Annotated in this window: 51 protein-coding genes (1 of these 51 only partly in view); 21 read left to right on the forward strand and 30 right to left on the reverse strand. The window is 72.2% G+C overall.

The genetic code is table 11. From position 1 onward, the window contains the following. Positions 1-138 precede the first annotated feature (138 nt). Entirely contained in the window at positions 139-663 is a 525-nt protein-coding gene (locus ACZ7GX_RS29960; RefSeq protein ID WP_498781478.1) for a hypothetical protein, read from the reverse strand. A 137-nt stretch (positions 664-800) separates the two neighbouring features. Between ACZ7GX_RS29960 and ACZ7GX_RS29965 the strand changes: the two genes are divergently transcribed. The 4 genes from ACZ7GX_RS29965 to ACZ7GX_RS29980 all read left to right on the forward strand — a co-directional run bounded on the left by ACZ7GX_RS29965 (position 801) and on the right by ACZ7GX_RS29980 (position 3555). Beyond that, the gene (locus ACZ7GX_RS29965; RefSeq protein WP_498781479.1) at positions 801-1520 is read left to right on the forward strand and encodes a thymidine kinase; all 720 of its coding nucleotides are present in this window, start codon (positions 801-803) and stop codon (positions 1518-1520) included. Positions 1521-1590: 70 nt separating this feature from the next. Continuing rightward, a complete protein-coding gene (locus ACZ7GX_RS29970; protein ID WP_498781480.1) occupies positions 1591-2184 on the forward strand; it encodes a helix-turn-helix domain-containing protein in 594 nt (197 codons plus the stop codon). Positions 2185-2269: 85 nt separating this feature from the next. Next, positions 2270-2740 carry an NUDIX hydrolase gene (locus ACZ7GX_RS29975; RefSeq protein ID WP_498781579.1) on the forward strand — a complete coding sequence of 157 codons (471 nt, stop codon included), beginning with the start codon at positions 2270-2272 and terminating at the stop codon, positions 2738-2740. 470 nt (positions 2741-3210) lie between these two features. Next, a complete protein-coding gene (locus ACZ7GX_RS29980; protein WP_053722354.1) occupies positions 3211-3555 on the forward strand; it encodes an RNA polymerase-binding protein RbpA in 345 nt (114 codons plus the stop codon). 65 nt (positions 3556-3620) lie between these two features. On the opposite strand, the gene ACZ7GX_RS29985 is transcribed toward ACZ7GX_RS29980, so the two are convergent. Genes ACZ7GX_RS29985 through ACZ7GX_RS29995 form a run of 3 tightly spaced genes read right to left on the reverse strand, consistent with a single transcriptional unit; the run spans position 3621 to position 7052 of the window. Beyond that, positions 3621-4415 (reverse strand): polyprenol monophosphomannose synthase, encoded by a 795-nt coding sequence (locus ACZ7GX_RS29985; RefSeq protein ID WP_498781483.1) that lies wholly within the window; start codon positions 4413-4415, stop codon positions 3621-3623. After that, the gene (gene lnt, locus ACZ7GX_RS29990) at positions 4390-5997 is read right to left on the reverse strand and encodes an apolipoprotein N-acyltransferase (RefSeq protein WP_498781485.1); all 1608 of its coding nucleotides are present in this window, start codon (positions 5995-5997) and stop codon (positions 4390-4392) included. Before lnt ends, ACZ7GX_RS29985 begins: the two co-directional genes overlap by 26 nt. Before the next feature lie 23 nt (positions 5998-6020). Then, positions 6021-7052 (reverse strand): MrcB family domain-containing protein, encoded by a 1032-nt coding sequence (locus tag ACZ7GX_RS29995; protein ID WP_498781487.1) that lies wholly within the window; start codon positions 7050-7052, stop codon positions 6021-6023. A gap of 152 nt (positions 7053-7204) precedes the next feature. Between ACZ7GX_RS29995 and ACZ7GX_RS30000 the strand changes: the two genes are divergently transcribed. Next, positions 7205-7390 carry a PspC domain-containing protein gene (locus tag ACZ7GX_RS30000; protein WP_498781489.1) on the forward strand — a complete coding sequence of 62 codons (186 nt, stop codon included), beginning with the start codon at positions 7205-7207 and terminating at the stop codon, positions 7388-7390. Here ACZ7GX_RS30000 and ACZ7GX_RS30005 read toward each other — a convergent pair. Next, complete coding sequence (locus ACZ7GX_RS30005) at positions 7384-8130, reverse strand: TetR/AcrR family transcriptional regulator (RefSeq protein ID WP_498781490.1); 747 nt, start codon at positions 8128-8130, stop codon at positions 7384-7386. The genes ACZ7GX_RS30000 and ACZ7GX_RS30005 overlap by 7 nt on opposite strands. Before the next feature lie 10 nt (positions 8131-8140). Beyond that, positions 8141-8506 (reverse strand): GntR family transcriptional regulator, encoded by a 366-nt coding sequence (locus ACZ7GX_RS30010; protein ID WP_498781491.1) that lies wholly within the window; start codon positions 8504-8506, stop codon positions 8141-8143. Positions 8507-8601: 95 nt separating this feature from the next. On the opposite strand from ACZ7GX_RS30010, the gene ACZ7GX_RS30015 reads away from it, so the two are divergent. Beyond that, complete coding sequence (locus tag ACZ7GX_RS30015; protein ID WP_498781493.1) at positions 8602-9030, forward strand: hypothetical protein; 429 nt, start codon at positions 8602-8604, stop codon at positions 9028-9030. A 47-nt stretch (positions 9031-9077) separates the two neighbouring features. On the opposite strand, the gene kal is transcribed toward ACZ7GX_RS30015, so the two are convergent. The 9 genes from kal to ACZ7GX_RS30060 all read right to left on the reverse strand — a co-directional run bounded on the left by kal (position 9078) and on the right by ACZ7GX_RS30060 (position 18367). Next, complete coding sequence (gene kal, locus ACZ7GX_RS30020) at positions 9078-9470, reverse strand: 3-aminobutyryl-CoA ammonia lyase (protein WP_498781494.1); 393 nt, start codon at positions 9468-9470, stop codon at positions 9078-9080. Continuing rightward, positions 9467-10252: a lysine 5,6-aminomutase subunit beta gene (gene kamE / locus ACZ7GX_RS30025; protein WP_498781496.1), complete on the reverse strand. Its 786-nt coding sequence runs from the start codon at positions 10250-10252 to the stop codon at positions 9467-9469. Before kamE ends, kal begins: the two co-directional genes overlap by 4 nt. Further along, positions 10249-11817, reverse strand: coding sequence for a lysine 5,6-aminomutase subunit alpha (gene kamD, locus ACZ7GX_RS30030; protein ID WP_498781498.1), 1569 nt, complete (start codon positions 11815-11817; stop codon positions 10249-10251). Before kamD ends, kamE begins: the two co-directional genes overlap by 4 nt. Positions 11818-11822: 5 nt before the next feature. After that, a complete protein-coding gene (locus tag ACZ7GX_RS30035; RefSeq protein ID WP_498781500.1) occupies positions 11823-12626 on the reverse strand; it encodes a sigma factor-like helix-turn-helix DNA-binding protein in 804 nt (267 codons plus the stop codon). Position 12627: 1 nt separating this feature from the next. Beyond that, complete coding sequence (locus ACZ7GX_RS30040) at positions 12628-14217, reverse strand: amidohydrolase (protein ID WP_498781501.1); 1590 nt, start codon at positions 14215-14217, stop codon at positions 12628-12630. Continuing rightward, positions 14214-15230, reverse strand: a complete 1017-nt coding sequence (gene kdd, locus ACZ7GX_RS30045) for an L-erythro-3,5-diaminohexanoate dehydrogenase (protein WP_498781503.1) — start codon at positions 15228-15230, stop codon at positions 14214-14216. The genes ACZ7GX_RS30040 and kdd overlap by 4 nt, the downstream gene beginning before the upstream one ends. A gap of 158 nt (positions 15231-15388) precedes the next feature. Continuing rightward, the gene (locus ACZ7GX_RS30050; RefSeq protein ID WP_498781504.1) at positions 15389-16870 is read right to left on the reverse strand and encodes a tripartite tricarboxylate transporter permease; all 1482 of its coding nucleotides are present in this window, start codon (positions 16868-16870) and stop codon (positions 15389-15391) included. Continuing rightward, complete coding sequence (locus ACZ7GX_RS30055) at positions 16863-17393, reverse strand: tripartite tricarboxylate transporter TctB family protein (protein ID WP_498781505.1); 531 nt, start codon at positions 17391-17393, stop codon at positions 16863-16865. The genes ACZ7GX_RS30050 and ACZ7GX_RS30055 overlap by 8 nt, the downstream gene beginning before the upstream one ends. Further along, positions 17390-18367 carry a Bug family tripartite tricarboxylate transporter substrate binding protein gene (locus ACZ7GX_RS30060; RefSeq protein ID WP_498781507.1) on the reverse strand — a complete coding sequence of 326 codons (978 nt, stop codon included), beginning with the start codon at positions 18365-18367 and terminating at the stop codon, positions 17390-17392. The genes ACZ7GX_RS30055 and ACZ7GX_RS30060 overlap by 4 nt, the downstream gene beginning before the upstream one ends. 122 nt (positions 18368-18489) lie before the next feature. Here ACZ7GX_RS30060 and ACZ7GX_RS30065 point away from each other — a divergent pair, with 122 nt between their 5' ends. Next, the gene (locus tag ACZ7GX_RS30065) at positions 18490-20100 is read left to right on the forward strand and encodes an ATP-binding protein (protein WP_498781580.1); all 1611 of its coding nucleotides are present in this window, start codon (positions 18490-18492) and stop codon (positions 20098-20100) included. After that, a complete protein-coding gene (locus ACZ7GX_RS30070) occupies positions 20097-20765 on the forward strand; it encodes a response regulator (protein ID WP_498781508.1) in 669 nt (222 codons plus the stop codon). Before ACZ7GX_RS30065 ends, ACZ7GX_RS30070 begins: the two co-directional genes overlap by 4 nt. Here ACZ7GX_RS30070 and ACZ7GX_RS30075 read toward each other — a convergent pair. From ACZ7GX_RS30075 to ACZ7GX_RS30090, 4 genes are all read right to left on the reverse strand, one after another. Then, a complete protein-coding gene (locus tag ACZ7GX_RS30075) occupies positions 20750-22297 on the reverse strand; it encodes an alpha-amylase family protein (RefSeq protein WP_498781509.1) in 1548 nt (515 codons plus the stop codon). The two genes, ACZ7GX_RS30070 and ACZ7GX_RS30075, sit on opposite strands and share 16 nt — an antisense overlap. Next, positions 22294-23253: a TIGR03885 family FMN-dependent LLM class oxidoreductase gene (locus tag ACZ7GX_RS30080; RefSeq protein ID WP_498781510.1), complete on the reverse strand. Its 960-nt coding sequence runs from the start codon at positions 23251-23253 to the stop codon at positions 22294-22296. Before ACZ7GX_RS30080 ends, ACZ7GX_RS30075 begins: the two co-directional genes overlap by 4 nt. Positions 23254-23314: 61 nt before the next feature. Next, entirely contained in the window at positions 23315-23860 is a 546-nt protein-coding gene (locus ACZ7GX_RS30085) for an EF-hand domain-containing protein (protein ID WP_498781511.1), read from the reverse strand. Between the two features lie 88 nt (positions 23861-23948). Next, complete coding sequence (locus ACZ7GX_RS30090) at positions 23949-24422, reverse strand: FxsA family protein (RefSeq protein ID WP_498781513.1); 474 nt, start codon at positions 24420-24422, stop codon at positions 23949-23951. A 108-nt stretch (positions 24423-24530) separates the two neighbouring features. Between ACZ7GX_RS30090 and ACZ7GX_RS30095 the strand changes: the two genes are divergently transcribed. Continuing rightward, positions 24531-25919 carry a KamA family radical SAM protein gene (locus ACZ7GX_RS30095; RefSeq protein WP_498781514.1) on the forward strand — a complete coding sequence of 463 codons (1389 nt, stop codon included), beginning with the start codon at positions 24531-24533 and terminating at the stop codon, positions 25917-25919. A 451-nt stretch (positions 25920-26370) separates the two neighbouring features. Here the strand turns inward: ACZ7GX_RS30095 and ACZ7GX_RS30100 are convergent, their stop codons facing one another. Further along, positions 26371-27687 carry a hypothetical protein gene (locus tag ACZ7GX_RS30100; protein ID WP_498781516.1) on the reverse strand — a complete coding sequence of 439 codons (1317 nt, stop codon included), beginning with the start codon at positions 27685-27687 and terminating at the stop codon, positions 26371-26373. 217 nt (positions 27688-27904) lie between these two features. Here ACZ7GX_RS30100 and ACZ7GX_RS30105 point away from each other — a divergent pair, with 217 nt between their 5' ends. The 3 genes from ACZ7GX_RS30105 to ACZ7GX_RS30115 all read left to right on the forward strand — a co-directional run bounded on the left by ACZ7GX_RS30105 (position 27905) and on the right by ACZ7GX_RS30115 (position 30811). After that, complete coding sequence (locus ACZ7GX_RS30105) at positions 27905-28750, forward strand: carbohydrate kinase family protein (RefSeq protein WP_498781517.1); 846 nt, start codon at positions 27905-27907, stop codon at positions 28748-28750. A gap of 76 nt (positions 28751-28826) precedes the next feature. Beyond that, positions 28827-29852: a LacI family DNA-binding transcriptional regulator gene (locus ACZ7GX_RS30110; RefSeq protein ID WP_498781519.1), complete on the forward strand. Its 1026-nt coding sequence runs from the start codon at positions 28827-28829 to the stop codon at positions 29850-29852. A gap of 26 nt (positions 29853-29878) precedes the next feature. After that, on the forward strand, positions 29879-30811 hold the full coding sequence (locus tag ACZ7GX_RS30115) for a winged helix DNA-binding domain-containing protein (protein WP_498781520.1): 933 nt from the start codon (positions 29879-29881) through the stop codon (positions 30809-30811). A gap of 180 nt (positions 30812-30991) precedes the next feature. On the opposite strand, the gene ACZ7GX_RS30120 is transcribed toward ACZ7GX_RS30115, so the two are convergent. Further along, positions 30992-33985 carry a carbohydrate binding domain-containing protein gene (locus ACZ7GX_RS30120; protein WP_498781521.1) on the reverse strand — a complete coding sequence of 998 codons (2994 nt, stop codon included), beginning with the start codon at positions 33983-33985 and terminating at the stop codon, positions 30992-30994. Positions 33986-34179: 194 nt separating this feature from the next. Here ACZ7GX_RS30120 and ACZ7GX_RS30125 point away from each other — a divergent pair, with 194 nt between their 5' ends. Beyond that, positions 34180-36480: a helix-turn-helix transcriptional regulator gene (locus ACZ7GX_RS30125; RefSeq protein ID WP_498781522.1), complete on the forward strand. Its 2301-nt coding sequence runs from the start codon at positions 34180-34182 to the stop codon at positions 36478-36480. Between the two features lie 59 nt (positions 36481-36539). On the opposite strand, the gene ACZ7GX_RS30130 is transcribed toward ACZ7GX_RS30125, so the two are convergent. Further along, the gene (locus ACZ7GX_RS30130; RefSeq protein WP_498781524.1) at positions 36540-37325 is read right to left on the reverse strand and encodes a MerR family transcriptional regulator; all 786 of its coding nucleotides are present in this window, start codon (positions 37323-37325) and stop codon (positions 36540-36542) included. 4 nt (positions 37326-37329) lie between these two features. Further along, positions 37330-38484, reverse strand: a complete 1155-nt coding sequence (locus ACZ7GX_RS30135; protein ID WP_498781526.1) for a serine hydrolase domain-containing protein — start codon at positions 38482-38484, stop codon at positions 37330-37332. Between the two features lie 235 nt (positions 38485-38719). On the opposite strand from ACZ7GX_RS30135, the gene ACZ7GX_RS30140 reads away from it, so the two are divergent. The 3 genes from ACZ7GX_RS30140 to ACZ7GX_RS30150 are packed head-to-tail and all read left to right on the forward strand — an operon-like array spanning position 38720 to position 41351. Beyond that, positions 38720-39550, forward strand: a complete 831-nt coding sequence (locus ACZ7GX_RS30140) for a CPBP family intramembrane glutamic endopeptidase (RefSeq protein ID WP_498781527.1) — start codon at positions 38720-38722, stop codon at positions 39548-39550. Then, positions 39547-40695: a sensor histidine kinase gene (locus tag ACZ7GX_RS30145; RefSeq protein ID WP_498781528.1), complete on the forward strand. Its 1149-nt coding sequence runs from the start codon at positions 39547-39549 to the stop codon at positions 40693-40695. Before ACZ7GX_RS30140 ends, ACZ7GX_RS30145 begins: the two co-directional genes overlap by 4 nt. Continuing rightward, positions 40692-41351 (forward strand): response regulator, encoded by a 660-nt coding sequence (locus ACZ7GX_RS30150; RefSeq protein ID WP_498781529.1) that lies wholly within the window; start codon positions 40692-40694, stop codon positions 41349-41351. The genes ACZ7GX_RS30145 and ACZ7GX_RS30150 overlap by 4 nt, the downstream gene beginning before the upstream one ends. 4 nt (positions 41352-41355) lie before the next feature. Here ACZ7GX_RS30150 and ACZ7GX_RS30155 read toward each other — a convergent pair whose 3' ends face one another. Together ACZ7GX_RS30155 and ACZ7GX_RS30160 are read right to left on the reverse strand one after the other, a co-directional pair. Next, positions 41356-42597: a cytochrome P450 gene (locus ACZ7GX_RS30155; protein ID WP_498781531.1), complete on the reverse strand. Its 1242-nt coding sequence runs from the start codon at positions 42595-42597 to the stop codon at positions 41356-41358. Positions 42598-43028: 431 nt separating this feature from the next. Beyond that, complete coding sequence (locus ACZ7GX_RS30160; protein WP_498781533.1) at positions 43029-43490, reverse strand: MarR family winged helix-turn-helix transcriptional regulator; 462 nt, start codon at positions 43488-43490, stop codon at positions 43029-43031. Positions 43491-43564: 74 nt separating this feature from the next. On the opposite strand from ACZ7GX_RS30160, the gene ACZ7GX_RS30165 reads away from it, so the two are divergent. From ACZ7GX_RS30165 to surE, 5 genes are all read left to right on the forward strand, one after another. Then, on the forward strand, positions 43565-44611 hold the full coding sequence (locus ACZ7GX_RS30165) for an LLM class flavin-dependent oxidoreductase (protein WP_498781582.1): 1047 nt from the start codon (positions 43565-43567) through the stop codon (positions 44609-44611). A gap of 149 nt (positions 44612-44760) precedes the next feature. Beyond that, positions 44761-48564, forward strand: a complete 3804-nt coding sequence (locus ACZ7GX_RS30170) for a Pls/PosA family non-ribosomal peptide synthetase (protein ID WP_498781534.1) — start codon at positions 44761-44763, stop codon at positions 48562-48564. Further along, positions 48561-49832, forward strand: a complete 1272-nt coding sequence (locus ACZ7GX_RS30175) for a M1 family metallopeptidase (protein ID WP_498781536.1) — start codon at positions 48561-48563, stop codon at positions 49830-49832. Before ACZ7GX_RS30170 ends, ACZ7GX_RS30175 begins: the two co-directional genes overlap by 4 nt. 128 nt (positions 49833-49960) lie before the next feature. Then, entirely contained in the window at positions 49961-50881 is a 921-nt protein-coding gene (locus ACZ7GX_RS30180) for a PfkB family carbohydrate kinase (RefSeq protein WP_498781537.1), read from the forward strand. Further along, on the forward strand, positions 50878-51624 hold the full coding sequence (gene surE, locus ACZ7GX_RS30185; RefSeq protein ID WP_498781539.1) for a 5'/3'-nucleotidase SurE: 747 nt from the start codon (positions 50878-50880) through the stop codon (positions 51622-51624). The genes ACZ7GX_RS30180 and surE overlap by 4 nt, the downstream gene beginning before the upstream one ends. Here the strand turns inward: surE and ACZ7GX_RS30190 are convergent. The 5 genes from ACZ7GX_RS30190 to ACZ7GX_RS30210 form a co-directional block, all read right to left on the reverse strand. Then, positions 51621-51761: a hypothetical protein gene (locus tag ACZ7GX_RS30190; RefSeq protein WP_498781541.1), complete on the reverse strand. Its 141-nt coding sequence runs from the start codon at positions 51759-51761 to the stop codon at positions 51621-51623. The genes surE and ACZ7GX_RS30190 overlap by 4 nt on opposite strands. Before the next feature lie 123 nt (positions 51762-51884). Next, the gene (locus tag ACZ7GX_RS30195) at positions 51885-54128 is read right to left on the reverse strand and encodes a rhamnogalacturonan lyase family protein (RefSeq protein ID WP_498781542.1); all 2244 of its coding nucleotides are present in this window, start codon (positions 54126-54128) and stop codon (positions 51885-51887) included. Between the two features lie 256 nt (positions 54129-54384). Then, complete coding sequence (rhaI, locus tag ACZ7GX_RS30200) at positions 54385-55569, reverse strand: L-rhamnose isomerase (RefSeq protein ID WP_498781543.1); 1185 nt, start codon at positions 55567-55569, stop codon at positions 54385-54387. 18 nt (positions 55570-55587) lie between these two features. Beyond that, entirely contained in the window at positions 55588-55908 is a 321-nt protein-coding gene (locus ACZ7GX_RS30205) for an L-rhamnose mutarotase (RefSeq protein ID WP_498781544.1), read from the reverse strand. 76 nt (positions 55909-55984) lie between these two features. Then, a protein-coding gene (locus tag ACZ7GX_RS30210; RefSeq protein WP_498781545.1) for a DUF6807 family protein crosses the window boundary here: on the reverse strand, positions 55985-57501 show its 3' portion. It continues 322 nt past the right edge of the window; the window shows 1517 of its 1839 coding nt (coding positions 323-1839); the start codon falls outside the window, past its right edge; the stop codon is at positions 55985-55987.

Consider the following 57501-nt stretch of genomic DNA (forward strand, 5'->3'; position numbering starts at 1 on the left):
TGTTTTTTTTTTTTTTCTTTTTTTTTTTTTTCTTCCCCTTCTTTTTTTTTTTGGGGTTTTGTTTGTAGTCCTTCTTTTTTTGGTTTTGTGGGTCTTTTCCCCCCCCCCCCCCCCCCCCCCCCCACCCGCGGGTGCCGCCTACTCGCAGCGCGCCGCGGTCACACCCCAGTACAGCAACGTCGACGTGGACGCGGTGGTGCCCCAGTACCGCCACGTCGTGCCGAACGACGAGCGGCTGCCGACGTGACTGTAGGAGGTGTTGCCCGCGGTGAACGCCGCCGTGCCGCAGCGCAGGTCGAACGACGTCAGCGTGTCCTCCGCGGTGCGGGTGAGGTCCACCTGGGCGGTGGCGGTGCCGTCGGGGTTGCAGCGCACCGCGTAGGCGGAGTCGTAGACGGGGAACACCAGGCCGCCGTTGGCCCGGTAGGTGACGTGCCAGATCCGGTAGCTGCCGAGGCCGGCCATCGCCGAGCCGACGTAGTTGTGGAAGTAGGTGCCGACAGGCTCGAGGTAGCCGTTGCCGTTCGGCGCCCACTTGAGCGTTTCGATCGTGGTGGTCGACGTGCACGCCCCGGCGGGCGCGGCACCGGCGGTACCCGGTGACGACACGGCGAGCCCCAGCACCACCAGGGGTAACGCGAGCAACGCGACGATCCTGCGCATGACTCCTCCTCGGACGTCGTCGGCCGGCCCGGCGCGGACGGCCGCGGTGTCGGGCCGCCCCGGGCGGGGCGACTCCGTCCACCGCACGGAGGAGGTCGCGGCGGCCCCGCTGATACCGCGCACTAGGGTGGCCCGCCGTGGAACCGATCATCCCCGCCCCGGACCCGACCGACGCGCTGTCCTCCGTGCCCGCAGCCGGGGTCGGCCGCGGCCTGCCGCCCACCGGGAGGCTGAGGTTCTTCTTCGGGCCCATGGACTGCGGCAAGTCGACGCTGGCCCTGCAGATCGACCACAACCAGGCCCGCCAGGGCCGCCGCGGGCTGCTGCTGGTGCGCCACGACCGCTCCGGCACGCCCACCATCTCCAGCCGCATGGGCCTGGTCCGCCACGCGCTGGAGGTCCACGAGGAGATGGACCTGTGCGCGCTGGTGCGGGAGCACTGGTCGCGGGGCAGCCGGGTCGACTACGTCATCGTCGACGAGGCCCAGTTCCTCTCCGCCGAGCAGGTCGACCAGCTCGCCGAGCTCGCCGACGACGCCCACCTCGAGGTCTACTGCTTCGGCCTGGCCACCGACTTCCGCAGCTGCCTGTTCCCGGGTTCGCAGCGGCTGTTCGAGCTGGCCGACGAGCTCAACGCGATCCAGGTCGAGGTGCTGTGCTGGTGCGGGCGCCCGGGCCGGTTCAACGCCCGCGTCCACGACGGCGACGTGGTGCGCGCCGGGGACACCGTGCTGGTCGCCGACACGGTCGCCGCGGACACCGTGGAGGTCCGCTACCAGGTGCTGTGCCGCACGCACTACCGCACCGGCGACCTCGGCCCGCACACCGTGAACGGCCGGCAGCTCAGCCTCACCTGACCCGGCTGGACGTCCACCCTCCCGTCGTCCCACAATGGCAATCCCTGTTGCCGATCCCGGGACGACACGCATGAGCGACGCGGGCGACACCGCCGACGACCCGACCGACGAGGTGCTGGACAAGGTCGGCGAGCGGCTGCGCCACATCCGCACGAGCCGGGGCGCGACGCTGGCCGACCTGGCGGAGGCGACGGGGATCTCCAAGAGCACCCTGTCGCGCCTGGAGTCGGGGCAGCGGCGGCCGAGCCTGGAGCTGCTGCTGCCGATCGCGCGGGCGCACCGCGTGCCGCTGGACGAGCTGGTGGGCGCGCCGCCGGTGGGCGATCCGCGGATCAGGCCGGTGCCGGTGCGCCGCAACGGCATGACGGTGCTCCCGCTGACCCAGCAGCCGGGCGGCCTGCAGGCGTTCAAGATGATCATCCCCGATCGGGGCGAGCCGGATCCGCGCACGCACACCGGCTACGAGTGGCTCTACGTGCTGTCGGGGCGGCTGCGGCTGATCCTGGCCGACCACGACGTGGTGCTGGGGCCCGGCGAGGCGGCGGAGTTCGACACGCGGCTGCCGCACTGGTTCGGGCCGGCGGGTCCGGAGCCGGTGGAGATCCTGAGCCTGTTCGGCAAGCAGGGCGAGCAGATCCACATGCGCACCCGGCGCAGGACGTGACGGGCGGGAACGGTCACACTGTGCGCATGAGGACTGCGTGCGCCGGGACCGGTCGGGTGGGCGGGTGCGGGACGGGGCGTCGGTCGTGACGGGCGGGCGCAGTGCCGGGATCCTGCTGCACCGGGTGGTCGACGGCGGGCGGCAGGTGCTGCTGGGCCACATGGGCGGCCCGTTCTGGGCGCGGCGGGACGAGGGCGCGTGGTCGATCCCCAAGGGCGAGCCGGAGGACGGGGAGGACCTGGAGGCGACCGCCCGCCGGGAGTTCGCCGAGGAGCTGGGGCTGCCGGTGCCCGAGGGCGAGCTGGTGCCGTTGGGCGAGGTCCGGCAGTCCGGCGGCAAGGTCGTGACCGCCTGGGCCCTGGAGGGCGACCTGGACCCCGACCGGGTGGTTCCGGGGACGTTCACCCTGGAGTGGCCGCGCGGGTCCGGAACGGTGCGCGAGTTCCCCGAGGTGGACCGGGTGGCCTGGTTTCCTCTGGTCGAGGCGCGGGTAAAGCTGGTGAAGGCCCAACGGGAGCTGCTCGACCGACTCGCCGAAAAGCACTCTTTCGAGTGACACTGAAGTCATCGATCGGATAAAGCGTCCGATTGGACGTTTGGGTGCGGTCCGGACGGGTGATTCATCCTCATGTCCGCCACCGAGCACACTCGACCGGCCACCCAGCGTGGCGACCTCCCCCGAACTTCGTGAAATAACTTTGCGTAACCGTAACCATGACGGACGTCACTACCGGCGAGTTAAACCCGCCGTAACGTCGCCCTGCGTGGTCGGTCTAAGCTGTCGCAGCCGCACGACTTCTGCCAGGACTACTCCATCGGTGTGATGGAGTCGCCCGGTAGCTTGATAACGCGTCACGATCCGGCCGCGATTGCATCCCTTAGGAGGAAGCCTTCGTTGACGGGTGAAAGACGTCACTGTGGGCGACGATGACCGTGAAGCCGGGAACGAACGGAGCAGTCCGATCGTTGCACTCGGTGAGCAACAAGCCTGGGCCCCGGCCCTGAGCCGAGCGAAAGGACACCGCCATGGCCGACCGCGTTCTACGGGGTAGCCGGCTCGGAGCAGTCAGCTACGAGACCGACCGCAATCACGACCTCGCCCCGCGCCGGTCGGTGCGGTACGCCTGCCCCAAGGGCCACGACTTCGAGGTCCCGTTCTCCGACGACGCCGAGATCCCCCACACCTGGGAGTGCCGCCTGCACGGCCAGGAGTCGAAGATCATCGACGGCGCCGAGCCGGAGGCGAAGAAGGTCAAGCCGCCGCGCACGCACTGGGACATGCTCCTGGAGCGGCGCACGATCCCGGAGCTCGAAGAGCTGCTGGACGAGCGGCTGGAGGAGCTGAAGGGGCGGCGCACCCGCACCGCCTGACCGCGTCGACGTGCGAAGGGGCCCACCGGATCTCTCCGGTGGGCCCCTTCGGCGTGCGCGGGGGTCTAGCGGTTGCTGGGGGTCTTGGTCTTCTTGGGGGCGAGCAGGTCCCGCAGCTGGGTGCCGCGGCGGCGCAGGCCCCACTTGGTGACGCGGACGAGCGCTTCGCGGACGATGTCGCCGCTCATCTTCGACACGCCGATCTCACGCTCGGTGAACGTGATGGGCACCTCGACGACCCGGTAGCCGAGTTCGATGGTGCGCCAGGCGAGGTCGATCTGGAAGCAGTAGCCCGCGGAGGCGACGTTGTGGAGCTTGAGGTTGCGCAGCACGTCGGTGCGGTAGGCGCGGAAGCCCGCGGTGATGTCCTTGACCGACGCGCCGAGCGCGAGCCGCGAGTACAGGTTGGCGCCGCGGGAGAGGAACTCGCGCTTCTTGGGCCAGTTGACCACGGTGCCGCCGGGCACGTAGCGGGAGCCGATCACGAGGTCCGCGTCGTGCAGGGCGTCGAGCATGCGGGGCAGGTCCTCGGGGGCGTGGGAGCCGTCGGCGTCCATCTCCACGAGCACCTGGTAGCCGCGGTCGGTGCCCCAGCCGAAGCCGGCGATGTAGGCGGCGCCGAGGCCGGCTTTCTCCGTGCGGTGCAGCACGTGCACGCGGTCGTCGGCGGCGGCCATCTCGTCGGCCAGCTGTCCTGTGCCGTCGGGGCTGCCGTCGTCCACCACGAGGGCGTGCACGTCCGGCAGCGCGGTGTGCAGCCGCTGCACGATCTTCCCGATGTTGTCCCGCTCGTTGTAGGTCGGGATCACCACCAGCACCGGCCCGAGCTCGCGGTCAGGCTGCGCCTGCTGGTCCGCCATCCGTGTCCTCCTCGCCGACCCCCGCACCAGGGGTCGGACGCGTCCGTCGTCGTGTCACTGTCAAGGCGATCGCCACGGCCGTCAGGCCCAGAGCGGTCATCACCCACTCGGGCCATGCGCCGAGCCGGGTGGCCAGCGTAGCCTCCCCGCGCAGCGGGACCGTGGCCACCAGCGCGTCGGCGGTGAACAGGCCGGTCCGCTGGGTGACGGACCCGTCCGGCCGCACGATGGCGGACACGCCGCTCGTGGCGGAGACGATCACGGATTTGCCGTGTTCGACGGCGCGGACGCGGGACATGGCCAGTTGCTGGTAGGTCATCTCGGTGTAGCCGAAGGTGGCGTTGTTGGTGGGGATGGCGATGAGGTTCGCGCCTTCGGTGATCGAGTCGCGGACGACGCCGTCGAACGCGACCTCGTAGCAGGTGTCGATGGCGACCTTGGCGGGGCCCATGGTGAAGCCCTCGGGGTCGGTGCCGGGTTGGAAGGTGCCGGCGCGGTCGACGGTGTCGGTGAAGATCCGGAAGAACTCGCGGTAGGGCATGGTCTCGCCGAAGGGCTGCAGCTGCCGCTTGGTGTAGGTGTCGGTGGGGCCGACGCCGGGTTCGTAGAGCACGACGGTGTTGCGGGGCAGCTTGTCGTCGGGGTCGATGACGACGGCGCCGACGGCGACGGGCACGCCGATGGCCTCGGTGGCGCGCTGGATCTGGTTGGCGGCGTCGACGTTGCGGAAGGGGTCGATGTCGGAGGAGTTCTCCGGCCAGATGACCAGGTCGGGTTGTTCGGCGCGGCCGGCGCGGACGTCCTCGGCCAGTTGCAGGGTGCGGGCGACGTGGTTGTCGAGCACGGCGCGGCGCTGGGCGTTGAAGTCGAGGCCGGCGCGGGGCACGTTGCCCTGGACCGCGGCGACGGTGGCGACGCCCTGGTCGGGGTCGGTGTGCACGAAGGTCGTGGCGGCGATGCCGGCGGCGAGGGGCAGCACGAGGGCGGGCGCGCCGACGCGCCAGTCGCGGACGAGGTGGGCGGCGCCGAGGCCGGTGAGGGCGACGGCGAACCCGATCAGGGGCGCGCCGCCGAGGGAGGCCAGCGGCAGGTACCAGCCTTCGGGTTGGCCGAAGGCGATCTTGCCCCAGGGGAAGCCGCCGAAGGGCACGACGGCGCGCAGGGCCTCGTCGGCGACCCACACCAGCGCCATCCACAGCGGCGCGCCGGGCAGCCGGGACACCACCGCCATGACCGCGGTGCCGACGGCGACGAGGACCGCGCACAGCAGGGCGAGCGGGAGCCAGGCGATGAGGCCGACGAACTCGCCGGTCCAGCGCAGCAGGGGCGCCATGAACGCCAGTCCCCACACCAGGCCGAGGCCGAACCCGGCGCGGGCGCGGCGGCCGTGCAGGAGCAGGCCGAGGACGGCGAACCCGACGGGCGCGAGCCACCAGGTCGTGCGCGGGGGGAAGCTGAGGAACACCGCGGCCCCGCCGACGGCGGCCAGCAGGGTCCGCAGCAGCGTGCCGCGCACGTCCCGGCGGCGGGCGGGGGGCGTGTCGGCGACGGGTTGATCCGGCGTCACGGGGGCTGCGACCACCGGTTCAGCCTACGAGCCGCCGGTCACGACCCCGCACCCGGTCGTGACCCGCCACCGCCGCGCCCACCCGTGCGGTACCGGTAGGCCAGGGGCGTGAGGTCCTCCCCCGCCACCTTCCACGGCTGCACGACCCTCATGCGGCCGCCGGTGGCGCGTGGCGGTGTGGTGCTCCGGTCCAGTGCGATGTCGCCGACGACGACGAGCATGGTGTGCGGGTACCGGTCGGCGTTGAGCCGGACCTCGTCGCGGGTGAGGACGACCTCTTCGCCGCTCGAGGTGGTGCCCTTGACCTCGACGTAGAGCCGTTCGCCGGGTCGGGTGGCGTCGAGGTCGTAGGACTCGGTCGCGCCGACGTCGAGGACGGTGAAGCCCTGTGCCTCCAGGTAGCGGCGGGCGCGGGCCACGGCGTGGGTCTCGATCGCGGTGCGTTCGGCCTGGCCGAGCCCGAAGCCCTGGCCGGTGCCGCGGCGGCCGGCGGCGCGTGCGGCGGACGCGACGGCGTCGGCGACTTCGGGCGCCTGCTCGTCTCCGGGTGGGGTGGGGGTTTCTTCCACCTCGTGCAGCCGTCCCAGCACGGAGACGAGGAACCGCAGGTCGGTGTCGAGGACGTCGTCGGTCGGGAGGGCGTCGCGTCGGTAGTCGAACGCCGCCACGGTGCCGTGCTCGTAGCCTCGTGCCCGTTTGCCTCGGCTGCCCTTGAGCGCGATCGCGGGCAGCAGGTCGGGTCGTCTGGCCAGTTCGCGGGCGAGCGCCGCGCGGGCACGGTCGGCGCCGGCGCGCAGTTCGGCGACGGGCCGGTCGACGGGCGAGGTGCCGTTCCAGGTGGTGGTGCCCTGCATGAGGGTGAGGTAGACGCTCTCGCCGCGGGCGTCGAACAGGTACACGACGTACCAGCCGTCGCGGGGTGTGGGTGAGCGGCTCGCGGAGTGCACGCGGGCCCGCAGCCACGCGGTCATCCGGTCGCGGACGAGTTCGCCGCGGCGCCGCATCGTGTCGGTGTACTCGTCGGTGAATTCCCGTTGGGCGTCGAGCACGCCCTGTAAGACCTCGCGCACCCCCGAAGCATCACACGGACGGGTGACCGTGTGGGCGGGGGTGACGTGTGGGGACGTGCGGGGTTGCCCCGGGATTGGGTCGTGGCCGGTGGGGGTAGGAAATCAGGGTTCCCACCGATGTCCGGTGGCGTGAGCGCGGGGAGGGTGGAGGCATGACCACGTTGACCAGGCCTCAGGACCGGAAGATCATCGCGGGTGTGTGCGCGGGGCTGGCGGCCCGGTACGGGTGGCGGGCGAGCACGGTGCGGTGGGTGTTCGTGCTGTCGTGCCTGTTGCCGGGGCCGCAGTTCCTGATCTATCTGGCGTTGTGGGTGATGATGCCGAAGCGCCCCTACTGACGGCTGTCGACGAGGGCCTGGATGCCGTCCAGGACGCGGTCCAGGCCGAAGGTGAACGCGTGGTCGCCGTCGTAGGCGGCGCCGTGGGTCTGGCCGGCGGCGGCGCCGACGCGGGCGGCGACGGGGAACCGCGCGGGGTCCAGGACGCGGGCGAGCAGCGGCGCGGCGGTCTGCCACCACTGGTCGTCGGTGAGGCCGGTGCGGTCGCGGGTGCGGTCGGCGTCGACGGTGACCTGGACGGCGGCGCGGACGTGGGCCAGGACGAGGGTGAGGACGGAGTCCATCTCCAGGTCGGACAGGCCGATGCCGTCGACGGCGCGCAGTTCGTAGTCGTACTTGGCGACGACGTGGGGTCCGAGGACGGCGCGGTTGGCGGGGACCTGCAGCAGCCAGGGGTGGCGCAGGTGCAGGTCGCGGTTGTCGCGGGCGATGCGGGCGAGCCGGCCGCGCCACCCGCCGGGCACGTCGGCGGGCCGGGGTGTCTCGCCGTGCACGGCGTCGACCATGGCGTCGAGGAGTTCGGCTTTGCCGGGCACGTGGGTGTAGAGGGACATGGTGCCGACGCCGAGGGCGTCGGCGACGCGGCGCATGGACAGCGCGGCGAGTCCTTCGGTGTCGGCGAGGTGGACGGCGGCGGTGACGATGCGGTCGACGTCGAGGTCCTTGCGGCCGCGGTGGGCGCCGGTGCGCCACAGCACCGCGAGGGTCCGGGCGGGGTCGGCGGCGGGTTCGGTGGCCACGCGCGTCACCCTACGGGTGGTGGGTGTCGGTGAGGGCGGCGCGGACGATGTCGAGGGCTTCGTCGCCGGTGAGGCCCTGGTCGCGGGCGGTGGCGGCGTAGGCGCGGGCGGCGCGCAGGACGCGTTCCCGGCCGCGTTGCCCGGCGGCGCTGACGACGGTGCCGGCGCGGCCGCGGGTTTCGATGAGGCCGGCTTCCTCGAGTTCGCGGTAGGCGCGGGCGACGGTGTTGACGGCGAGGCCGAGGTCGGCGGCCAGGGCCCGCACGGTGGGCAGGCGGGTGCCGACGGCCAGGTCGCGGTCGGTGATCGCGCGGGCGAACTGGGACCGCACCTGTTCGTAGGGCGGCACGGGCGAGGCCGGGTCGATGCTGATCACGCGTCGATAGTGGCAGAGGGCGGGGTGCGGGCGCGTGCGGGCGTGCGGTGACGTCGGGTCGCCGGTCGGGCACGGGGCGTGGCAGGGTGGGGGGTGTGTTCCGCGGACCGCTGCTGCCGACCGTGGCCCTGGCGTTGGTCACGGGTGTGGTCGTGGCGGTGGCGTTGTTCGCGCCGGGCCGTCACGTCACGGGCACCCCGACGCCGCACTGCGCGGCGTTGCAGGTGTTGTTGGACAGCGACGAGGAGATGCGGCGGGTGGCGGGCGAGCTGCGCGGTGACCGTCGGGTGCGGGAGGTGCGCGACGAGCGGACGCAGGCGGACAACCACGCCCGGTTGACCGCGCAGTTGCGGGCCTCGGGCCGGGACGACCTGGCGGACGCGGCGCGGGTGGAGGGGACGCCGGCGTCGTTGCGGGTGGTGGAGGCGTTCGGGGTGGACGCCGGGGAGTTGGCCGAGGAGCTGCGGCTGGAGCACCGGGTGAACCTGGTGGACGTGTGCGCGGACCCCGAGGCCGGCGACTGACGGAACGCTCACCCGGCGTGGTCACCGAGGGTGGTCACCCACCGTGGTCATTGGGGTTTCTCGGGTGCGACGACGGTGCCGCGGGCGCGGGTGACGACGACGGGCGGGTCGAGGACGTCGGCGGCGGAGGGGCCGCGGTCGGGGGCGCTGCGGCACACGACGCGGGCTTCGAAGTCGATCTCGCGGGAGCGGGTTCCGACGCGGACGAGGGTGGCGGTGGCCTCGATGACGTCGCCTGCCTGGACGGGTGCGAGGAACTCGACGGCGGAGTAGGCGGCGAAGAGCCCTTCGTCGCCGTCGGTGCGGATGAGCAGTTCGGTGGCGACGTCGCCGAACAGGCCGAGTCCGTAGGCGCCGTCGACGAGGTTGCCGCCGTAGTGGGCGTGGGAGTGGGGCACGTAGCGGCGGTGGGTGACGGTGAATCCCTCGGTGAGGCTCACGCGTTCTCCTTGCGGGCGTCGGTGGTCCGCGCGGTCGCGGTCGGGGCGGTGGTGGTTTTGGTCCGGATGGCGTGGGTGAGGTAGCTGGCGACCTCGCCGGGTGTGGTGCCGCGGCCGAAGACGCGGTCCACGCCCAGCTCGGCGGCCATGAGCGGGTCGAAGCGGGGTCCGCCGGCGATGAGCAGCGGTCGCCGCTCCCCCATGGCCTCGCGGAACGCGGCGGACATCTCGCGGGTGTTGAGGAGGTGGGCGTCGCGTTGGGTGACGACCTGGGAGACGAGGACGGCGTCGGCTTTCTCGGCGCGGGCGCGGCGGACGAGTTCGGGCACGGAGACCTGCGCGCCGAGGTTCACGACCTTGAGCTCGCGGTAGTACTCGAGGCCTTTCTCGCCGGCGAAGCCCTTGATGTTGAGGATGGCGTCGATGCCGACGGTGTGGGCGTCGGTGCCGATGCAGGCGCCGACGACGACGAGTTTGCGGCGCAGGAGCTTCTTGAGGGCGGTGTTGATCTCGGCGGGGGTCAGCAGCGGGTACTCGCGTTCGACGACGCGCACGTCGTCGAGGTCGACGATGTGGCGGACGGAGCCGTAGACGACGAAGAAGGTGAAGTCGTCGCCGACGGGGTGGGAGTGCACGACCATGGCGGGGTCGATGCCCATCTTGTTCGCGAGTTGTTGCGCGGCGCCGTCGGCGTGGGGGCCGGCGGGGAGGGGCAGGGTGAACGAGGTCTGCACCATGCCGTCGCCGGTGGTGTCGCCGTAGGGGCGGACGTGGCGCTTCACGGGTGTGCCTCCAGCAGGTCCGCGGCCGGGTTGTGGTAGTCGTCGGCCTTGGACACGACGCCGTCGGCGCCCTTGCCGCCGTCGGCGGGGCGTTTCATGAGGCCGAAGGTGCCGTCGGCGATGGCGTCGAGCAGGCCGTCGTCGACGATGCGGGCGAGCAGGTCGACGGCGTCGCCGAGGACCTGGTGGGCGCGTTTGACGATGAGTCCGTCGGGGGCGGGCCGGAAGTCCTCGCGCAGTCCGCCGGCGGCGTCGAGGACGTAGCGGACGTTGCGCAGGGCGAGGTCGCGGTCGGACAGGAACGGGGTGACGACGGCTTCGGTCATCATGCCGACGAGCAGGATGGACTGGCCGGTGAGCAGGCCGGCGAGGTTGAAGAACCCGTCGAGCAGGTAGCCGTGGAACACGTCGCCGGTCATGTGCTTGGTGGGCGGCATCCACTTCAGCGGCGCGTCGGGGAACAGTTCGCGGGCCAGCAGGGCGTGGGCGAGTTCGAGGCGGAACGACTCGGGCACGGCGGGGTTGATCTCGAAGGCGTGGCCGAGGCCGAGGAGGTGGTCGGGCAGGCCTGCTTCGTGGGCGAAGTGCTCGTTGAGCAGCTGGGACACGGTGACGGTGTGCGCGGCGTCGACGGCGTCGGCGGTGGTGAGGTAGTTGTCCTCGCCGGTGTTGATGACGATGCGGGCGCGGGCGTGGACCTGGCGGGAGAACCGCTGGTCGACGAAGGTGCGGATCGGGTTGATGTCGCGGAACAGGATGCCGTACATGGAGTCGTTGAGCATCATGTCGAGGCGTTGCAGGCCGGCGAGGACGGCGATCTCGGGCATGCACAGCCCGGAGGCGTAGTTGGTGAGCCGCACGTACCGGCCGACCTCGTGGGACACCTCGTCCAGGGCCGCGCGCATGATGCGGAAGTTCTCCTGGGTGGCGTAGGTGCCGGCGAAGCCGTGGTGGGTGGCGCCTTCGGGGACGTAGTCGAGCAGGGACTGGCCGGTGGAGCGGATGACGGCGATGATGTCGGCGCCGGCGCGGGCGGCGTTGCGGGCCTGCACGACGTCCTCGTCGATGTCGCCGGTGGCGACGATGAGGTAGATCCAGGGGCGTCGGGGCGGGTCGCCGAGTTTGGCGACGAGCTTGTCGCGTTGGGCGCGGTTGCGGTCGACGGTGCGCAGGCCCTTGGTGACGGCGGCGGTGGCGGCTTTGCGCGCGCGTTCCCGGTCGCGGCCGGTGGGGAGGGTGTAGCGGACCTGTCCGGCGGCGGTGGCCTCGGCCAGGTCGGTGAGGGTGGCGAGGTCGTGCTCGCGCAGGGCGTGGAAGACGGGCAGCGTGACGCCGTGTTCGAGGCCGCAGTGCTCGCGGACGGTGTCGACGACGCGGTTGACCCAGGGGACGTCGCCGGCGCGGTGGGTGGTGTCGGCGCCGGTGATGCCGGCCAGGCGGAGCGTGGCGCGCTCGACCGCCACCGTGGTGTGGGCCCGGGCGAGGGCCACCACCGGTTCGGCGGCGCGGGCGGCGAGTTCGCGCGCCGTAGCGACCACCTTCGGGTCGAGGTCGAGCAACGCCATCTGCTTCACTCCTGTTCTTCGGGGTCGGTCAGCCTGCGGATCTCCGCGCGTGCGCGCGCGAGCTGCGGGTACACGGCGGACGGGGAGATGCCGAGCGTCGCCGCGACCTCGGCCACGGACAGGCCCTCGATCTCGCGCAGCACGTAAACGGCGCGCAGGGTGGGCCGCAGCCGCTCCAGGGCCCGGGTCTCGGCGTCGGTGAGGGCTTGCGGCGGCCCTCCGCCCACGGTCGGCGGCAGGAGCGGCGTGGCGCGCCGGAGTCCGCGGGTCAGTTCGAGGATCTCGTCGAGCAGGTCGCGGTCGGAGCGGACCGGCCCGTGGCCGGGTGCGGTGGCGCGGAAGTCGGCCACCGTGGCGGTGAAGTCGTCCCACTCGCGGTCGAGGAACCTGCCCAGCCTCTGCGCGGGCAGCGGCTCGGGCAGTGCGGCGTTGACCGCGTCGAGCAGGGCGAGGATCTCGGTTTTCTCGCCCGCGTCGACGGCCTGGAACTGGCTGAGCGGGCCGGTGACGTCGGTCTTGGCGAGGTCGAGCAGCAGCGGGACGACCTTGGCCTGGCCGACGCTCTTGGAGATGGCGCCTGCTTCGAAGTTGATCCAGGGCGAGTGCTGGTTGGCCGCCGACAGCACGACGATCCCGAACGAGGTCCCTTCCAGGGCACCGGCGAGTTCGGCCATGCTCGGCGAGCCCTTGGCGATGTCCTTGTCCGACATCCACGGCTTGACGGCCTGGACGACCAGTTGCAGCCATTCGCGCAGGAACAGCGCGAACCGCCGTTCCGCCTCCCCCGACCAGGAGATGAAGACCTTCACCTCACGCCTCCCGGTCGTAGACGGTGCGGCCGCGCAGGACGGTGCGCAGGCACGTGGGCGCGGGGCCGTCGAGGGCGGGCAGGGCGGGGACGCGGGAGCGCGGGTCGGTGGACCAGCGCTGCACGCGGCTGTCGGGGGCGGCGACCTCCAGCTCCCCCGCCTCCCACACGGCGTAGGTGGCGGGCGCGCCGGGTTGCAGGGTGCCGGTGACGCCGTCGTCGACGCCGGCGGCGCGCCAGCCGCCGCGGGTGTGGGCGTTGAACGCGGCTCGCGGGGAGAGGCCGTGGCCGTCGGTGCGGTGGTGGACGGCGGCCTTGATCGCGGCCCACGGGTCGACGGCGGTGACGGGGGCGTCGGAGCCCAGGGCGAGGATCATGCCGGCGGCGGCGAGGCGGGAGAACGGGTTGAGCGCGGTGCCCCGTTCGACGCCGAGCCGTCGGGCGTACATGCCGTCGGTTCCGCCCCATTCGTGGTCGAACAGGGGTTGCACGGAGGCGACGACGCCCCAGGAGGCCAGCCGCGCGGCCTGCTCGCCGGTGATCATCTCCAGGTGTTCGAGGCGGTGCCGGCGGGCGGCGAGGGCCGGGGCGCCGACGATCGCGGCGGCCCGGGCGAAGCCGTCGACGACGGTGGCGACGGCGGCGTCGCCGATGACGTGGAACCCGCCCTGCAGGCCGGCGCGGGTGCAGGCGACGAGGTGTTCGGCGACGGCGTCGGCGTCGAGGTAGAGGGCGCCGGTGGTGTCGGCGTCGGCGTAGGGCTCGCACAGCGCGGCGGTGCGGGAGCCCAGGGCGCCGTCGACGAACAGGTCGCCGGCCAGGCCGCGCACGGGCAGGTCGACCGGGTCGAGGCCGCCCCAGTAGCCGGCGACGTCGAGCAGGTCGGTGGCGAGCAGGTCGGCGAGGTCGTCGCGGCCGGAGATGTCGGGTCCGGCGCATTCGTGCACCGACGCGATGCCGCGTGCCGCGGCGTGCTGAAGGAATGCCCGTTGGGCGGCGCGGCGCCGGTCGACGGGGATGGCGTCCTTCGCGGCCCGGCGCACGTGGTGGTGCGCGGCGCGCGAGAGGGGCCCGTCGGGGTGCCAGCCGTCGGCGCCGCGGGCGTCGGGGGCGAGGTCGAGCAGCGCGGTGGAGGCCAGCGCGGAGTGCACGTCGATGCGGGACAGGTAGACCCGGGCGCCGCGGGCGGCGTCGTCGAGTTCGGCCCGGGTCGGCGGCCGGTTCTCCGGCCAGCGGGTCTCGTCCCAGCCGTGCCCCCAGACCAGGGGGCCGTCGGCGGCGCGCACGGCGTCGAGCAGCTCGGTCAGCGACCGGCAGCCGGTGAGGTCCAGGCCGGTGAGCAGCAGCCCGGCGGAGGTGGCGTGCACGTGGGCGTCGACGAACGCCGGGGCGACGAACGCGCCGGCCAGGTCGACGACCTCGGCGTCGGGGTGCAGGGCGCGGCCCGCGCCGTCCTGGCCGAGCCACACCACGGTGCCGTCGGTGATCGCCATCGCGGTGGCGTCGGGAGCGGTCGGGGAGTGGATGCGCCCGCCCACGAGCAGGCGCGTCGACGGGTGCGTCGACGCCGGGTCGCCGTTCACTGTAGTCACGCCTGCCGAGTCTGCCGGTGCTCGAACAGGGCCCGCACGGCAGGTTCGCCGCGCAGCAGGTCCAGGGCGAACGCGGCGTGACCCGGCACGTAGCCGTTGCCGACGAGCATCTCCACGTCGGCGGCGAGCCCTTCGGCGCCCAGCGCGGCGGCGGGGAACGACGTGGCCATGGAGAAGAACACCACGGTGCCGCCGTCGGCGGTGGCCAGGATCGCGCCGTGCTCGCAGCCGGGCACGTCCACGCACACCACGGTCACGTCCACGCGGTCGCCGACCGCCTCGGCCACCGCGACGGGGTCGCGGGCGTCGGCGACGACCACCCGGTCGGCCAGGCCCGCGGCGCGCACGGCGTCGGCCTCGCCCGCGGTCGGCACCAGGGCGACGAGCAGGGACGCGCCGGCGCGGCGGGCGGCGGCCAGCGACAGCGACCCCGACTTGCCGCCGCCGCCCAGGACCAGCACCGACGGCGCGTCCCGGCGGCGCACGACCCGGTCGGTCAACGTGGGCGCGCCGCACACGTCCAGCACCGACAGGGCCAGCGGTTCGGGTAGGTCGTCGGGCAGCACGGCGGCGATGGAGCGGCCGAACAGCACCGCGGTGCCCTCGCACGGCGCCTGCTCGTCGGCGCCGTCCCACGCGGCGAGGCCGTCGGTGATGCGCAGCGGCGTGAGGGTGAGCGACACCAGGGTCGCGATCCGGTCGCCCACGCGCAGGCCCAGCGGCGAGTCGGGGCCGACCTCGCGGACCGTGCCCAGCAGCATGCCGCCCGATCCGGTGACGGGGTTCTGCATCTTGCCGCGGTCGGCGACGATGTCCAGCACGGCGCGGCGGACGCCGTCGACGCCGTGCCGCTCGCGCAGCTGCCGGTAGGAGGCGGCGTCGAGGTTGAGCCGGGTGACGTCGACGAGGACCTCGTCGGGCCCGCACACGGGGGTGGCGTCCAGCCGGAGGGCCTGCTGCGGCAGCACCCCGGCGGGTTCGAGGACGCGGTGCAGCCCGTACGGCGACGTCATGGAAATCCTCCGGTCGACAGGCGTCTGGACCGGGATATCTTCACGTGAACGGGCGAGATTCCGCAAGGGACACGCTCCGGGGGTGGTGCGGGGCCGAACACGACCGTGCCCGGCCCCAGGGGTGGGATCGCCCCTGGGGCCGGGCACGCGGACGACGGTCAGGCCCGGCGACGGACCCGCGACACCACCGCCGCCAGCAGCGCCACCGCCAACAGCCCGTAGGCCACCGCCGCGAACGGGCTGGTCACCAACGCCGCCGGGTCGCCCTCGCTGATCTGCAACGTGCGGCGCACCTGCTCCTCGGCCATCGGACCCAGGATCAGCCCCACCACCAACGGCGCCACCGGATAGCCGTGCCGCCGCATGAACAACCCCGCCACCCCGATGACCAGCAGCACCACCAGGTCGTCCACCACGAAGTTCACCGCGTAGGTGCCCAACGCCGCGAACAGCAGGATCCCCGCGTACAGGTAGGGCCGCGGGATCTGCAGCACCTTCACCCAGATCTTCACCAACGGCAGGTTCAGCACCAGCAGCATCACGTTGCCGATGTACAGCGACGCGATCAACGCCCACACCAGCGCCGAGTCGTTGGTGAACAGCAGCGGACCCGGCTGGATGCCGTAGCTCTGGAACCCGGCCACGATCACCGCCGCCGTCGCCGTGGTCGGCAACCCCAGCGTCAGCAGCGGCACCAGCACCCCGGCCGCCGCGGCGTTGTTCGCCGCCTCCGGCCCCGCCACACCCTCGATCGCGCCCTTCCCGAACTCCTCCGGCCGCTTGGACAGCTTCTTCTCCGCCGCATACGACAGGAACGTGGACACGTCGGCGCCGCCCGCGGGGATCGTGCCGATCGGGAACCCGATCGCGGTGCCGCGCAGCCACGGCTTCCACGACCGCCGCCAGAACTCGCCGGTCATCCACTTCCCGCCCACCGGCACCACCTCGACCGGGCCGTGCCGCAGCCGCGCCGCCACGTACAGCGCCTCGCCGACCGCGAACACCCCCACCGCGACCACCACCACGTCGACGCCGTCGGACAACGTCGGCACACCCAGCGTGAACCGCTGCTGCCCCGTCAACGTGTCCGTGCCCACCAGGCCGATGAACAGGCCCAGCCCCAACGACGCCAACCCGCGCACCGGCGACGCGCCCAGCAGCGCCGCCACCGTCGTGAACGCCACCACCATCAACGCCACGTAGTCCGCCGGACCCAGCCGCACCGCCAGCTCCGCGATGCCCGGCGCCACCGCGGTGAGCAGGATCGTCGCGATCGTGCCCGCGACGAACGACCCGATCGCCGCCGTCGCCAACGCCGCCGCGCCCCGCCCGGCGCGCGCCATCCGGTTGCCCTCCAGCGCCGTCACCACCGACGACGACTCGCCCGGCGTGTTGAGCAGGATCGACGTGGTCGACCCGCCGTACATGCCGCCGTAGTAGATGCCCGCGAAGATGATCAACGCGGCGGTCGGCTCCAGCGAGTACGTCAACGGCAGCAACAACGCCACCGTCATCGCCGGGCCGATGCCCGGCAACACCCCGACCGCGGTGCCCAGGGTGACACCCAGCAGGGCGTAGAGCAGGTACTCGGGCTGCGCGGCGGTCGCGAAACCCTCCAGCAGAGCGGTCAGGCTACCCATCGAGCAACGGCACCCCCTCCAACACCCCGGCCGGCAGCGACAACCCCAGCCCCGACGCGAACAGCGCCTGCACCACCAGCGCCAACACCACCGCGACGACCAGCGCCTTCCACCACACCGCGCCCAACGACCACGCCGCGCCGAAGAACAGCACCACCGCCGCCACCGGCCACCCGGCCACGTCGATCAACACCAGGTGCGCCACCAGCACCGCGACCAGCTTCGCCACCGTCACCCAGTCCGTGCGCACGGTGGAGTCCACGTCCTCCGCGTCCTCCGCCGCGCCCAACCGGCCACGCAGGGTGGCCACGATCGTGGCCACCCCCGTCGCCACCAGCAACGCCCCCACCGCGTACGGGAACGCGCGCGGCCCCACCGCGCCCAGCGAACCCCGCGTCGCGATCGTGGTCGCGTCCACCAGCGTGAACACGCCCAACGCCACCACCAGGCCGGCGAAGACGTACTCCTCCACCTTCGCCGACCGCGCCGCCCCCGGCGCCGGGTTCGTGTCCGCAGACGTCACTTGACCAGGCCGATCTCCTGCAACACCGGCTTGATCCGGCCGATCTCCATGGTCAGGAACGTGGAGAAGTCGTGCCCGGTCTGGAACGTGTCCGTCCAGCCCTTCTTCGCCAACTCCTCCTGCCACTGCGGACTCGCGTGCATGTCCGTCACCACCTTGACCAGCCGGTCCTTCGCCGCCACCGAGATCGACCCCGGCGCCACCACCCCACGCCAGTTGATCAGCTCCACGCCCGTGCCCAGCTTCTTGAACGTCGGCACCTTCAACTCCGGGTGCTCCTTCGGCCCCGACGTGCCCAACGCCCGCAGCTTGCCCGCCTTGATCTGCTCCACGTACTCGCCCACACCCGAGATCCCGGCGTCGACCTTCCCGCCCAACAACGCCGCCAACGACTCACCACCACCCGAGTACGGCACGTAGTTCAACTTCGCCGGATCGATCTCCAACGCCTGCAACAACATCCCCGCCAGGATGTGGTCCGTGCCGCCCGCCGAACCACCGGTGATCGTCACACCCTGGCCCTTGGCGTCCACCGCCGCCAACAAATCCTCGATCGTCCGATACGGCGAATCGGCGGGCACGACCACCACCTCGTCCTCCGCGGTCAACCGCGCGATCGGCGTCGTGTCCTCCAACCGCTTGTCCACCCCGTTGGTCTCCACCGCGCCGACCATCACCAGCCCGGTCACCATCAGGAAGCTCTCCGACCGCTCGGTCGCCAACTTCTGCAACCCCACCGTGCCGCCCGCGCCACCGACATTGCTCACCTGCACCGAATCGGCCAGCCCCGCCCCGTCGATCGCCGCCTGCATCGCCCGCGCCGTCTGATCCCACCCACCCCCCGGATCCGCCGGCGCCATGATCTCCAACCTGCCGATGTCGTCGCCCTTCGCGCCGCCACCGCCCCCACACCCCGCGAGCACCAGGCCCGCGGCGGCCACCGCCGCGAGAAGTCGGGTGTGCCGTCCAGCCATCGGGTCCTCCACGTTCGCAAACCACCACCGCAGCACTGTCGCTCCAGTGGGCCGGAACGGTAGGAGCACACCCACCCCAACCAGGCGCAAAGGTCGTAAAACACGTATTGGTCGTTTTGGTCGTGGCCGGGCTCACACGCGTTGGGCCAGAATGCTCTGCCATGCGCCGCCGTTCGGTCCCCCTCGGTGTCACCCTCCTCGTCCTGCAGGTCGTCATCGTCCTCGCCACCACCTGCACCGCGGGCCTCCTGGCGGCCAAACTCCAAAGCGACCGCATCCGCGAGGCCTACAAAGACCGCATGCTCTCCGTCGCCGAAAGCGTCGCCCGCCTCCCCACCGTCGTCGACGCCTTCACCTCCCCCGACCCCGCCGCCACCATCCAGCCCCTCGCCGAACTGCTCCGCAAAGCCTCCGGCGTCACCTACGTCGTCGTCACCGACCGCACCGGCCGCCGCTACGCCCACCCCGACCCCGACCGCATCGGCGAACCCGTCTCCACCGACCCCAGCACCGCCCTGTCCGGCCACGTCTTCGTCGGCACCGAAACCGGCACCCTCGGCACCAGCCTCCGCGCCAAAGTCCCCATCCGCGACACCACCGGCGCCATCATCGGCATGGCCTCCGTCGGCATCCTCGAAAGCGAACTCGCCGCCGACCTCGCCGAAGACCTCCCCGAACTCATCGGCTGGCTCGCCGCCGCCGCCCTCGTCGGCGTCCTCGGCGCCACCCTCGTCACCCGCATGGTCCGCAAACGCACCTTCCGCCTCGAACCCGACGAGATCGCCCACCTCCTCGAAACCCGCCACGCCATGCTCCACGGCATCCGCGAAGGCGTCGTCGCCGTCGACGACCACGAACGCCTCGTCCTCGTCAACGACGAAGCCCTCCGCCTCCTCGACCTCACCGAAGACCCCACCGGACAACCCGCCGAAACCATCCTCGAAGACGGCGGCCTCCTCGACCTCGCCCGCACCCACGACGACGTCTCCGACCGCCTCGTCCTCGCCGGCGAACGCGTCCTCGTCGCCAACCGCACCACCGCCAAAACCCACGGCCGCCCCGTCGGCGTCGTCCTCACCCTCCGCGACCGCACCGAACTCCACGACGCCCTGCGCGAACTCGACGGCCAACGCACCGTCACCGAAGTCCTCCGCGCCCAAGCCCACGAATTCACCAACCACCTGCACGTCATCAGCGGCCTCGTCGAACTCGACCGACGCGACGACGCCGTCGCCTACATCGAACGCGTCGGCGGCACCGGCTCAGCCACCTCCGACATCATCGGCGGCGCCATGACCGACCCCGCCCTCGCCGCACTCCTGCTCGCCAAGTCCTCCACCGCCCACGAACGCGGCGTCACCCTGCGCCTCGACCCCGCCACCACCATCCACACCCGCACCGGCGACGACGCCCTCACCGTCCTGGGCAACCTCGTCGACAACGCCGTCGACGCCGTCGACCCCGGCGGCACCGTCCGCGTCCTCGTCCACTCCGACACCACCGGCGTCCGCGTCGTCGTCGACGACGACGGACCCGGCATCGACCACACCGAACGCACCCGCATCTTCACCCTCGGCGTCAGCACCAAAGCACCCCGAGGCGCACACGGCCGAGGCATCGGCCTCGCCCTCGTCTCCCGCGTCGTCACCCGACGCAGCGGACAAGTCCACCTCACCGACTCCGAACTCGGCGGAGCCTCGTTCGACGTCTGGCTCCCGGAGGCCGCCCGATGACCGTCCGCACCCTCGTCGTCGACGACGACTTCGCCGTCGCCGCCGTCCACCGCGGCTTCCTCGAAGCCCTCCCCGACTTCACCGTCGTCGGCGAAGCACACGGCGGCGGCGAAGCCCTCCGCGCCGTCGACACCCTCCGCCCCGACCTCGTCCTCCTCGACATCCACCTCCCCGACATCTCCGGCCTCGACGTCCTCGCCCGACTCCGCACCCGACCCGGACCACCCGTCGACGTCATCGCCGTCACCGCCGCCCGCGAACGCGAAACCGTCCGCCAAGCCATGTCCCGCGGCGTCGACCACTACCTCGTCAAACCCTTCACCCGCGCCGCGTTCCTCGACCGCATGCGCGAATACCTCACCCGCCGCACCGAAGTCCAACGCCTCGGCCCCTGGCTCGACCAGGACGAAGTCGACCAACTCCTGCAACACCGACCCCGCGCCGCCCTCCCCAAAGGACTCTCCCCCCTCACCCTCAAACTCGTCGTCGACGCCCTCAAGACCACCGACCACGACCTCTCCGCCCAAGAAGTCGGCGACCGCGCCGGACTCTCCCGCGTCAGCGCACGCCGCTACCTCGAACACCTCGTCACCACCGGCAAAGCCGAAGTCCTACCCCGCTACGGCATGGCCAACCGACCCGCCCACGGCTACCGCCTCACCTGACGGAACCACCGACACCCGTACGGACCCAACTCCACCCTCGCCGTCCCGTCCTTCCCCGGCTCCACCGTCCCGTCCACCAACAGATCCGTCAGCACACCCTCCACCCTCGGCACCTCCACCGACACGTCCTCACCCGCGAAGTTGTGCACCGCCACCACCACACCACCGTCGATCTCACACCGGTGCGCCAACACCGACGGCACCGCCGTGTCGATCGCCGTGAACGTCCCCCACGCCAACTCCGGACACTCCCGATACCGCTCCACCAACAACCGGGTCCACCCCAACAACGACCCCGGATCACCACGCTGCTCGTCCACCGCGTCCCACCACATCGGCGTCCGCACCGCCAACCGACCCTCCAGCGACAGGTCCTCCGTCATCCCGACCTCCTCGCCGTAGAACAACACCGGAGTCCCCGGCAACGAGAACAACAGGCTGTACACCATCTTGATCCGGGCCAGGTCCCCGCCCAGCATCGACGGCAACCGCCGCCGCAACCCACGCCCGTACAGCTGCATGTCCTCCTCCGGCCCGAACGCCGCGAACACCTCCTGCCGCTCCGGCTCCGTCAACTTGTCCAACGTCAACTCGTCGTGATTGCGCACGAACGTCGCCCAATGACAATCCCGCGGCGGACTCGGCCGCTCCTTCAACGCATGCGTCAACGGACTCGCGTCCCCCCGCGCCAACGACAAGTACATCTGCTGCATCCCGATGAAGTCGAAACACATGTGCAACTCGTCGCCCACACCGTCCGACCCGCCGAAGAACGCCATCGCCTCCGCATAAGGCAGATTCACCTCACCCAACAGGATCGCCTCGCCGTTGCGCCGCGACAAGAACGCCCGCAAATCCGCCAGGTAGTCGTGCGGATCCGGCAACGCCTCGATCGGCGCCTCCAACAAGAACGGCACCGCGTCCACCCGGAACCCCGACAACCCCAACTCCATCCAGAACCCCATCACCCGCGCGATCTCGTCCCGCACCGCCGGGTTCGCCACGTTCAGATCAGGCTGGTGCCGGTAGAACCGGTGCAGGTAATACCGCTTCGCCTTCCGGTCGTACGTCCACAACGACTTCTCCTTGTCCGGGAACACCACCCCCTCCGACGCGTCCGCCGGCGGCTCGTCCGCCCACACGTACCAGTCGTGGAACGGACTACCCGGATCACGCGCCGCCTGGAACCACGGATGCTGGTCCGACGTGTGGTTCACCACCAGATCCGCGATCACCCGCATCCCCCGGTCACGCGCCGTCCGCACGAACTCCACGAAATCACCCAACGTCCCCAACCGCGGGTCCACCCCGTAGAAATCCGTGATGTCATAACCGTCATCCCGATCCGGCGTCGGGAAGAACGGCATCAACCACAAACACGTCACACCCATCTTGTGCAAGTGGTCGATCTTGTCGATCAACCCCCGGAAATCACCGAACCCGTCACCGTTCGAATCGTGGAACGTCTCCACGTCCAAGCAGTACACGACGGCGTTCTTCCACCACAGATCCGCGGTCCTCGTCAACTTCACGACCGCACCTCCGGCAGCACCCGCTCACCGAAAGCATCCAGGAACCGCTCCTGCTCCTGCCCCACGTGGTGCAGGTAGACCTCCTCGAACCCCAACTCCGCGTACTCCCGGATCGCCTTCGCGTGCCACCCCAGATCCGACGACACGTTCACCACACCCGCCACCTGCTCCACCGACACGTGCTCCGACACCACGTCGAAGTGCTCCGCCGTCTCCAGGTCCCAGCACACCGGCGGCCCGAACACGTTGCTCCGCCACTGCTCGTGCGCTATCGACCGCGCCTCCTCATCGGTGTCCGCCCAACTCAAGTGGACCTGCAGGTGCAGCTTCCCCCGACCACCCGCGTCCCGGTACGCCGCCACCACCCGCTCCAACCGCTCGGCCGACGCGTTCACCGTGATCAACCCGTCCGCCCACCCCGCGCACCACCGCGCGGTCTCCTCGCTCACCGCCGCACCGACCAACAACGGCGGCTCGTCAGGCCTCGTCCACAACCGCGCCCGGTCCACCGTCACCAGACCGTCGTGACTGACCTCCTCCCCCGCCAACAACGCCCGGATCACCTCCACGCACTCCGACAACCGCGCGTTCCGCACCTCCTTGCGCGGCCAACCCCCACCCGTGACGTGCTCGTTGCTCGCCTCACCACTGCCCAACGCCGCCCAGAACCGACCCGGGTACATCGCACCCAACGTCCCGATCGCCTGCGCGATCACCGCCGGGTGATACCGCTGACCAGGCGCGTTCACCACCCCGAACGGCAACCCCGTCGCCTCCAGCGCCGCACCCAACCACGACCACGCGAACCCGCTCTGCCCCTGCCGCGCACTCCACGGCGAGAAGTGGTCCGAACACATCGCGGCGTCGAACCCCACCTCCTCCGCCCGCCGCACCGCCGCCAACAACGCGGAAGGGTGAACCTGCTCATGAGACGCGTGCACACCGATGACGGTCATGCCGTCTCACGTACCCAAGCCACCCCCCGACAACACCCCGACCGACACCCTCAGCCCTCGCTCAGCCCTCGCTCAGCATCCGCGAGCCCTTCACCGACGCATCCCCCGCCGTGAAGAAACCCCGCACGTTCGCCAAGAACTCCGCCCGATCCACCCGCCCACTGCCATCCACGTCCATCCCCGCGAACGCGATCGCCGCCACCTGCGGATCCGTCACCCCCGCACCCCGGTAGATCCCCGCGAACCCACTCCCGTCCAGCAGACCGTCACCATCACGATCCGCCAACTCGAAAGTCCGCTCCGACACCACCAACCACTTCTCCACCAACCCACCCGCCGACACCCGACCCGACTCGTGCGCCGCCCGGAACTCACCCCGGTCCACCACACCGTCCGAATCCAGATCCGCCCCCACCACGTACTCCCACACCGCCCGGTACGCCGCCACCAGGCTCCGCACCTCCGGCGACTCCACCCCCAACCCGAACTCCCGACCCACACCCCGAGCCGCCGCCGAGAAGTCCTCCCAGCCGATCACCCCGTCACCATCCACGTCGAACACCGCGAACGCCCGGTCGACGTTGTCCAACCGCAGATCACCCGACATGACCACACCTCTCCCTGGGAACGAACCAGGGCGAAGCCTAGGAACCGCCCCACCGGCCCGGCAGCGCGAAACCGCCCCCCACACCCGATCAGGTCAACTCCGGCCGATCCGACGACGACTCCGGCCGCACCTCCACCACATCGCCGTCCACCACCACACCACCCGCCATCGGGTGCTGCCCGTACCGCACGTTCAACACCATCGCCCGCTCCCGCTCCTCCGCACGCCGCGCGATCCGCCTGCTCAACAACCGCCGCGTCGGCGGGAACAACAGGAACAGCCCCACCACGTCGCTCACGAACCCCGGCACGATGATCAAGAACGCCGCCGCCGCGATCAGCACACCGTCCGCGATCTCCTGATGCGGCGCCCGACGCGTCCGCAACGCCTCCGAGAACGCCGCCACCGCCCGCGACCCCTCACGACGCATCAACACCGAACCCACCACCCCGCCCAGCACCAGCAGACCCAGGGTCGGCAACAGACCCCACGCCCCGAACGCCGCCACCAGAGCGGTGACCTCCACAGCCAGGCCCACCAGCAGTACCGCGAACACACGCATACCCAACCCAACGCACGAACGCCCCGAAACGCTCCCTGCCGAAATATTTACGGCCAACCCGCCATCTGGCAGCATATCTTCACGCCACTCGACCGACAGGGAGCATGGATGACTGCGCTGCACGAGGTCACACCCACGCAGCCCAGGGCTGACCTCCAGCCCTACACCTACGTGCGCCAAGAGCTGGTCGAACCCGACTGGCGCCGCTTCCCCGGCTGGCGCGACACCACCGACACCCAATGGCGCGACGCCCAGTGGCAACGCGCCAACTGCATCAAGAACCCCAAACAGCTGCGCACCCTCATGGGCGACCTGCTCACCGACCGGTTCTACGACGAACTGGCCGCCGACCAGCAGCAATCCGCCACCATGTCCATGCTCGTGCCACCCCAGATGATCAACACCATGGCACCCGACGCCCCACTCGACCCCGAGGCGTTCACCGAAGCCTTCTTCGCCGACCCCATCCGCCGCTACATGATCCCCGTGCGATCCGACCGCGACCCGGACTGGCCGAGCCACCCCCACTCCGCCCGCGACTCACTGCACGAAGCCGAGATGTGGGTCGTCGAAGGCCTCACCCACCGCTACCCCACCAAAGTCCTCGCCGAACTCGTCTCCACCTGCCCCCAGTACTGCGGCCACTGCACCCGCATGGACCTCGTCGGCAACTCCACGCCCCAGGTCCAGAAGCACAAGCTCGCGCTCAAGCCCGTCGACCGCCAAGAACAGATGATCGACTACCTCAAGCGCACACCCGGCGTCCGCGACGTCGTCGTCTCCGGCGGCGACGTCGCCAACGTCCCCTGGCCCCAACTCGAGTCGTTCCTCATGCGACTGCTCGACATCGACACCGTCCGCGACGTCCGCCTCGCCACCAAAGCCCTCGCCGGACTACCCCAGCACTGGCTGCAACCCAAAGTCGTCGAAGGCCTCGAACGCGTCGCCCGCACCGCCGGCCGCCGCGGCGTCAACCTCGCCATCCACACCCACGTCAACCACGTCCAGACCGTCACACCGCTCGTCGCCGAAGCCGCCCGCACCGCCCTCGAAGTCGGCGTCCGCGACGTCCGCAACCAGGGCGTGCTCATGAAGGGCGTCAACGCCACCCCGGAAGACCTGCTCGACCTCTGCTTCGCGCTCCAGGGCGAAGCGAACATCCTGCCGTACTACTTCTACATGTGCGACATGATCCCCAACGCCGAGCACTGGCGCGTCGCCGTCTGGGAAGCTCAGGAACTCCAGCACGCGATCATGGGCTACCTGCCCGGCTACGCCACGCCGCGCATCGTCTGCGACGTCCCGTACGTCGGCAAGAGGTGGGTCCACCAGCTCCACGAGTACGACCGCGAACTCGGCATCTCCTACTGGACCAAGAACTACCGCACCGGCATCGAACTCGAAGACCCCGAGGCCCTCGACCGCCGCTACCCCTACTACGACCCGATCTCCACCCTGCCCGAAACCGGCCGCCGCTGGTGGTCCGAGCAGGCGTAGCCCCGGTCCGCCCAGGTCTCCTTGCTGTTTTTTGGGGTGGCGTGTTTGCGTACGTCACCCTGAGTGTGCCTAATTTTGATCAACACTGAAGTCATTGAGAAGATGAAGAGACTGGGTGTGGTCGGCCTGCGGATTGCCTGGCCGACCACACCCAGGAAGAACTTCGCCTGACGACCACACCGCCGGGACGATCTCCGGTGCCCAGGTGCGGTGTCGCCGCGTCCGCCCGTCCGCGCACTGGTGTTGCCGGACCGGTTGCCGCAGGCCAGGCCGCGGCCCCGCCGGGAGCACCGGCGGGGCGTCCACCACTCCCCTGCGTCGCCTTGAGCGGGTTGTGTGCTCGTGGCTCGATGTGCAGTTTGGCGACGGTGCGACTGGAGACTTCTTTTCAGTCAAAACTGAAGCTATCGAGCTGACCAAGTGTGCGTGCTTCGGGCGGGACGCGGTTCGACTACCTCACTGTCACCGACGCGACCCGAGACACTCGGGCGTGGTCGTCGACCTGGAGGTTCCGACCAGCTGCGCCATCGGTGCGCTGGACCCGGACGGCGACCGGGACGTTGGTGCAGCCGGGCACGTCGACCGCGGAGTCGCAGTTGTTCGGCCGGTTGGCGGTCACCACGGTCCCGTTGACCAACGTGACGTGCGCGTACAGGGTGTCGATGCCGCCGCCGGAGCCCGGCAACGGTGACAGACCCGCCCCCGCCTCGCCCGCGGCGTTGTTGGTGACCCTGGCGCGGGCGAGGGTGAGGGTCTCGCGGTACACGGCGACCCCTCCTCCGCTGCCGCCGAAACCGGCAAACCCGGCGTAGCCGCCGGGCCCCGCAGCGCCGGCGTCACCACCCCGGCCGGCCCGGTTGGCCGTGATCACGACACCGGTGACGGACGGGCTCAACGCCTGGCCCTCGCGGCCGCCCACGTCCACCCCACCGCCGGTACCACCGCTGCCGCCGTCCCCTCCCCCACCGCCGTCGACGCCACCGGATCCGCCCACGCCACCGTCGGCGGCGGCGTTCCCGCGGACGAGGCCGCCGCTGATCCGCAGCGCGGTGCCGGAGACGGTGTGCACGCCTCCGCCGAAGCCGCCCGAGCCGCCCCGGCCACCCGCCACCTGGCCGATGCCGTTGCCGCCGCGACCACCGGGGCCGCTGGAGTTGCCGGTGATCGTGCTGTCGGTGATGGTCAGCGGCACCGAGGTCGAGCCGTAGGAGGAAATGGCGCCGCCGGAACCACCGAGCCCACCGCGACCGGCGCGCGCGCTCGTGGCCGTCGCGTCCGCACCGGGCGCACCCGCGCCGGCGGCGTTGCCGGTCAGCACGCTGTCGCTGATGGTCAGCGGACCCCAGTTCTGGATGGCCCCGCCCGAGTCGCCCTGGTTCCCCTCCCCGTAGGAGTCAGTGCCGACCGCGTCCGGGGCACGGCCGCCGGTGAGCGTGACGTGGTCGAGGCTCAGGTCGCCCCAGTTGGAGATGAGCCGGAACCGCGGCGCGTTCGCGGCCCGGGCGATGGTGGCGCCGTTGCCGTGGATCGTGAGCTTCCCGGCGATGGCCGGCAGCCCGTCCTCCCCCTCCGCCACCGCGGGCGCGGTGAGCGTGTAGACGCAGTTCGCCGCCAGGGACAAGGTGTCCGGGACAGCCGACGCGTTGGCCGCGGCGACGGCGGCGACCAGCGCGGACGGGTCGCAGGGCACGTCGGTCTCGGCGGCGACGGCCGGTGGTGCGATCAGGACGAGCGAGCCCACCGCGGTGACGGTGGTGGCGACGGGCACGAGGGAACGTCTCAGTAACTTGCTGTTCCGTGGCATCGAGCAGCCTTCCCGGAGCTGGTGGTGGGTTGAGTCGATCATGTTCCTTATATCGCGGAGCACGTGAGGACCGCTCTTTATTTTAGTCAACACTGAAGCTATAGATGCGAACATGACAGGACTTGCAGCCGCGCTTGCCCGTCGTTGGCCGATGTGTTGATCACGCCTCAGAATGGCGCTCATGCACAAGCCGAAGGTGTTCGTCGCGGGGCCGGTGTCGTGGAACCGACTGGTGTTGCTGGACCGGTTGCCGCAGGCCAGGCCGCACACCGTGTTCGCGACCGGCCACCGCGTGGCGGTCGGCGGCACGTCGGCGGGCAAGGCGCTGAACCTCGCCTCGCTCGGCGCTGACGTCACGCTGCGGACCGTCGTCGGCGACGACGAGGCCGGCCGGTCGGTGCTCGACGTGCTCGAACGGGCCGGGGTCGAGGTGATCGCCGAGGTGGTCGACACCGCCACCGAGCAGCACCTCAACCTGATGGACCCGCACGGCGGGCGCGTGTCGATCTACCTCGAACTCCCCCGGCTGCGCCAGGCCGAGCACGACGAACGCGCGCTGGCCGCGCTCGCGGCGGCCGACGCGGCGGTGATCGACCTCGCCGAGCACGCCCGCCCCCTGCTGTCCGCCGCCCGTGCGGCCGGCGTGCCGGTGTGGTGCGACCTGCACGACTACGACGGCGTCGCGGGGTTCCACCGCGACTTCCTCGACGCGGCCGACCGCGTCTTCCTCAACGACGACGCCTTCGCCGAGCGCGACGCGCTGCTGGTGTTCCTCAAGTCGCTCAGCAAGCCCGCCGTCGCCACGCTCGGCGCCGAGGGCGCGCTGGCCGTGGTGGACGGCGCCGTCCACCACGTGCCCGCCGTGCCGGTCGAGGAGATCGTGGACACCAACGGCGCCGGTGACGCCTTCTTCTCCGGCTTCCTGGTCGCCCACCTCGCGGGGGCCGACGTCGCCGAGGCGATGGCCGCCGGAACCCGGCAGGCCGCCCTCTGCCTCGGTTCAGCGGGGTTGGCGCCCGAACTGTGACTGTCAAGGGCTTGCTGAAAGCCTTTGCAAGGACTTTCCTTCGGGTGCGCGTGTCGCCGCGACGGAAAGGACCCACATGGACGGCGTGACCGCCCGGTTGAGCGACATCGCCGCGCAGGCCGGGGTCAGCGAGGCGACCGTCAGCCGGGTCTTCAACGGCAAGTCCGGCGTGTCGTCGGCCACCCGCCAGGCGGTGGTGGCCGCGATGGACCTGCTCGGCTACGAACGACCGCCCCGGCTGCGGCAGCGCAGCGCCGGGCTCATCGGGCTGATCACGCCCGAGCTGGGCAACCCGATCTTCCCCGCCCTCGCGCAGGTCGTGGAACAGGTGCTGACCAGCGCGGGCTACACGCCGCTGCTGTGCACGCAGACGCCGGGCGGGTCGACCGAGGACCAGCTCACCGAGATGCTGGTGGACCGGGGCGTGGCCGGGATCGTGTTCGTCTCCGGCCTGCACGCCGACTCCACCGCCGACACGGGCCGCTACACCAAGCTGGCCGGCCGCGGCATCCCGTTCGTCATGATCAACGGCTACACGGAGAAGATCTCCGCGCCGTTCATGTCGACCGACGACCGCGCGGCCATGCGGCTGGCGGTGTCGCACCTGGTGGAGCTGGGGCACGAGCGCATCGGCCTGGCCGTCGGGCCGCGGCGGTTCGTGCCCGTGCTGCGCAAGATCGAGGGATTCGTGCAGCACATGCGCACCGCGCTCCCCTACACCGCCGAGCAGGCCGAGGCGCTGGTGCAGCACTCGCTGTTCACTGTCGAGGGCGGCCAGTCCGCAGCGACGGCGCTGCTGGACAAGGGGTGCACGGCGATCATCTGCGGCAGCGACCTGATGGCGTTCGGCGCGATCCGGGCCGCCCGGCAGCGCGGGCTGGGCGTGCCGCAGGACGTGTCCGTGGTGGGGTTCGACGACTCCCCGCTGATCGTGTTCGCCGACCCGCCGCTGACCACGTTGCGCCAGCCCGTCGAGGCGATGGGCCAGGCCGCGGTCAACGCGCTGCTGGAGGAGATCGGCGGCACGCCGGCGCCGCACGCCGAGTTCGTGTTCCTGCCGGAACTCGTGGTGCGCGGCTCGACGGGCGCGGGGCCGAAGTGACCGCCGGTCGGGCGAGGGCGCTGCGCATGCGGGCGCAACGCCTGACGACCCCCGCCCGTTCGCTGCCCGAGCTGCTGCACGACGTGCTCGCGGTGCAGGCGCAGGACACCACGGCGGCGGGTCTCGCCGTGCGGGCCCGCACCACCGGCGTCTCCCCCGCCGACCTGCGCGCCGCGCTGGAGGCCGGTGACGTGGTGCGGACGTGCGCGATGCGTGGCGCGGTGCACCTGCTGCGCCGGGAGGACGTCGGCTGGCTGGTGGGGTTGCTGGGCCCGGTGAACGTGGCCCGGTCGAGGCGTCGGCGGCTGGAACTCGGCCTGACCGACGAGGTGTGCGCGCGGGCGTCGGACGCCCTGCGGGAGGTGCTGACCGAACCGCTGACCAGGCCGCAGGTCGTGGCCCGGCTCGCGGACGTGGGCGTGGCGCTCGACCCGGCCACCCCCGCGCCCGCCTACCTGCTGGCCTACGCCGCCAACAAGGGCGTGGTCGTCGCGGGCGAGTCGACCTACCGGCTGCTCCCCCGCGTCGACGCCGAGCCGCGCGGCGTCGCCGAGCTGGTCCGCCGCTACCTGCGCGCCTACGGCCCCGCGACGGTCGAGGACTTCACCGCGTGGAGCGGCTTGCCGGAGGTCGAGGTGCGCGCCGCGTTCCCGTTCGACGAGCTGGTGGAGGGCAAGCACGGCTGGCAGCTGCCGACGACCGACGCCGCCGACCTCGACGGCACGGTCCGGCTCCTCGGCCCCTTCGACACATTCCTGCTCGGCTACGCCGACCGCACCCTGCTGCTGGATCCCCTGCACGCACCCTTGGTGCAGACCGTGGGTCCGCACGTCGTCGTGGACGGTCAGGTGCGCGGCACGTGGCGGCGGCGTGACGGCCGGGTCGTGGTGGAGCAGTTCGGCCACGTCCCGGTGTCCGAGCTCGACGTCGAGGTGGAGTCGGTGCTGGCCTGGGTCTGACCCGGTCTGCGGATCCGGCGGGCCCGGCGCTCGGGCGGGAGGTCCGGGCCCGGCGGCGTGGGGTCCGAGCGCGAGCGCACCGGACGCGGCGGCCAGGACCAGCACCGCCGACGACGTCACCCGAAGGTGTGGGGGTCCGGCGGGCGGGCGGTGGGAGAGGGCACGCCCGCCCGCCGGAGGTCACTTCAGGTACGGGCCGTCGGCGCCGACCTTGCCCGGCGCCGGGTTGCCCGGCAGGTCCAGCACGTAGACCCGCGCGTTGCCCTGGCCGCCGGGGTTCGCGGTGAGGCTGCCGCCGGTGACGGTCTTCGTGTCACCCGTGACGGCGTCGCGGTAGGTGCCGTCGGGCACGCCGGTGAACGTCGCCGAACCCGAGATCGCGACCAGCGCGAAGCTGTCCACCGAGCCGGAGGTGTAGCGGCGCTTGAACGCCATCCCGCCGGACACGCCCTCCGTCGAGTACTGGCCCTTCTGCAGCGCGGGCACCGCACGGCGGATCTGGTTGAGCCGCTGCACGTGCTTGACCAGCGGTTTCTGCAACGTGGTCGCGACCTGACCGGACGCGGACGACACGACGCCGTAGTCCGACGCCGTCACCTGGCCCGCGAGGTGGTCGCCGTAGTACGCCCGACCCGTCGTCGCCAGCGGGCACGTGGGGCCGCAGTCGATCGGCTTGCCCGCCTGGAACTCGATCTCCGAGCCGTAGTAGAGCGTCGGGATGCCCCGGAACGTCCACATCAGGCTCATGTTCTCCGCCCACGCGCCCGTCCCGCCCGCGTACCGCACGCTGGACTTGTTCGGCCCGAAGTCGTGCGAGTCCACGTACGTCACGTTGTAGGTGGCGTCGTTGGTGGAGTCGTCGGAGTCCTTCGCGTTCCAGAACGCGTTGTTCGCGTCGCCGAAGTTCATGTGCATGCGCATGTCGATGATGTTCATGCCCGAGAACTTCGAGTGGTCCGGCGCGTGGTAGGCGTTGCCGTCGAGGAACGCGTTGCGGCTCGTCGGCTGCCCGCCCGTGCCCATCCCCTGCTCGTAGGAGTACTGCTCCAGCGACGCGGTGGCGTCGTCGGCGCTGTACTCGCGGCGCTCCTTCCAGGTGAAGAACTGCGCCGAGTGGTTGACCGAGCCGCGGTTCCACTTGTCGTTGACGAACGCCGCGACCTCGCCGAAGACGAAGAAGTCCCGGCCCTTCTCGCCGAACTTCGCGGTGGCGTGCTGCTGGATGGCGGGCAGGAACCGGCGGTTCCACGTCACGCGGGGGATGTGCACGGCGGTGTCCACCCGGAAGCCGTCCACGCCCATGTCGATGAACCGGTTGTAGGCGTCGATCAGGTACTTCTGCACGATCGGGTTCTCGGTGTTGAAGTCGGCCAGGTCCTCGTGCAGCCAGCACGACCGGGAGTCCTCGCCCTCCCAGTTGCCGATCCAGCACCGGTGGTAGAGCTGGGCGGGGAACATGCCCGAGGTGGGGCTCGGCCACTGGCAGCTGTAGATCCGGTAGCCCTCGGGGCTGGAGTGCTGCGTCGGCTTGCCCCAGTCGACGCACGTGTTGCCGGCGGGCTCGGTGGTCGACCACAGGTCGCCGTTGTAGTACGACTTGCCGGTGTTCGGGTCGATGGTCAGGCCGTCGTACTCGAAGCCCTGCACCGGCTGGTCGTAGTACCAGGACCACTGGTTGTCGCGGACGCCGAAGACCTTCGCCTGGAACAGGCCCTTGGCGCCCCAGCGGGAGCTGTGGTTGTAGACGACGTCCTGGTAGATCTTCAGGCCCTTGGCGTGCGCGGAGTTGATCAGATCCTGGTACGTCGCGCCGGGCGTCTCCAGGCGCGGGTCGACGCGGTGGAAGTCCCAGCCGTGGTAGCCGTGGAAGTCGTAGTCCGAGCGGTTGAGCACGACCGGCGTGATCCAGACCGCGGAGAAGCCCAGGCCCTTGATGTAGTCGAGCTTGTCGACCAGGCCCTGGAAGTCGCCGCGGAACATCGGGTCGTTGTTCGCCGCGTTGCCGGAGCGCACGTGCTGGCTGCCGCCCCGGTTGTTGGCCGCGACGCCGTCGTTGAAGCGGGCGGTCATCACGAAGTAGATGGAGTCCTCGCGCGGGTCGCCGCCCAGCGGTGTGCCGCCCGGTGGCGCGGGCGGCGCGTCGCCCGTGGTCACCGCGACCGACGCGGTGGAGCCGGACTTGTTGCCCGCCGCGTCGTAGGCCTTGAGCGCGTAGGTGTAGGTCGTGTTCGCGGTGAGCGGGCCGTCGGCGAAGCCCACCGCGCCGCTGTTGCGCACGACGGTGCCCAGCGCGCCGCCCGTGCGGGTGATCTCGTAGCCCGCGACCGCGACGTTGTCGGTGGACGCCGTCCACGTCAGCGAGACGGTGAGCGCGGACGCGGTGGCCCGCAGGCCGGTGGGCACGCTCGGCGCGACGGTGTCCTGCGGGGCAGGGGGTCCGCAGGGATCGGTCGCGTCCGGCGTGACCACGCCGTCCTTCACGGTGCTGCGCCCGGTCCGCAGCGCGTAGTCGGCGCCGTTGTTGTTGTCCCACTGGCCGGAGCCGTTGTTGAACGCGGCCTTGAGGCCGGTGGCCTGGCCGAGGTCGACCGAGGCGCGCGCCCAGTCCGGGCACACCTGCTCCATCGGCACGCCCGGCACGGCCGTCCACGTGCCGCCGGTGGGCTGGTAGTGGATCCGGGTCGCGGTCCAGTTCCGGGCCTTGGTGGAGTAGTAGACCTCCGCGTGGTTCGTCGGACCGGGGTCCGGGCCGGGGTCGGTCCCGCACGGGTTCCCGACGCCCACCACGCCGCCGGCCACGGTCACGTCGCCCGTGCCCAGGCTGTAGTTCCGCCCGTTGTTGTTGTCCCAGGTGCCCGAGCCGTTGTTGAACACCGCGACCAGGCCGGTGGCCTCGCCCAGCGACACCGTCCGGCGCACCCAGCCCGCGCACGCCGCCGGTTCCATGCGCTCGCCCGGCACCGCGGTCCACGGGCCGTTGCGCGGTTGGTAGTGCACGTTGGCGACCGGCCACCCCGAAGGCAGGCGGTAGAAGACCGTAGTGCTGTTCACCGCCGCGGCGGCGGCCGGTGTCGTCGTCCCGGTCTGGGCGGAACTGCCCGGCGCGGTCCACGCCGCCCCGGTCAGGCCGAGGGCCACCAGTAAAGCGGTCAGTCGTCGCGATCTCGCTCGCATCACTGCTCCCGTCACGCTTCGTTGCGCAAGCTAGTGCAATTGTTTGCAGGCTAGACCTGGCCTCACACGGGTGTAAACGGCTTGACGAGCCTGAACGAGGAGCGATCTTTGCAAGGGTTTGCAAGGTGGTTCGCCCACGCGTCGCTTTGTCGATCTCACCGCACGCGCACGGCCCGATGTCGTACGGTGTCCGGATGACCGAGCGGGCAGCGGGAGGCGGTGTGGTGCCGCGGGCGCTGAGTTCGTTCGTCGGCCGCAAGGATCTGCTGGCCGAGCTGCGCCGGCGGATGGGTGTCGCGCCGCTCATCACGCTCACCGGCGTGGGCGGCGGCGGCAAGACCCGGCTGGCGCTGGAACTCGCCGCGCAGGTGCACCGCGCCTACGACGACGGCGTGCGGGTGGTCGAGCTGGCGTCCGCGCGCGGCGGCGACCCGGAATTGTTGGCACAGGTCGTGTTGAGCGCCGTCGGCGTGCCCGACCAGGCGACCACGACGCCGTTGGAGACGCTCGTCGACTACCTGCGGCCGCGGCAGGTGCTGCTGGTCCTGGACAACTGCGAGCACCTCGTGGAACCGGTGGCGCGGCTGGTGCGCGCGGTGCTCGGCGCCGCGCCCGGCGTGCGGGTCCTGGCCACCAGCCGGGCCCGGCTGCGGGTACCCGGCGAGGTGCTGGTGATGGTGCCGCCGCTGGACGTCCCCGCCGAGGACGCCCCGCTGGACCTCGACTACGAGTCCGTGGCGCTGCTGGTGGACCGGGCCGAGGCGAGCGTGCCGGGCTGGCGTGTCACCCCGGAGAACTGGCCGCACGTGGTGCGCGTGCTGCGCCGCGTGTCGGGCATCCCGCTGGCCATCGAGCAGGCCGTGGTGCGGATGCGGTCCATGCCGGTGTCGTTGCTGGCCGACCGGCTCGACGACGTGATGCGCGTGCTCACCGCCAACGACACCACCGCGGTCGAGCACCACCAGACCATGGCCGCGCTCATCGACTGGAGCCACGCGCACTGCACGCCCGCCGAACGCCTGCTGTGGGCGCGGTTGTCGGTGTTCGAGGGCGGGTTCAGCCTGACCGCCGCGGAGGACGTGTGCGCGGGCGACGGGCTGGCCGCAGACCAGGTCGCCGACGCGCTGGCCGGCCTGCTGGACAAGTCGATCGCGCTGCCCTCCGCCGACCGCACCCGCTACCACCTGCTCGAACCGATCCGGCAGCACGGCGCGGCCGAGCTGCGGTCCGCCGGCGAGGTCGAGCACGTGCGGCAGCGGCACCAGGACTACTTCCGGCGCGAGGCCGCCCGGCTGGCCGCGTCGTTCGCCGGGCACAACGAGGCCGCCCTGCTCGCGGCGGTCGACGCGGACATGGCCAACCACCGAGTGGTGCTCAACGACCTGATCCGCAACCCCGACACCGCGCACGCCGGCCTGCTGATGAGCGTCGACCTGGCCCGCACCCGCTGGTACACCTACGCCGGTCGATTACCGGAAGAACGGCTGTGGCTGGGACGCGCGCTCGCCGCCACACCGCCGACCGCGGACCCGTTGCGGGCCAGCGCCATCGCCCTCGACGCGTGGATCGCGCTGTGCCTGGGCGTGGAGCGGGAACTCGTCGCGCGGCGGGTGGACGAGGCCGACGCCATGGCCCGCGAGGTGGGCGGGCCGGTGCCCGCGGTGACGTTCGTGCGCGGCGCGTACGCCGTGCTGGCGCTGGGCGCGGTCGACGGCGTCGAGCTGCTGCGGCAGGCGCACGAGGAGTTCGGCGCGCTCGGTCCCGCGTTCGCGGTGGACCACCACCTGGCGCACATCATGCTGACCGTGTCGCTGGTGCTGCTCGGTTCCCGTGAGCAGGCGGAGCCCGCGGCGGAGGAGTTCTACGCCGAGTGCGAGCGGCTCGGCGCGCTGTGGGGCATCAGCTGGGCGCACTGGTGCCGCGGTGTGGTGCAGACGCGGTGGGGCGACCCGGTCGGCGCGCTGGACGTGCTGATGGAAGGACTGCGGGTGCAGCGGGAGATCCGCGACAAGTGGGGTCCGCTGTGGTCGATCGAGGCGTTGGGGTGGGCGCACTCCCGGGCCGGTGACGGCTCCGCCGCCGCCCGGATGCTGGGGCTGGCGCACGGGTTGCACCGGGTGACCGGTGTCCGGGTGGACGGCCTGGTGCCGTTCGCGTGGGTCACCGCGCAGGCCGTGGCCAGGGCCAAGGCGGTGCTCGGCGAGGACGAGTACGCGCGGGCGTACGCGGGACCGGCGGAGTCGGTGGAACAGGCGCTGGCGATCGTGCTCGACGAGGTGCCGACGCCGGAGCCGGACCGCCGTCCGGGCGGCCTGACCCCGGCCGAGTGGAACGTGGCCAAGCTGGTCGGCGACGGGCTGTCCAACCCGGAGGTGGCCACCAGGCTGGTGATCTCCCCCGCGACCGTCCACACGCACCTGACCCGGATCTACCGCAAGCTCGAGATCAGCAGCCGCCACCAGCTGATCTCGCTGCTGGCGAGCATGGCCGACTAGGCGGGGACGAGCCCGTCGTCGCGCCGCTCCGGCGGCGTCCGCGGGTCGGGCACGGGCGGTCAGCGGGAGTCCGTCCGTGGGATGTGGACGCCCGCGGCGCGGAGCTTGGTCTCGAAGAGCGCGGCCAGCCGTGCCGCGGCCGGCGTCCGCTCCTGGCCGTGGTGGGCGATCAGCGCGTACCGGGTCGTGGCGTCGGTGCGGGCTTGCAGGCCGGTCACGGTCTTCAGCAGCGCGGGGTCGGCGAGGTAGTGGTCGGCCGCGGCGGTGGCGAGCGCGTCGAGGCGGGGATCGTCCGGGTGCCAGGCCGCGGCCTCGGCCGCGCGCCGGGCCAGGGCGACGAGGCGGGTGTCCTCGACGGCGTGCTCGAACTGGGTGAGGTAGTCGTCGAAGCCTTCCGGGACCAGCGCCCGGGCCAGCACCCAGCCCTCCCTGGTGGCCGCCACCTCCGCCGCCGGGAACCCGAGGTCGCGCATCCGCCCCAGCAGCGCGACCGCGCGGTCGGGCAGCAGCGCCCGGTCGCCGTCGGCGAGCCGGTGCAGCGTGTCGCGCCTCGCGGTCAACTCCTCGATCCGCTCGGTGAGCTGCCGCTCCACGTCGGCGAGCGCGGCGGTGAACCTCGCGGCGTCGGCGTCGAGCAGGGGCCCGACCGCGGCCAGCGGCACACCGGCGTCGGCCAGCGTCCGGGCCTGCACCAGTCGCAACAACTCGGCCGAGGTGTACCTGCGGTAGCCGGAGCCGTCGCGCGCCGGCTCCTCGACCAGGCCGAGCTTGTGGTAGTGCCGCACCGTCTTCACCGTGACGCCGACGAAGGCCGCCGCCTGCCCGATCGTGACCCCGTTCCGCATCCGCTCAGCCTGCCCTGTGGTCCGCCGCGGCCCGCACGCCGCCGAACACCTCGTCGACGAGCCGTCGCTGGGCGTCCCGGAACGCCGTGGCGATGGACAGGTCGGCGTCGTCGACGCAGTTGAGCGCGGCGGTCAGGGTCGTGCTGCCGTCCGGGGTGCCGTACATCAGCGCCGCGTGGCCGATGGCGGCGCCGTTGTGGCAGATGACGGTGCCGTCGCCGGTGCTCAGCACGAACACCCCCAGGCCGTAGTCCATGCCCGGGATGCCCGTCGGGTGCGGCGCGCACATCTCGGCCACCAGCGACGCCGGCAGGAGCCGCCCGCCCAGCAGAGCGGAGAAGAACGCGTGCAGGTCCCGGGTCGTCGAGATCATGTCGCCTCCGCTGGAGATCCAGGACGGGTTCTGGCGGGTGACGTCGACCGTCCTGCGCTCCCCCGCGTCCTCGTACCGGTAGTACGCGCGGGCGTGCGGCTCGGGGATCTCCGGCGAGGCGTCCGGCACCACGGTGCCCGACAGCCCCAGCGGGCCGAGGACGTGCCGGCGCATCTCCTCGGCGACCGGGCGGCCGGTGACGTTCTCGACCAGCAGCCGGGCCAGCACGTAGTTGGTGTTGGAGTAGCTCCAGGCCGTGCCCGGTTCGAACCGCGCGGGCTCGGCCAGCGCCAGGGCCGCCAGGTCACGCGGCCGGTAGGTCTTGAACCGGTTGGCCGGCCACTCGTGGCCGGTGGGGCCGTACGCGATGGGGATGCCCGACGTGATCGTCCCGTCGGGATCGACCTCGCCGGTGAAGTTGAACAGCCCGCTGGTGTGCCGCAACAACATCCGCACCGTGATCCGCCGGTCCAGCCCGAACCCCGGCAGGTAGTCCGCCGCCGGGGTGTCCAGCCCGACCACGCTCTCGGCCACCAACCGCAGCACCAGGGTCGCGATGAAGGTCTTGGTGTTGCTGCCGATCCGGACGTGCCCGTTCGTCGGCGGCGCCACGGCGCCGCCCAGCTCGGCCGACCCGGCACTGCCGACCCACTCCCCGTGCTCGTCGTTCACGCGCACCGACACCCCGACGAAACCGGAATCGACGATCTCCTCGAGCGCCTTCCGCAGTTCCGGGCGGTCGTGCCCGGCGGTGCTCTCGTCCTGGCCGGAAAGGGTGATGTGCATGGTCGTCCGCTCCTGTGGTCCCGCTGTTCCCGGTCGGCGTCGTGCCGCTGCGGCGAGCCTGCACCCTGACCCTGGGTCAACCTCCGCCATGATCCAGCTCACAGCGGCGCGCGCCTTGTCCCCCGTGCGAGCTACCCGCGGATGTCCACCGCACGGTGATGATCCGACGACGCCGGATCCGTAGCGTCCGTCCGGTCCTCGGCCGAGCGGTCGCGGACCGGACGGAGGAGTCTTCATGCGCTTGCTTCTGCAGTTCTTGGCCGTCGCCGCGGTCGCCCTGGTCGGCAGCCAGGCCGCCGCGGGGGGCAACCCCTGGCTCATGCTGACGATCGGCGTCGCGACCGCCGTGCTCGCCGTCGTCGTCTACGCCTGGGTGGTGCGGCGCACGGAGCGCCGCGTGCCCGTGGAGCTGGCCCGGAGCGGCGCGATCGGCGCGACCGGTCGAGGGCTGCTGATCGGGGTCGCGATGTGCGGGGCCGTCATCGCCACCATCGCGTGGTTCGGCGGCTACTCGGTCGACGGCCTGGGTTCGGTGACGGGCATGGTCGCGTTGTTCGGCTTCATGGCCGCCGCCGCGGTGACCGAGGAACTGCTCTTCCGCGGCGTGCTGTTCCGGATCGTCGAAGAGCGCACCGGCACGTGGATCGCGCTGCTGCTGACCGGGGTGGTCTTCGGCCTGGCCCACATCCCCAACCCGAACGCGACCCTCTGGGGCGCGACCGCGATCGCCGTCGAAGCGGGCTTCATGCTCGCCGCCGCCTACGCCGCCACCCGCACCCTGTGGCTGCCGATCGGGCTGCACTTCGGCTGGAACTTCGCCCTCGCGGGGATCTTCGCCGCCGAGGTCTCGGGCAACGACACGACGAAGGGTCTGCTGGACTCGACGCTCTCGGGCCCGACCCTGCTCACCGGCGGCGACTTCGGCCCCGAGGCGAGCGGGTACGCCGTGGCGTCCGGCGCGCTGCTGACGGTCGCGTTCCTGTGGCTGGCCCACCGTCGCGGCCACATCGTCCCGCGCCGCCGCCGCGCGGACCGCGACCTCGCGCCCGCTACGCTCGCCGGGTGATCGACGTCCGCGCGGCGGGTGACCGGTGGCGGCGGTGCGACGTCGTGGTGCGGGACCTCCCGTTCGCCCTGCTGATCGGCGCCATGGCGTTCCTGCCAGGGCTGAACGACTACGGGACGCAGCTCGGCGCCCTGCCGCACCGCCCGTTCGACGCCCTGACCGTCGTGGTGATCGCGCTCGAATCGCTCCCGCTGGCCGTGCGGCGGCGGTGGCCGGCCGTCAGCCTCGTCCTGGTGGTGCTCGGCTTCGCCGTCGACCAGCTCCGCGGTTACCACACCGTCGCGGGCACCGCGCTGCCCATCGCGCTGATCAGCGCGGGCGCCCACCTGGCCCACCACCGGTGGACCACCGCCGCGCTGCTGTCCGCGGCGTACGTGCCGCTGGCGGTCGCGATCGAGCGGCTCGCACCGGGCGAGGGGGTGGTCGGGCTCTCGACGTTCTACCTCACGCTGGCCATCGCGTGGGGCATCGGGTCGTGGCTGCGGTTGTCCCGCGCGGCCGAGGCCGAACGCCGCCGCCACGTCGCCGAGACCACCCGCGTCGCCGAACGCACGCGCATCGCCCGCGAGCTGCACGACGTCGTGACCCACCACGTGACGGCCATGGTCGTGCAGGCCGAGTCCGCGCGCTACCTGACCGCCGCACCCGAACGCCTCGACCAGGCGCTGACCGCCGTGACCGACACCGGCCGCCGCGCCATCGGCGACCTGCGGCACCTGCTCGACCTGCTGAACCCGGGCTACGAGGCGGACCCGGGCACGCAGCCCGTCGGCGAACTTCGCGCTCTCGTCGAGCAGACCCGGCTGGCGGGTCAGCCGGTCGAGTTCAGCCAGGAGGGCAGTCCGCCCGAGACCACCGGCAGCGCCGAGGTCGCGGCCTACCGGGTCGTGCAGGAGGCGCTGACGAACGCGCTCAAGCACGCGCACGGCAGCCGCACCGTGGTCCACGTCCTGCACGGCGAGGAGGAGATCACCGTGGAGGTGACGACCGAAGGTCCGGGCACCGCGTCACCGGGCGGGAGCGGGCGCGGGCTGACCGGGCTCCGCGACCGGGTCGGCGTGCTCGGCGGCCGGTTCGACGCGGGCAGGCGACCCGGTGGCGGCTTCGTCGTGCGGGCCGACATCCCCGCGGGCAGGCCGTCGTGACCGCCCCGATCCGGGTCCTGGTCTGCGACGACCAGGCGCTCATCCGCACCGGCTTCGCGACGATCATCGACGCCCAGCCCGACCTCGAAGTGGTCGGCGAGTGCGGTGACGGGCAGGCCGCGGTCGACCTCGCCGCCCACCTGTGCCCGGACGTGGTGGTGATGGACGTGCGGATGCCCGTCCTCGACGGCATCAAGGCCACCCGCCTGCTGGCCGGCGCGGGCGTCGCGGATCCCGTCAAGGTGCTCGTGGTGACGACGTTCAACCTGGACGAGTACGTGTACGAGGCGCTGCGCGCCGGCGCGGCCGGGTTCCTGCTGAAGGACGCGCCGCCCGCCCAGCTGCTGCACGGGATCCGCACCGTCGCCGCCGGCGCGGCACTGCTGGACCCGGAGGTGACGCGACAGCTCGTCGGCCGGTACGCCACGCGGATCCGGCCCGCCGAGGGCTCCCGCGACGACGTGCCGCTGGCGCCGCGCGAGCTGGAGGTGCTCCGCCTGATCGCCGACGGCCTGTCCAACAGCGAGATCGCCGCCACGCTGGTGATCAGCCACGAGACCGTCAAGACCTACGTGTCGCGCATCCTCACCAAGCTCGACCTGCGCGACCGCGTGCAGGCCGTGGTCTACGCCTACCGCCGGGGCCTGGTGACCTGAGCGGTCACGGCTCCAGCAGCGCGGGCACCGAGGCGAACGTGTTGGGCACGACCTTGTCGCCGCGCTCCAGCTCGGACGGGTCCACCGCCAGCCGGGCCCGCGGCGCCCGGGCCCGCAGAGCGGTCAGCGCGGCCCGTGCCTCGATCCGCGCCAGGTGGTGGCCCAGGCAGTAGTGCACGCCGTGCCCGAACGCCGCGTGCCCCAGCGCCGCGTTGCCGCCCACCGGCACGCGCGTCGGGTCGAACCGGTCCGCGGACGGGCCGTGCACCCGCGGGTCGCGACCGGCCGTGCCGAGGCCGATCATCACCACCGACCCCTCCGGGATCACACCGCCGGACAGCTCGATGTCGGCGGTGGCGCGGTAGTGCGGCGTGACGCGGACCGGCGGGTCCCAGCGGGCCGCCTCCTCGACCGCGGCGCCGACGGTGTCGTCGTTCACCGCGTCCCACGCGCCCGGCGTGGCCAGCAGCGCGACGGCGGCGTTGCCGATGAGGCCGGTCGTGGTCTCGTGCCCCGCCACCACGAGCAGGATCGCCGTGGTCAGCAGTTCCTCGGGCGTCAGCCGCTCGCCGTCGACCTGCGCCTGCACCAGGCCGCTGAGCAACGCGTCGTCGGGCTGGTCCCGCTTGTACTCGATCAGGCCGGCCAGGTAGCCGAACATGGCGTCGGAGGCGGGCACGACGAGCTCGGGCCGTTCGGTCATCATCGCCGCGGTCCAGTGGTGCAGCTGGTCGCGGTCCCCGACGGGCACGCCGAGCAGGTCGCAGATGACCGCGAGCGGCAGCGGGAACGCCAGGCCCTCGATCAGGTCCACGTCGTCCGGCAGGGCCGCGACCATCTCCCGCGCGGTCTGCTCCACGGCCGGTTGCAGGGCGTTGATGCGGCGGACCGTGAACGCCTGCGACACCAGCGCGCGCAGCCTGCGGTGGTGCGGCGGGTCGCTGTTGAGCATCGACGGGCCGATGATCCGCGACAGGTCGGTCGGCCTGCCCTTGCGCGCCAACTGGTCCTGCATCGCGGCGCGCAGCCCGGCGGCGTCCTTGGCCAACCGGTCGTCGCCGAGCAGCGTCCGGGTCGCCTCCAGGCCCATGGTCGTGACCAGGACTTCCAGGCCGTTGGGCAGCTCCGCCGGGTGCACGGGGCCGCGGCGGGCCAGCGCGTCCTCGTGGGCGTGGTGTTGCCATCCGCGCAGTGGGCCGCCGACGAGGGCCTGTCGGTCCGGGGCGAACTCCGCGGTCAGCTGCACGTCGTCTCCTTGTGGTGCGATCGGGTTCTGCGGCGTCCACTTTCGTGTGAGCGCCACACGCCGCGCATCCACCGCTCTCCGTATTCCGGGTGACAGCGTACGGAGATCGGTGGACATGATCGGGCAATCGTGGATACGGAGGTGCATACGGAGGATTGCCGATGCGGACTCCCGCACGAGTGCGCGACGCTGAGGGGTGTTCGGCGACCCCGACAGCCGGACACCCGCCGGGCGGGTCAGCGGGTTGGCCGCCGTCCGGCATCCCGGGGGGCCGGGGAGGGGCCGCACCCGCGCGGCCCCTCTTCTTCTCACGCCGGGTTCCTCGGGCCTCCGCCCCCACTCGGCCGCCCACGCCCGGCCACCCAGCCCGACCATCAGCGCCCAGCCGCCCCCGCCCGACCGGCGACGTTCAGCCGCCCAGCGTTCAGCGTTCAGCCGTCAGCCGCGATCCGGTCCAGCACGCGGTGGAACACCCGGTCCAGCACCTCGGCCTCCTCCGCCGACAGCCCGTCGAACACGTACCTCCGGACGGTCTCCACGTGCCCCGGAGCGGCGGACTCGATCGCGGCACGGCCGGCGGGCGTGAGCCGCACCATCGAGCCGCGCGCGTCCTCGACGCACTCCTCCCGCGTCACCAGCCCGCGCTTCTCCATCCGCGCGACCTGGTGGGACAGCCTGCTGCGCTCCCAGCCGACCAGCGCGCCCAGCTCACGTGACCGCACGACGCCGTCCTCGGCCTCCGACAGCGGCACGAGCAGGGCGTAGTCGGCGTTGGACAGCCCCGAGTCGCGCACCAGCTGCCGCTCCAACGCGCTGTGCAACTCGCGGTCGACCGCCAGGTACGCCTGCCACACCCGCGCCTCCCGCTCGTCCAGCCACCGCGGTTCGCCCATGGACCTCACGCTAGCAACAACATGTTGACGTGTCACCAATGTCGGGCTAGATTGTTGACGTGTCCACAAAGGGAATGCAGCTCGGCGTCTACAGCTTCGGCGACCGGCACCGCGACCCGATCACCGGTGAGCAGGTCTCGGTCGCGGACAAGCTGGCGCAGACGTTGGAGCGGATCAAGCTGGCCGACGAGCTGGGGCTCGGCTTCTACGGGCTGGGCGAGCACCACCTGGCCGACTACTCGATCTCCAGCCCCGGCACGGTGCTCGCCGCCGCCGCGAGCGTCACGTCGCGGATCACGCTGAGCAGCGCCGTCACCGTCCTCAGCACCGAGGACCCGGTGCGGGTGTACCAGCAGTTCACGACGCTCGACCAGCTCAGCCGGGGCCGGGCGGAGCTGCTGGCCGGGCGCGGGTCGTTCACCGAGTCGTTCCCGCTGTTCGGCGCGAGCCTGGAGGACTACGACGAGCTGTTCGAGGAGAAGCTGGCGCTGCTGCTGAAGCTGGACCGGGAGGACCCGATCACCTGGTCGGGGAAGTTCCGGTCACCGCTCGTGGACGCGCACGTCTTCCCGAGGCCCTACGGGTCGCGGCTGCGGATCTCGGTGGGCACCGGCGGCAACCCCGAGTCGTCGATCCGGGCGGGGCTGCTGGGACTGCCGGTGGTGTACGCGGTCATCGGCGGTGAGCCGGAGCGGTTCGCGCCGCTGGTCGACCTGTACCGGCGCGCGGGCGAGGCCGGCGAGCAGGAACCCGGACGGCTCGACGTCACCATGAGCGCGATCGGCCTCATCGCACGCCGCTCCCAGGACGCCAAGGAGGCGTTCCACCCGTACTGGCTCGAGACGATGAAGTACGGCTCGCGGGCGCGCGGCTGGCCCGTGCCGTCGCGCGCGGAGTACGACTCGTGGACGCGGGGCGCGCGGTCGATCTTCGCGGGCAGCCCGGCGGAGGTGGCCGAACGCCTCATCTCGGTGGGCAGGCTCGTGAACGCCGACCGCTACGCGATGCAGATGGACTGGTCCGGCGTGCCGCACAAGCTCGTGATGGACGCGATCGAGCTGCTCGGCACCGAGGTGATGCCGTTGGTGCACAAGGAACTGGGAACGTCCACTGTGGAGTGATCGCGCCCGACCTGGTGCCGTTACACGATGTGACACCACCCACTCGTGGTCACGACGGCGCGACGCACCCGTGAATCCCCGGTAAAGTCGCAGGTCGGCGTTTTCTTGGAGGACTTCACAGTGCGACTTCGCCCCATCGGTGCCCGTCGGTGACCATCGCCCCCGACACCGCTTTCCCCACCTCGGTCGACGCGCCCGCGCTGTTCCGCGCCGGCGCACCCGCTCCCGAGCGCACGTTGGTCGACGTACTGGCCGACACCGCGCGTCGGCACCCGCACTCCCCCGCGCTGGACGACGGCACGACCTCGTTGACCTACCGGGAACTCCTCGACGAGGTCGACGCGCGGAGCCGCGAGCTGGCGGCGGCCGGCATCGGCGCCGGCGACCGGGTCGGCGTCCGCGTCCCGTCCGGGACCGTCGACCTGTACGTGGCGGTGCTGGCGATCCTCACCGCCGGCGCCGCGTACGTGCCCGTCGACGCCGACGACCCGGACGAGCGCGCCGAACTCGTGTTCACCGAGGCCGACGTGTGCGCGGTCATCACCGGGGAGCTGGCGCTGCGCGGCACGCCCATGGGCCTCGTCGGCGCTCCCGGTCCGGACGACGACGCGTGGATCATCTTCACGTCCGGCTCCACGGGCAAGCCGAAGGGCGTCGCGGTCTCGCACCGGGCCGCCGCCGCGTTCGTGGACGCCGAGGCCCGCCTGTTCCTCACCGACGACCCGATCGGTCCGGACGACCGCGTGCTCGCGGGTCTGTCCGTCGCCTTCGACGCCTCCTGCGAGGAGATGTGGCTCGCCTGGCGGCACGGCGCGTGCCTGGTCCCCGCGCCGCGCGCCCTGGTCCGCACGGGGTTCGACCTGGGACCGTGGCTGGTCGAGCGCGAGGTCACGGTCGTGTCCACGGTGCCGACGCTGGCCGCGCTGTGGCCGGTGGACGCGCTGGAGGACGTCCGCCTGCTCATCTTCGGCGGCGAGGCGTGCCCGCCGGAGCTGGCCGAGCGGCTCGCCGTCGACGGCCGCGAGGTGTGGAACACCTACGGCCCGACCGAGGCGACCGTCGTGGCGTGCGCGGCGCGGCTGACCGGTGACGGCCCGGTGCGGATCGGGCTGCCGCTGGACGGCTGGGAACTGGCCGTGGTGGACGCCGGCGGCACGCCGGTCCCCATGGGCGGCTCCGGTGAGCTGGTCATCGGCGGCGTCGGCCTGGCCCGCTACCTCGACCCGGCCAAGGACGCCGAGAAGTTCGCGCCGATGCCGGGGCTGGCTCCTTTCGGGCCGGGCTGGGACCGCGCCTACCGCAGCGGCGACCTCGTCCGCGCCGAGCCCGAGGGCCTGCTGTTCCTCGGTCGGGCGGACGAGCAGGTCAAGCTGGGCGGGCGGCGGATCGAGCTCGGCGAGGTGGACGCGGCGCTCCAGGCGCTGCCGTCGGTCGCGGGCGCCGCCGCGGCCGTGCGCACCACCAAGGCGGGCAACCAGGTGCTGGTCGGCTACGTGGTCGCGGGCGAGGACTTCGACCAGGCCGACGCGCTGGCCCGGTTGCGGACCGCGCTGCCCGCCGCGCTCGTGCCGCTGCTGGCCGCCGTCGACACCCTGCCCACCCGCACGTCCGGCAAGGTGGACCGGGCCGCGTTGCCGTGGCCGCTGCCGGAGCTGGAGGTGGCGGCGCCGGCCGGGGACCTCACGGACACCGAGCGGTGGCTGGCCGAGCAGTGGTCGGAGCTGCTGGGTTCCCGGATCGCCGGGCCCGAGGCGGACTTCTTCGCCCACGGCGGCGGCAGCCTCGCCGCGGCCCAGCTGGTCTCCACGATCCGGACCCGCTACCCGAGCGGTTCGGTCAACGACGTCTACCAGCACCCCACATTGCGCGCGCTGGCCGCGCGGCTGGACGAGCTGAGCGGCCACCAGGGCGTCACGCGCGAGGTCGCGCCGACGCCGCGGCGGACCGGCGTGCTCCAGTCGCTGCTGCTGGTGCCGTTGATGAGCCTGGTCGGCCTGCGGTGGTCGGTGGCGCTGGCCGCGGTCGGCAACGTCGTCGGCTTCACCACGCCGGTGTCGTGGTGGTGGATCGCCGCGGGGTGGCTGGCGTTCGTCAGCCCGCCCGGCAAGGTCGCGATCGCGGCGGCTGGCGCGCGGCTGCTGCTGCGCGGCCTGCGTCCCGGCACGTACCCGCGCGGCGGCGGCGTGCACCTGCGCTTGTGGACCGCCGAACGGCTCGCCGAGTTCAGCGGCGCGACGAACCTCGCCGGGTCCTGGCTCACGCACTACGCCCGCGCGTTGGGCGTGCGGGTCGGCCCGGACGTGGACCTGCACTCCGCGCCGCCGGTGACCGGCATGCTCAAGCTCGGCAAGGGCTGCGCGATCGAGCCCGAGGTGGACCTGTCCGGGCACTGGGTGGACGGCGACCGGCTGCACGTCGGCCGCCTCCGGGTCGGCGCGGGCGCGGTGGTCGGCGCCCGCAGCACCCTGTTCCCCGGCGCGAGCGTCGGCAAGCGGGCGGAGGTCGCGCCAGGTTCGGGGGTGCTCGGCTCCGTGCCGACGGGGCAGCGCTGGGCCGGTGTCCCGGCGCAGCGCCACGGCAAGGCGGCCCGTCCCGGTCCGCGTCCGCCCCGGTCGTGGTGGTGGAAGCTGGTCTACGCGGTGACGACGTCGGCGTTGGGCCTGCTCCCGGTGGCGGCGGCGGTGCTCCCGGTCTTGCTGATCGCGCGTGAGCCGCTGACGCTCGGCTCGGCGCTGCTCGCGGTGCCGTTGGCGACGGTCGCGTGGCTGGGCTCGTACGCGCTGCTGGTGCTCGTGTCCGTGCGGCTGCTCGGCGTCGGGCTGCGGGCCGGCGCGTACCCCGTGCACAGCCGGATCGCCTGGCAGGCGTGGACCACCGAACGGTTGATGAACACCGCCCGGGTCGTGCTGTTCCCCCTGTACGCGAGCCTGCTCACGCCGGTGTGGCTGCGGGCGCTCGGGATGAGGGTCGGCCGCCGGGTCGAGGCCTCGACCGTGCTCGCGCTGCCCAAGATGACCACGATCGGCGACGGCGCGTTCCTCGCCGACGACACCATGGTCGCCACCTACGAGCTGGGCGGCGGCTGGTTGCGCATCGCCGCCGCGCGGGTCGGCAAGCGGGCGTTCCTGGGCAACTCGGGCATGACCGCGCCGGGCCGTTCGGTGCCGAACCGGGGTCTGGTCGGCGTGCTGTCCTCGACGCCCAAGCGCGCCAAGGCGGGCAGCTCGTACCTGGGCATGCCGCCGATGAAGCTGCCGCGCGCGGCCGAGCAGGGCGACCAGAGCCGGACGTTCGACCCGCCGCGCCGGCTGGTCGTGGCACGGGCGTTGGTCGAGCTGTGCCGGACCGTGCCGGTGATGTGCCACGTGGCGCTGGTCGTCGGCGTGCTGTTCGCGCTGCGGGAGTTCGGACCGCTGTCGGCCGGGCCGGTGCTGCTCGTGGCGGGCGTGCTGGCGTGCGCGGTGTCGGCGGCGGCGAAGTGGCTGCTGGTGGGCCGGTTCCGGGCGCGGGAGCACCCGTTGTGGAGCGGGTTCGTGTGGCGCAACGAGCTGGCGGACACGTTCGTCGAGGTCCTGGCGGTGCCGTGGCTGGTCGGTCGGGCCGGCGGGTCGCCGGTGATGGCCGTGTGGCTGCGGTCGCTCGGCGCGCGGATCGGGCGCGGCACGTGGGTCGAGTCGTACTGGTTCCCGGAGTCGGACCTGGTGCGGCTGGGCGACGGCGCGACGGTGAACCGGGGGTGCGTGGTGCAGACCCACCTGTTCCATGATCGGATCCTCCGCATGGACCAGGTGGAGTTGGCGGACGGGGCGACCCTCGGTCCGCACGGGATCGTGCTGCCGGGCGCGACGGTCGGCGCGCACGCGGCGGTGGGCCCGGCGTCGTTGGTGATGCGCGGCGAGCACGTGCCCGAGGGCACGCGCTGGCTGGGCAACCCGATCTCCGCCTGGCGATGACGGGCCCGTACCTGCCCGACCACGGCGACGGCGGCTACCGGGTCGCGCACTACGACCTGGAACTGGACTACAAGCCGCACACCGGTCGGCTGGCCGGGCGGGCGACGCTGTCCGCCGTCGCGGCCGGCCCGTGCGCGCGGGTGGTGCTGGACTTCGGCACGCTGACCGTGAACCGGGTGCTGGTCGACGGCCGACCCGCCCGGCACGTGCACGGCGGCGGCAAGCTGCGCGTGCGACCCGCACGGCCGGTGGACGGACCGTTCACCGTCGAGGTGCGGTACTCGGGCGTGGCCCGCCCGGTCCGCTCGCGGCACTGGGGCGAGCTGGGCTGGGACCAGCTCACCGACGGCGCCTTGGTGGCGAGCCAGCCGATCGGCGCGCCGTCCTGGTTCCCGTGCAACGACCTGGTGCGGGACAAGGCGACCTACCGCGTCCACGTCACCGCGCCGTCGCCGTACACCGTACTGGCGAACGGGGTGCTGGTCGACCGGCGCACGGGCGGCAGCAGCACGACGTGGGTCTACGAGCAGGCCGAGCCGATGGCGACGTACCTCGCCTCGGTGCAGATCGGCCTCTACGAGCGGCTGCCGTTGACCGAGGGCCAGGACGTGGCCGCACCCGCGCGGCTGCTGCGCGCGGCACGGCACGACTTCGCCCGCCAGCCGCGGATGATGACCGTGTTCGAGGAGCTGTTCGGCCCCTACCCGTTCCGGACCTACCAGGTCGTGGTGACCGACGACGAGCTGGAAGTGCCGGTCGAGGCGCAGGGCATGTCGGTGTTCGGCGCGAACCACGTGGACGGTCGGCGCGGCCACGAGCGGCTGGTCGCGCACGAGTTGGCGCACCAGTGGTTCGGCAACGGCGTGGGCCTGGCCGACTGGCGCGACATCTGGCTGAACGAGGGTTTCGCCTGCTACGCGGAGTGGCTGTGGTCCGAGCGGTCCGGCGGCCCCGCCGCCGACGTGCACGCCGCTCGCGCGCACGCCCGGCTGGCCCGGCTGCCGCAGGACCTCCGGATCGGCGACCCGGGCGTGGCGAACCTGTTCGACGACCGGGTCTACCAGCGGGGCGCGCTGACCGCGCACGGCCTGCGGACCCGGCTGGGCGACGCGGCGTTCTTCGGCGCGCTCCGCGAGTGGACCGCGACCCACCGGCACGGCACCGCGACGACGAGCGACTTCGTGGCACTGGCCCAACGCCACTCCCCCGAGCCGCTGACGGCGTACTTCCGCACCTGGCTCGCCGAGCCGCGGCTGCCCCCGATGTGACGCAGGACGTGCGGCACCCGTCGCCCGGTGGCCTCATCCCTGGCACGACCGAAGCCACGACGGAGTCGGGACCTGCTGCTACTGCCGAACCGTGATTCGATCAACGGCAGAGCGGGTAGGTGTCCGTTATGCCCGGTCGAGTAGCGGTGTTCGCGCCCTCCCCAGAGTTGACCGTCACGGTGGAAGACCTGGACGGCACGCCCGACATCCACATCCACGCCGGAGGGCAGGGGGTGTGGATGTCGCGCATGATCGAGTCCCTCGGCGCCGAGGTGGTGCTGTGCTCGGCGTTGGGCGGCGAGACCGGGCACGTGCTGCGGCACCTGATCGACGTCGAGCTGAAGGCGCGCGACGTCGCCGCCCGCAACGGCGGTTACGTGCACGACCGGCGTGACGGCGGGCGCGACCAGCTGGTCCGGATGCCCGCCGACGCGCTGTCGCGCCACGAGCTCGACGACCTGTACGAGATGACCCTGATCGAGGCGCTGAACGCGGGCGTCGCCGTGCTCAGCGGTCCTGCCGAGGCCGACACCCCCGTGCCCGACTCCGTGTACGAACGGCTCGCCAAGGACCTCCGCGGCAACGGCTGCGACGTGGTCGTGGACCTCTCCGGCGAACGGCTGGCCGCCGCCCTCGCGGGCGGGCCGACCGTAGTCAAGGTCAGCCACGAGGAGCTGGTGTCGGACGGGCTCGCCGAGTCCGACTCGCTGCCCGACCTGGCCGAGGGCTGCCGCCGGGTCGCCGAGTCCGGCGCGAGCGCGGTCGTGGTGTCGCGGGCCGCCGAGGAGACGCTGGCGTGGCTCGACGGCACGCTCCACCTCGTGGAGACGCCCGACCTGAGCCCGGTCGACACGCGTGGCGGCGGCGACTCGATGACCGCCGGGCTGGCCGCGGGCCTCGCCCTGGGCCGGTCCGTGGAGGAGTCGCTGAAGCTGGGCGCGGCGGCGGGCGCGGTCAACGTGACCAGGCACGGGCTCGGCACCGGCAGCGGCGACGTGGTGCGCGCGCTGGTCGACCGGGTGCGGCTGCGGTTGTGGGAGGACGCATGAGGGTGCTCATCACCAACGACGACGGCATCGACTCGCCGGGGCTCGCCGCCCTGGCGCGCGGCGCGGTGGCGCACGGCTGGACGACCGTGGTCGCCGCGCCCGCGCGCGAGTCCAGCGGCACGAGCGCGGGCCTGACCGCCGCCGAGGACGACCGGCACGTCCAGGTCGAGCGGCGTGAGCTGCCCGGGCTGCCGGACGTGCCCGGCTACGCCGTCGCCGCGCACCCCGCGTTCATCGCGCTGGTCGCGTCCCAGGGCGCGTTCGGCGACCCGCCCGACATCGTGCTCTCCGGCGTCAACCGCGGCGCGAACGTCGGCCGCGCGGTGCTGCACTCCGGCACCGTCGGCGCGGCGCTGACCGCCGCCATCAACGGCGCGCGCGCCATGGCGGTGTCCCTCGACGTGGGGCTGGACCGGGACCTCCCGCACCACTGGGAGACCGCCGTCGCGGTGGCGTCGACCCTGTTCGACCGGGTCGCGGCCCTGCCGGTCGGCGCCGTGCTCAACCTGAACGTGCCCAACCGGCCCGAGGTCGGCGAGCCCGAACGGGCGGCGCTGGCCGAGTTCGGCACGGTGCGCACCAGGATCAAGGACAGCGACGACGGCACGATCGGCCTGGCCGCGGTCCTGGTCGAGGACGGCCTGGAGCCCGGCACCGACGCGGCGCTGCTGGCCGAGGGACGGCCGACCGTCACCCCGCTGCGCTCGGTCGCGGAGGACCCGGACGTCGAGGTGTCGTTCTAGTCGTCCTCCACGCCGTCCGCCGCGGGCTGCTCGGACTGCTCGCCGTCCGACCGGCCCAGCGCGTCCTCCGCGCCGTTGACCAGGTCGGGACCGCCCCACTGACGTCCCTCGGACTGGCCCAGTCTGTGCTTGCCCATGGTGTGACCTCCCTCGATCCCCGGATTGATACCCCCTGACCGTGGAATCCACACCCGGAAATGCCGGTGGCCTACCCCGAGTGAGGTAGGCCACGGCAGTGGAGCGTGATCAGCGGGGAGTCGTCAGCCGGCGTAGTGCACGTCCGGCCACGGCGGGGTGACCATGCCGTTCCCGATGTGGAAGCTCGGGTGCGGCGGCTGGTTGTAGGCCGTGTTCTGCCACGCGATGGCGACGCGGTACATGGTGTCGTGCATCAGCGTGGGGATGCGGCGGTCCGTCTGGTTGGGCGTCGAGTAGATCCGCAGCGCCGAGTTGTCCGAGGTGCGCCAGACGACCTCCTCGCGCCAGTCGCCGAACAGGTCGGCGCTCAGCGCGGGCGTGGCCTTGGTGCCGTTGTTCGAGGCCACGCCGGAACCGGTGAGCAGGCGGGTGTCGCCGCCGGTGCCGTACTTGTCGATCCTGGTCTGGTCGAGCAGTTCGCGGGACGGGTCGCCGTCCCACCAGATCACGAAGTTCGCCGACGACGGCTTGCGGCCGACGTTCGTGCCGCTCGGGCTGCGCAGGCTGCCGTCGGCGTTGGACCACGACTCCGCGCCGGGGCTGCCCGGGTGGATGTCCGCGGACACGCCGCGGCCGTTGTCGCTGCCCGAGGCGGTGGTCCACCTCCGCTCGCCGGTGCGGGCGTCGGCGAACCACGAACCCGGCTTCGACGAGTCCTCGGAGACCTTGAAGTACTCCAGGCCCGGTCGGGACGGGTCGAGGTCGCCCACGTGCCCGGCGTCACCGTGGCCGAGGCCCGTGGTCCACAGGCCGCGCCCGGTGTCGTCGATGGTGGCCGCGCCGTAGACGATCTCGTCGCGGCCGTCGGCGTCCACGTCGGCGATGCTCAGCGAGTGGTTGCCCTGACCCGCGTACCCCGACTGGTTGTTGGAGTCGAACGTCCACCGCTTGGTCAGCGCGCCGTTGCGGAAGTCCCAGGCCGCGATCACCGCACGCGTGTAGTAGCCGCGCGCCATGATCAACGACGGTCGCGCGCCGTCCAGGTAGGCGGTGCCGGCCAGGAACCGGTCGACCCGGTTGCCGTACGTGTCGCCCCAGGAGCCGACGTTGCCGCGCGGCGGGTCGTAGTTCACCGTCGACATCGCCGCGCCGGTCTGACCGTTGAACATGGTCAGGAACTCCGGCCCGCTCAGGATGTAGCCCGACGAGTTGCGGTAGTCGGCGCTCGCGCTGCCGATCACCGTGCCCCGGCCGTCCCGCGTGCCGTCCGCGGTCTTCATCGCGACCTCGGCCTTGCCGTCGCCGTCGTAGTCGTAGACCTGGAACTGGGTGTAGTGCGCGCCCGCCCGGATGTTGCGCCCGAGGTCGATGCGCCACAACCGCGTGCCCTGCAGGGTGTAGGCGTCGATGAAGACGTTGCCGGTGACGCCCGACTGCGAGTTGTCCTTCGCGTTGTCCGGGTCCCACTTCAGCACGAACTCGTAGTCACCGTCGCCGTCCAGGTCGCCCACGCTCGCGTCGTTGGCGACGTAGCCGGAGCCCGGCGACTGGATCGGCACGTCCCGGTAGCCGGCACCGAACCCGAGCGACGCCGGTGACGCGGCCTGCTCGGTCCCGTTCACCACCGCGCGGACGGTGTAGGAGGAGTCCGCCGCCGCACCGCTGTCCAGGTAGTTGGTGGACGCGGTGATGGGCGAGGCGTTGACCTTCGTCGCACCCCGGTACACGTTGAACGCCACGTTCTGCGGGTCGCCCCCGAGCAGGCGCCAGCTGACCAGGTTGCCGCTGCCGGACCGCACGCTGATCACGCCGCGGTCCAGGCGCTCGACCTGCTTGCGGCCGGTCGGGTCCGACGGTCCCGGCCCGGGGGTCGTCGTGGTCGTGGTTGTGGTGGTGGTCGTCGTGGTGCTTGTCGTGGTCGACGTGGTGGTCGTGGTGGTGGGGTCGACACCGCCCGTGCACGTGGTGCCGTTGAGCGTGAACGTCGTCGGCACGCCGACCACGTCGCCGGTCATCGAGCCGTTGAAGCCGAACGACGCCGTGCCCCCGGTCGGGATCGACCGGTTCCAGTCCACGTTGGTCGCCGTCACGCTCGCGCCGGAGGCGGCGAACGTCGCGTTCCACCCCTGGCCGAAGCGCTCCGAGCCGGGGAACGACCAGGCCAGCGTCCACCCGTCGACCGGGTCGCCCAGGTTCTTGATCGTGACGTTCGCGGAGAACCCGCCCTGCCACTTGTTCTGCACCACGTAGTCGACCCCGCAGCCGGGGGCTGCCGAAGCCACGCCGGCGACCAGCAGGCCTCCGGTCAGTGCGCTGATCGCCGTGACGGCGGCGATCGCCCGCACTCTGAACGAGTTGGTGAGCACCGTTGCTCCTTCGTCGCTGTGTCTGGGAGCGCTCCCAGGTGTGATCCGGGCAACGCCCCTCGCCCGGCACATGACAACACCTCCACCGAGCCGCCGTCAAGTGATGAAACGATTCACGCCCACCCGTCCCAACTGGTCCGAACGGGCCGGCCCACCTGCCCAGAGAAGCTCTGAAAAGGTTCAACAACCGCCGCTCACCAGGCGCGACGAGCAGCACCACGTGCAGGGGGAAGGGCGTCAGCGACCGGACCCGCGTTCACGCACCCCAGCCCGCCTGCTCCCCGCCGACCCGCTCGGCCACGATCCGCTCGCCGTAGCCGGACCGGGCGTAGGCCGCCATCGGGTCCGGGTCCAGCCCCAGGTCCTCGCGCACCGACGCCACCAGCGGCCGGACGTCGGTGTTGTAGGCGTCCATCAGCACGGCGTTCGCGCCGAGCACGTCACCGGCCCGCTGCGCCGCGGCCAGCGCGTCCCGGTCGACCAGCAGCGCCTTGGCGGTGGCCTCCTGCACGTTCATCACCGACCGGATCTGGCCGGGGATCTTCGGCTCGATGTTGTGGCACTGGTCGAGCATGAACGCCACCCCGGACCCGACCGCGAGGGCGCCGCCGCGCACCACCTCGAACATGATCCGGAACAGCTGGAACGGGTCCGCCGAGCCGACCATCAGGTCGTCGTCGGCGTAGAAGCGGGAGTTGAAGTCGAACCCGCCGAGCTTGCCCGCGCGCAGCAGCACCGCGACGATGAACTCGATGTTGGTGCCCGGCGCGTGGTGGCCGGTGTCGACCACGACCTGCGCCCGCTCGCCCAGTTCCAGGCAGTGCGCGTACGCCGTGCCCCAGTCCGGCACGTCGGTGGTGTAGAAGGCGGGCTCGAACAGCTTGTACTCCAACAGGATCCGCTGGTGCGGCCCGATCCGCCCGTACGTCTCCCGCAGCGCCTCGGCGAGCCGGTCCTGGCGGGCCCGGATGTCGTCCTGGCCGGGGTAGTTGGTGCCGTCGGCGAACCACAGCTTCAGGTCGCGCGACCCCGTGGCGTCCATGATGTCGACGCACCGCATCAGGTGGTCGAGCGCCTTGCGGCGGACGGCCGGGTCGCGCGAGCACACGCTGCCGAGCACGTACGCGTCGTCCTGGAAGACGTTGGCGTTGATCGTGCCGATCGACACGCCGTGGCCGCGGGCGAACCCGGCCAGCTCGTCGTAGTCGTCCACCGCGTCCCACGGGATGTGCAGCGCGACCGACGGCGCCACGCCGGTGAACCGGTGCACGGTGGCCGCGTCGGCGACCTTCTCGTGCGGCGTGCGCGGCACCCCGCGCTGGGCGAACACCTTGAACCGGGTGCCGGAGTTGCCGAACGCCCAGGACGGCAGCTCGATCCGCTGCCCGGCCAAGGCCTCCCGCGCGGCGCCCGTTCCGGGTGCTCCTGTGGTGGTGTCCACGTCGGACTCCTTACCTGCTCAGTCGAGGTGGAAGACCTCGGTCAAGGGCCTCATGGCCTCGTCGGGGTGCCCGCCGTCCAGCGCGGTGAAGAACTCGGCCATCTCGGCCTGCCACCGGTCGTTCACCTCGCGGTCGCGCATGCCCCGCTGGGCGGCGTCCCAGTCCGGGGTCTCCAGGTAGCCGACGAGCAGACCGTCGTCGGCCAGGAAGAGGCTGTAGTTGCCCCAACCGGTCTCCCGCAACGCCTCCCGCATCTCCGGCCACACCTCGCGGTGCCGCTCCCGGTACTCCTCCATCCGCTCCGGGCGCACCCGGAGCAGGAAGCAGACACGTCGCACGCCGACCTCCGAGACTGAAACGTTTCACAAGTACGCTATTGTTGCGGCACAAGGCTTGTCAATGGTCTGGACGAATTCACGGTGGCCGCACGCCGTCGTAGAACGCCACCCGCACGGTGATCTCCCGTTCCTGCCCCGGTCCGAGCACCACCGGCCGGTCCCAGGCGAGCGCCGAGCCGATGCCCTGGTACCGGCCCACCCGCACGAACCACGGGTCGGTCGGACCGGACACCACGGCCGTCCACGCCGGTGCTCCCGGGTCCCGCTCGGGATCGCCGACCACGACCGCCAGCCACGGCGAGGTCCGGCCGTTGACCTCCTCCTCGCCCTCGCCGTCGGGGCCGTGGACCCGCACCGACCGCGGGTCGAGGTCGGGCAGCCGCCAGAACCAGCCGCCGTAGCCCGCGCCCTCCCGGCCCTTGCTGCCCGGGCTGTGCAGCACCACGTGGTCCGGCGCGGTCAGCACGCTGGTCCACTCCAGCTCCCAGCCGCCGGCGACGACCCGGCGGCGGACGCGACGGCGTTCGCGCAGCAGGACCGCGCCCGCCGAGTCGCACCAGGCCAGCTCGCCCGGCCCGGTCTCCTCGACCCGGCCGAGCTCGCCCGGCACGTACCCCTGGCCGGGCACGTAGTTGCGCCCGCCCCACAGGTTGACCCCGTTGACGTCGGGCAGCGCGAGGCCGATCCCCCGGTGCCACGGGTGGTCGTCCGGGTGCTCGCCGGTGACCACGACCCCGCCGAGCGTGCGCACCGGGTGCAGCGCCGGCCGCGGCACGACCAGGGGCAGCCGCACGCCGTCCCAGCCGTACCGGGCGACACCGCCCAGCGGCGACCACGGCACCTCCAGCTCGGCGAACGTGCGCAGGTGCTCGGCGGCCTTGGCCACCACGTGGTCCACGCCGTCGACGTCCACCCGCTTGCCGTTGCGGCGCAACCACGCGGGGTCGATCGGCACGGGGTCCGGCGCGGTCCGGACGGCCTCCAGCACGCGCATGAACGCGCCGGTCGCGGCCAGCGGCGCCTGCAGCGGCACGTCCGGGTCCGCCAGGTGGTCCAGCAGGTTGCGCAGCGGCGAGTCGTGCCGGTGGCGCTCCTCGATGCCGTCGATCACCAGCCGGTGCTCGGTGTAGTGCAGCTCGGCGCGGCGGCGGCTGCCGTGCACGACGAGCACCGGTTCCCGGACCACCTCGGCGCACAGCGTCACCGCGACCACGACGACCGTGCCGTTGTGGGTGCGCAGCCGCAGGCACGAGGTGTCGTCGGCTTCGATGTCACGGGCGCGCAGCAGCTCCAGCTCGATATCGTGCACGTCGTCCACGCCCGTGCTGCCGTCCAGCGCCAACGCGGTCGCGATGCCGTGCGCGAACGGGTTGGTCAGCGCGCCGTCCACCACCGGCACGCCGTCGAGCGCGCGTCGGCCCGCCCACGGCGCGCGGGTGTAGTAGCTGTCGTCGCGAGACCAGGTGCCGCGCACGCCGATGCCCCGGATCTCGCCCAGCGCGCCGGAGCGCATCAGCCCGGCCAGCCGGTGCACAGCGTGCGAGCCGAGGCTCTGGAACCCGACCTGGACCAGGCGGTCCCCGGACCGGTCGA

This window comes from Actinosynnema sp. NPDC037264 (assembly GCF_055603705.1).

Coding starts and splice junctions, on each gene's coding strand:
- ACZ7GX_RS30110 (WP_498781519.1), top strand. CDS start 28,827: ATGGACGGCGTGACCGCCCGGTTGAGCGACATCGCCGCGCAGGCCGGG.
- ACZ7GX_RS30180 (WP_498781537.1), top strand. CDS start 49,961: ATGCCCGGTCGAGTAGCGGTGTTCGCGCCCTCCCCAGAGTTGACCGTC.
- ACZ7GX_RS30105 (WP_498781517.1), top strand. CDS start 27,905: ATGCACAAGCCGAAGGTGTTCGTCGCGGGGCCGGTGTCGTGGAACCGA.
- ACZ7GX_RS30000 (WP_498781489.1), top strand. CDS start 7,205: ATGACCACGTTGACCAGGCCTCAGGACCGGAAGATCATCGCGGGTGTG.
- surE (WP_498781539.1), top strand. CDS start 50,878: ATGAGGGTGCTCATCACCAACGACGACGGCATCGACTCGCCGGGGCTC.
- ACZ7GX_RS30175 (WP_498781536.1), top strand. CDS start 48,561: ATGACGGGCCCGTACCTGCCCGACCACGGCGACGGCGGCTACCGGGTC.
- ACZ7GX_RS29980 (WP_053722354.1), top strand. CDS start 3,211: ATGGCCGACCGCGTTCTACGGGGTAGCCGGCTCGGAGCAGTCAGCTAC.
- ACZ7GX_RS30050 (WP_498781504.1), bottom strand. CDS start 16,870: ATGGGTAGCCTGACCGCTCTGCTGGAGGGTTTCGCGACCGCCGCGCAG.
- kamD (WP_498781498.1), bottom strand. CDS start 11,817: ATGGCGTTGCTCGACCTCGACCCGAAGGTGGTCGCTACGGCGCGCGAA.
- ACZ7GX_RS30115 (WP_498781520.1), top strand. CDS start 29,879: ATGCGGGCGCAACGCCTGACGACCCCCGCCCGTTCGCTGCCCGAGCTG.
- ACZ7GX_RS30125 (WP_498781522.1), top strand. CDS start 34,180: ATGACCGAGCGGGCAGCGGGAGGCGGTGTGGTGCCGCGGGCGCTGAGT.
- ACZ7GX_RS30060 (WP_498781507.1), bottom strand. CDS start 18,367: ATGGCTGGACGGCACACCCGACTTCTCGCGGCGGTGGCCGCCGCGGGC.
- ACZ7GX_RS30070 (WP_498781508.1), top strand. CDS start 20,097: ATGACCGTCCGCACCCTCGTCGTCGACGACGACTTCGCCGTCGCCGCC.
- ACZ7GX_RS29970 (WP_498781480.1), top strand. CDS start 1,591: ATGAGCGACGCGGGCGACACCGCCGACGACCCGACCGACGAGGTGCTG.
- ACZ7GX_RS30135 (WP_498781526.1), bottom strand. CDS start 38,484: ATGCACATCACCCTTTCCGGCCAGGACGAGAGCACCGCCGGGCACGAC.
- ACZ7GX_RS30130 (WP_498781524.1), bottom strand. CDS start 37,325: ATGCGGAACGGGGTCACGATCGGGCAGGCGGCGGCCTTCGTCGGCGTC.
- ACZ7GX_RS30190 (WP_498781541.1), bottom strand. CDS start 51,761: ATGGGCAAGCACAGACTGGGCCAGTCCGAGGGACGTCAGTGGGGCGGT.
- kdd (WP_498781503.1), bottom strand. CDS start 15,230: ATGACGTCGCCGTACGGGCTGCACCGCGTCCTCGAACCCGCCGGGGTG.
- ACZ7GX_RS30085 (WP_498781511.1), bottom strand. CDS start 23,860: ATGTCGGGTGATCTGCGGTTGGACAACGTCGACCGGGCGTTCGCGGTG.
- ACZ7GX_RS30095 (WP_498781514.1), top strand. CDS start 24,531: ATGACTGCGCTGCACGAGGTCACACCCACGCAGCCCAGGGCTGACCTC.
- ACZ7GX_RS30080 (WP_498781510.1), bottom strand. CDS start 23,253: ATGACCGTCATCGGTGTGCACGCGTCTCATGAGCAGGTTCACCCTTCC.
- ACZ7GX_RS30090 (WP_498781513.1), bottom strand. CDS start 24,422: ATGCGTGTGTTCGCGGTACTGCTGGTGGGCCTGGCTGTGGAGGTCACC.
- ACZ7GX_RS30165 (WP_498781582.1), top strand. CDS start 43,565: ATGCAGCTCGGCGTCTACAGCTTCGGCGACCGGCACCGCGACCCGATC.
- ACZ7GX_RS29985 (WP_498781483.1), bottom strand. CDS start 4,415: ATGGCGGACCAGCAGGCGCAGCCTGACCGCGAGCTCGGGCCGGTGCTG.
- ACZ7GX_RS30120 (WP_498781521.1), bottom strand. CDS start 33,985: ATGCGAGCGAGATCGCGACGACTGACCGCTTTACTGGTGGCCCTCGGC.
- ACZ7GX_RS30160 (WP_498781533.1), bottom strand. CDS start 43,490: ATGGGCGAACCGCGGTGGCTGGACGAGCGGGAGGCGCGGGTGTGGCAG.
- ACZ7GX_RS29960 (WP_498781478.1), bottom strand. CDS start 663: ATGCGCAGGATCGTCGCGTTGCTCGCGTTACCCCTGGTGGTGCTGGGG.
- ACZ7GX_RS30140 (WP_498781527.1), top strand. CDS start 38,720: ATGCGCTTGCTTCTGCAGTTCTTGGCCGTCGCCGCGGTCGCCCTGGTC.